The organism is Stenotrophomonas sp. STEN083 (assembly GCF_056759195.1).
Genome location: NZ_JBRRCU010000006.1, coordinates 5001 through 62671 on the forward strand (window position 1 = coordinate 5001; position 57671 = coordinate 62671).

The window sequence follows — 57671 nt, forward strand, 5'->3', positions numbered from 1 at the left end:
TACGTTATCCCCCACGAAAGAGTAGATTCCGATGCATTCCTCACCCGTCCGCCACTCGCCACCCAGAGAGCAAGCTCTCCTGTGCTGCCGTTCGACTTGCATGTGTTAGGCCTACCGCCAGCGTTCACTCTGAGCCAGGATCAAACTCTTCACTTAAAACTACATGTCCGAAGACAAATACTTTAGCTGCAGAAGTTCAACCACTGGCAACGTTTCGCTTGCATTAAAACAATTGAATCATTGCTTGATTAAACGTCTGCAAGATGGACAGTCATCCATTCCTGCAGGCGTCCTCACAAGATACCTGCGCATACTTTCAAAGAGCTTCGAATCAGGCCTCAGCGCCTTCTTCGTAGGCTGCGACGTTTCCGTCGTAGCGAGCCGCCCATTATATGGTGGCTTTTCTGCTTCGTCAACACCTTTTTGAGAGGCTGCTGACTCGGCGGCTTCAGCGTTGGCCCGAAGGCTTTTCGTCGAAGCGAGCCGCCTATTATGGCAGGCTTTTTGTTTCCGTCAACACCCTGTTTCGAGGCTGGTGACGTCGTTTCTTGGTGTCGGTCACTGCTGTGATCGGCGCCGTGAAGCGAGGAGGTGGATTCTAGACATCTTTGTGAAAATCGCAATCACTTTTTGTTGCAGAGCGGCAAATTGGGGGTTGGAGCCAGAGTTGGCAAAGTGTGGGGGTGCTTTCGGGTGGCACTTTCGCTCTTTTAACTGTTTTCCGGCCTCCTGATGACCGGATATAGGATTTGTCTTCGGCAGGCTTTGCTGGGGCCTGCTGGTCTGCTTGCTGGGCCACAATGCGGGTTGATCCGTTGCACCTCTATATAGATGACCAATCCGGCTCCGCGTTCGTTCTTCCGTGATCTCTCGTTGCCTGCCGTGGTTGCCGGCTTCATTACGGTGCTGGTGGGCTTTGCCAGCTCGGCGGTGATCGTGTTCCAGGCGGCACAGGCCGTTGGTGCCGGGCAGGCCGAGATTGCGTCGTGGATGTGGGCGCTGGGCATCGGCATGGGCGTGACCTGTATTGGTCTGTCGCTGCGCTACCGGATGCCGGTGGTGACGGCCTGGTCTACGCCGGGTGCGGCGATGCTGGTGGTCGGGGCGACCACGCTGCCGCTGTCCGATGCGATCGGTGCGTTTGTGCTGGCCGCGTTGCTGGGCACGGTGGCTGGTTTCTCGGGCGTGTTCGAGAAGGCGATGCGGCGAATTCCGGTGTCGCTGGCCTCGGGCATGTTGGCCGGGGTGCTGCTGCGCTTTGGCCTGGACGTATTTGTTTCGGTGAACACCCAGCCATTGCTTGTGTTGCTGATGTTTGCCACCTATCTGATCGGGCGGCGCTGGTTGCCACGCTATGCGGTGATCGCGACCTTGCTGGTAGGTGTGGCGATCGCCAGCGGCAAGGGGCTGATGCACATGGAACAGGTGCAGCTGCAGATGGCGCTGCCGGTGTTCACCGTGCCGACGCTGTCGTGGGCGGCGTTGTTCGGCATCGCCCTGCCCTTGTTCATCGTCACCATGGCCTCGCAGAACGTGCCGGGCGTGGCGGTGTTGAAGGCCTCGGGTTATGACGCGCCGATCTCACCGGTGATCGGTTGGATCGGGGTGGTCAATACCGCTTTGGCGCCATTCGGTGGCTATGCCTTGAACCTGGCCGCGATCACCGCGGCGATCTGCATGGGCCGGGATGTACATGAGGATCCGGCGCGGCGTTATACGGCAGCAGTAAGTGCTGGCGTGTTCTATATCGTGATCGGCTTGTTCGGTGCGACCGTGGCGGCGGTGTTCGCTGCGTTCCCCAAGGAGTTGATCGCGACCTTGGCCGGTATTGCCCTGCTCGGCACCATCGGCAACAGTCTGGCGGTGGCGTTGAAGGAAGAGGCCGAGCGCGAGCCGGCGTTGGTGACCTTCCTGGTGACGGCGTCTGGGCTGTCGATGGCGGGTATTGGCTCTGCGTTCTGGGGACTGGTGGCCGGCGTGATCACCTTACTGGTGCTGCGGCGCTGATTGTTGGGCAGCCAAGCCCACTGTGACTGTTGAGGGCTGGAGGCTCCGCCCACCCTCTCCCCAACCCCTCTCCCGACGGGAGAGGGGCTTCCACGCTCAAAGCGGTTTGACCTCGAACACCTGCTTGAGTGTGTGGCGGCCACCGGGCGCCAGCTCGATCACGTCGGGACCCGCGTTGGCGGCCTCTACGCAGACGTAGTTGCGCCACGCTGCACCGATGTCGTCCATCTTTGCTGCCCCGGCTTCGCCTGCGTTCCAGACCACGGCGGTGCGGCTGCCGCTGGTGCTGATGTCGATGGACCGTTTGAAACCCGGGTCGCGCAGCACGTAATGGCCACCGGCCTGGGTGTAGAGGCGATCGCTGCGGCCCGGATCACGCGGGTCACGCAGGTTCCAGTCGCCCTTCTGCACATGCGCGTTGCCGTTGTCGAGCTTGTCCAGATAGGTGAGCCCGTCCAGTCCGGTGACATCCACCTTCAAGGCATCGCTGACGTTGAAGTAGTTGTGCAGGGCCTGGGTGAAGCTGGTCGCCTGGCTGCCGGTGTTCTCGGTGATCAGCTCCTGCTCCAGGGTGCGGCCAATGCGCACCACCATCTGCAGGCGCAGGCTCAGGCTCTCCATCACCGGCGGTGCAAGGGTCAACACCACGCTGCCATCGGCTTCGCGACGGGCATCGCGCAGCTCCCAAACGACGGTGCGTACGAAACCATGCGCGGGCACGTCATTGCCCTGCCCCTGCCGCGAGAAATACGGCCAGCACACCGGCGCACCGCCACGAATGGGCGTGGGCGGTTGCTTGGCACTGGGCGAGAGCCACATCACGTCCTGGCCGCCATTGGGCACGAACGACAGCAACTGCCCACCGAACACGCTGATGGCCGCCGTGGAGAACGGGGTTTCCACCTTCCAGGCGGTGAAACCCTTGAAGTCGCCTGTGCTCAGGCCCTGCACATCCCTCATTGAAACGTTGCTCCGTACGATCGGTGATTGGACAAGTTGCTGGTAATTGGGCGGCAGCCGGAACGCGGTGGGCTGCGCCGGCTTGGCGTCGCGCAGCGCCTGCAGGATGCGGGTGCCGGCACGGCCGTCAGCGTTCTTCCAGCCGAGGCGCTGCTGTTCGACCTGGATGGCGCGGCGGGTGGCGGTGCCGACCATGCCATCGGCGCTGCCGATATCGTGCCCGCGCGCGAGCAGCAGGGTCTGCAGTTCGCGACGCTCATCGCGGCCGATGCCGGGGTCATCGGTGGGCCAGGCCGCGCTCAGACCGGTGCCGCCGCGCAGGCGGTCGGCCAGGGTGGCGATGGCCAGGGCGTAGCTTTCGGCGGCGTTGTAGGAATAGATCGCGTCGTAGTTGCGGAACACCAGCAAGGCCGGGCCCTTGGTGCCGGCCGGCAACAGCAGGGCGGCGTTGCTGTCGTCGGCGATCGCCGACACCTGCAACGGCTTGCCGTCAGCCAGGGTGATGCCCAGCGCGCGCCAGCCCGCCAGCGGCTTGCGCTTGGTGCGGCCGGCGAGTGCGGCATTGAAATTGGCCGGAATGCGAACTTCCACGCCCCATGGCTGGCCGCTGCGCCAGCCGGACTGCTTGAGGTAATTGGCGGTGGAGGCCAGCGCGTCCGGGATGCTGGCCACCAGGTCACGGCGGCCATCGCCGTCGCCATCCACGGCAATGCGGGCATACGTCGACGGCATGAACTGGGTGTGGCCGAAGGCGCCGGCCCAGGAGCCGGTCAGGCCCGTCGGGTTCAAGTCGCCCTTATCAATCAGCTTGAGCAGGGCCAACAGTTCGCCCTTGAAGAAGGGTTGGCGGCGGCCGTTGCAGGACAGGGTGGCCAGCGACTGCAGCAGCGGGCGCTTGCCGAACACCCGGCCGTAATCGCTCTCCACGCCCCAGACCGCGACGATGGTGGCCGGATCAACACCGTACTGGGCACTGACCTGATCCAGCAGCGCGCGGTGCTGGGTGAGCAGCGCGCGGCCATCGGCTATACGGCGGCTGTCGACCAGCGCGGCCAGGTAGTCCCAGATCGGGGTGGTGAACTCCGGCTGCGCGTCGAGCAGCGGCAGCACGCTCAGGTCTGGAGTGATGTTGCTGAAAACCTGATCAAACTTTTCGCCGCTGATGCCTTGGGCAACGGCGGTGGTCTTGAGTGAGGCGCCACAGCTGCCGAAGTCGGTGATCGCGGCCTGGGCAGAGAGGGCCAGCGTGAGCGCTGCCATCGTGGTGCCTGCACGCAGCAGGTTGATCGGGTTCATCCATACGCTCCTTGCACTGGAGCCTGATGATAAGCGGTGCGGTTGCGTTTGGTTGTGGGAGCGGCGTGAGCCGCGAGGCTGAAGTTGTCTGGGGAGGCGAAAGCCAAAAGCCAAGAGCATCCCTCCCCCACCCTCCCCTGCGCGTGGCGCAAGGGAGGGAGCGAAAGCGTAGTGCCGAGCCATGCTCGGCAGAGGCGTCACCGGTGGAGCTCCAGCCGAGCATGGCCCGGCTCTACCTGGGGAACGCTGCCGCTGCCTCGCCCCCGCCGCGGTGCGCGGGGAGCCGCGTGCTTCAGCCCGCAGCATCCAGGTAATACCAGCGTCCGTCGATGCGCTGGAAGCGACTGTGCTCGAGCATCTTTACCGCGCTGCCACCGCCTACGCGGTAGCGGGCGGTGAACACGACTTCGGCGGTGTCTTCGCCAGTGACTGCATGCCGCTGCACGCTCAGGCCCAGCCATTGCGTGCGCTGACCGGGCGCGTCTTCCAGCGAGAGCGTGGCCGGGCGAGTGTCCGGATGCCAACTGGCCAGCAGGTAGTCGACGTCCTTGAGCACATAGGCGCTGTAGCGCGAACGCATCAGTGACTCGGCATCCGGCGCGGCCTGGCCGCCATGGTAGCGGCCACAGCAGGCTGCATAGGTCTGTTCGCGGCCGCAGGGACAGGGAGAAGTGGGAGATGTCTGCATCGCTGCATTTTCATCCACAGACGCTGCGGTTCCAAGCGAAGACCCCGCGTGCTGAGCGCATGCCGTCGCATTCTGCGCCGGCGTTGCCATGCTGGTGTTGATTCCACCCGAACTGCCATGGCCACTGCCCTTCACTGTACCCATGGCAGCAACCAGGGTCGGTGTCGCCGTGGTCGGCATGCGGATGTCACTGCGGACAGCACGCCATTGATACGCAAGCGTTTGCTTGCGTTGGTGGCGATATTCATCGCGCGCATGGAAGGGAACAGCTTGCGCGGGGTGTAACCACGCTGTTTTTGGACAGTTATCTGCATATTGTTTTTTTAGCGATCCACATCACATATTTGCGCGACTCCCGCCATTCCCCGGATGGGGCACGCATGAAACACCGCCATGTGATCGCTGCATTTTTCCTGCTTGCAGGTTTGCTGCTGGGTTGTCTTCCGGTGTTGTACGCGCTGCATCAAGCCCGACAACAAGCCATCGGCGACAAGTACAGGGAGCTGGATGATGTGGCGCAAGGGCTTGATCGACGCGTGCGCAACGCACTCGCCATGCTGGCCAGAATGCATGCCGAAATGTCCGTCAGTGGTGAGGCCGCCTGCAAGCCTGCAGGCATCCAGCATCTGCAACGGGTAGCGGCGCGAACCCAGATCTCCATCGCCGCGTTGTATCTGGAAAACCACCGCGTGGTCTGTTCCTCCAGCGATCCGTTGATGCAGCAGTTGGTGCTTGGGCCGGCGTCGCCAAAGCGCGCTGATGGCGTCCGTGTCTATTCCGATGCACGACTGCCCGGCGTGAATGACCGCAGCTATGTGGTACTGGAGAAGGAGGGCTATGCGCTGTTGGTATACCCGGAGGGTGTGATAGCGCCGTTCGTTCGCGCCGACCTGTCGCTGGGCCTGTTCACGCCTCACAGCGGCCTTTACAGCGTCCGCGACGGCGTCATGCTCGATCACTGGGCATCACCGGCCACTGCCACGCAAGCAGCAAGCCATTTTCTGGATACCGACGCCGGCTACCTGGTTGCGCGGCACATCATGCAGACCGGCGACACCGGGGTAATCGTCGCCACGCCAATTGCCAACATCGATGCGCGCATGGCTCGGTTCGGACGTTGGTTCATCCCGGCGGGTATCGTGATCGGCTTGAGCGTGCTGGCGAGCGTGCTGCTGCTCAGCCGGCACCAGCTCTCACCGCGCAACCAGTTGCTGCGTGCACTCAAGAAGGGCCACTTCTTCCTGCTGTATCAGCCACTGATCGATCTGCACGATGGCCGCTGCGTTGGCGCCGAAGCACTGTTGCGTTGGCAGTACGAAGAGGCCACGGTACTGCCGCCTGACCGCTTCATTCCCATCGCTGAAGAATCCGGGCTCATCCAGCAGATCACACGCCAGGTGCTGCACCTGGTGGAAAGGGACATGAGCAGCTTCCTGCGGCGTATGCCGGCCTTCCGTCTTGCGGTGAACCTGGCTGCCAGCGATCTGCAATCGGAGCAGACGCCGCAGCTGCTGGGCCAGATGCTGCAGAACATCGGCCCGGGTTGTGGCCAGTTTGTGGTGGAAGCCACTGAACGTGCGCTGTTGGAAGAGACCAGTGCATTGAGCGTGCTCGACGCTATCCGCGCACTGGGCATAGAACTGGCCATCGATGATTTCGGCACCGGCTATTCCAGTCTGGCCTACCTGGCCACCTATCCGTTCGACATCCTCAAGGTGGACAAAAGTTTCACCTCCACCGCTTGCACCCAGGCTGTGACCAGCCAGGTAGCGGAGCACATTCTCGACCTTGCCCATACCCTGGGCATGCAGACCTTGGCCGAAGGTATTGAAACCGCCGAGCAGGCCGACTTCTTCCGCTGCCGGGGGGTGTTGTATGGCCAAGGCTATCTGTTCGCCCGGCCGATGAGTGCCGAAGCGCTGTTTCAGTTTGTGGCTGACGACACCCGTGCGTATCAACCAGCGCCGCGCGAGCAGCTGCCGCACGCATAGCGCACGCAGTCCGCTTTGGACTAGCGTGTCGCCGGGTATGTTGGCAGGTACCAACTGGCCGGCAGGTAATCGACCTGCTTGAGCACATAGGCGCTGTAACGCGAACACGCCAGCGACTTGGCGCCCGCTGCGGCGGGCTGGCGAGGTAGCGGCCACAGGGAAAGGCGGGAGATGTCTGCATACTTCCATCTTCATCGACGCTCGGTACCGTTCCGAGCGATGCGCTGCTGTACTGAGCGTATGCTGTCGCGCCCTGCGCCGGAGTTGCCATGCTGGAGTTGATCCCACCCGAATTGCCGTGGCTGCTGGTCATCGCCTTCATCGCGGGGCTGGTGGATGCGGCGGTCGGCGGAGGTGGCTTGATCCAGCTGCCGGGTTTGTTCACTGCCCTGCCGCAGCAGACGCCAGCGGCCTTGCTGGGGACCAACAAGTTCAGTTCGGTATTCGGTACCGGCGCCTCGGCGCTGCGCTATGCGCGCGCGGTGCGCTTCCCATGGCGGCCGGTATTGCTGGCGGCCGCCGCGGCGTTTGCGTTCTCCTTCCTCGGTGCCACTGCGGTGACCCTGCTGTCGAAGGAAGCGGTGCGGCCGTTGGTGCTGACCCTGCTGATCGTGATGCTGGGCTATACGCTGGCCAAGAAGGACTTCGGCGCACTGCACCGGCCGCGCGAGGTCGGCCGCCGTGAGCTGCTGATCGCGCTGGCGATGGGCGGGGTGATCGGTTTCTACGACGGCTTCTTCGGGCCGGGCACCGGCAGCTTCCTGATCTTCCTGTTCGTACGGTTCTTCGGGCTGGACTTCCTGCGTGCCTCGGCCGCCTCCAAAGTGGTCAATCTGGCGACCAATGTGGCGGCATTGTCGTTCTTCGTACCCAGCGGCAATGTGTTGCTGGCATTGGCGGCGCCAATGGCGGCCGCCAATGTGCTGGGCGCGGTGACCGGCACCCGGCTTGCCCTGCGCGGCGGCACCCCATTGATTCGCAAGCTTTTTGTGGTGCTGGTGGTGGTGCTGATCGCGCGCATGGCCTGGGATACCTTCCGCCCGGCGTGAAGCCTACCTGCACATAGCTAAATCTTCATCACTGGAAATTCTTGACGTACGTCACATAGTGGCGCAGTAAGAAGCCAACAAGGGGATGGCGCCACCATGAAGAACCGCTACCGAATCGCTGCGCTGCTGCTGCTTGCCGCCGCGATACTTGCCTGTGTGCCGGTGCTGTACTCGCTGCATCAAGCTCGCAAACAGGCTATCCGCGAGAAATACGTGCTGCTTGATGACGTATCGAACAGCATCAGCCGCCAGGTGGCCAGCACCATCGATGTGATCGAGCGCCTGCAGGCGGAAATGCGCAGCAGCGGCGATGCCCCCTGCAGCCCAGCCTGGCTGCTGCGCATGCAGCGCTTCGGCATCAGCTCGCACATCGTCAAGAGCACGCTGTACCTGCAGGACGGCAAGGTCGCCTGCTCCTCTGGCGGCGCGTTGATGCGGCAGATCGTGCTGCCTCTCCATCCCCTGCGTGCAGCTGACGGCGTGCTGGTCTACACCCAGGTGCAGGTGCCCGGCTTGCCCGGTCGCGAGTACGTGATTCTGGAGAAGAACGGCTACGCGCTGCTGGTCTACCCGGACGGACTGATTTCCCCGTTCGTCCGCCCCGACCTTGCACTGGGCCTGTTCAACAGCATGGACGGCCGTTACGCCGCGCAACAAGGCACGCTGCTGCAACGCTGGACCACAACGACGGCCGACAAGGACAACGACGGCCACTTCACGGATGCCGAAGCGGGCTATCTGGTGGTGCGGCGTGTGCTCCGTCCCGGCGGCACCGGGATAGTCGTGGCCACGCCACTGACGGCAATTGATGCGCGCATGGCGCAGTTCGCACACTGGTTCATCCCGCTTGGCATCATTGCCGGGCTGGCCGTGCTGGGCATGGCGCTGGTGATGATTCGCCGCCAATGGTCGACGCGCGCCGAGTTGCTGCGCGCGATCAACAAGGGGCATTTTTTCCTGATGTACCAACCGGTGTTCAGCCTGCAGGACGACACCTGCGTCGGGGCCGAGGCGCTGCTGCGTTGGCAGCACGAAGACGGCACCGTGGTGCCGCCGGACCGTTTCATCCCGTTTGCCGAGGATGCCGGACTGATCCAGCTGGTTACCCGGCGGGTGCTGGAACTGGTGGTCAAGGACCTGAGCGGGTTTTTCCGCCAATACCCGAACTTCCGACTAGGCGTGAATCTGTCACCGCGTGACCTGCAGTCGATGGAGACGCCGCAGCTGCTGGCGGACATGCAACGCGCAATAGGCATTGGCAATGGCCGATTCGTGGTGGAAGCCACCGAGCGTGGCCTGCTGGAGGAAGCCAGCGCGCAGGATGTGGTGGCGGCGATCCACGCGATGGGCATCGAAATCGCCATCGACGACTTCGGCACCGGTTATTCCAGCCTCGCCTATCTGACCACCTATCCGTTCGACATCCTCAAGGTGGACAAGAGTTTCACCTCCACCGCCTGCACCGAAGCGGTAACCAGCCAGGTCGCCATCCACATCATCGAGCTGGCACGCAGCTTGGGCATGCAGACGCTGGTGGAGGGGATCGAGACCCAGCAGCAGGCAGATTTTTTCCGCGACAAGGGCGTGATCTACGGACAGGGGTATTTCTTCGGCCGACCTATGCGGGCAGAGGATCTGAGTGCGTTCGTGCCGTTGCATACGCATCCTGGGCAGCATGCAACGTTGCAGTCAGAAGCGAACAACAAAACTGCCATCACCCCGGATTGATCCCGCGCAATGCGCCGGTAAGGCAAACGCGGGAGCCTACCCACTACGGAATGACCGTAGCTCTGGAAACGCTCCATGCAACAGGATTTTGCCGGCCGCATCGCGCTGGTTACCGGTGCCGCCTCCGGAATTGGCGAGGCGATGGTACGGCAACTGACTGCGCGCGGCGCGCAGGTATTGGCCGCCGATATCGACGGCGACGCTGCCACCGCCGTGGCCATGTCGCTGGGTGAAGGGGTACAGCCCCTGCAGGTGGATGTCAGCGATCCGGATGCAGTGCGACTGATGATCAATGCCTGCAACGAACGCTTCGGTGGCCTGCACCTTGCAGTGAACAATGCCGGCATCAGCGGCGCCAGCCTGCAGACCGCGGACTACCCATTGGAAGAATGGCACCGCGTGCTTGGGGTCAACCTGCACGGCGTGTTCTATTCGATGAAGTACGAAATCCCTGCGATCCTGGCCAGTGGCGGCGGTGCCATCGTCAACATGGCCTCGATCCTGGGCAGCAACGGCTGGGCCGGTGCTGCCGCCTATGTGGCAGCCAAACACGCATTGATCGGCATGACCAAGAGCGCGGCACTGGAATACTCCGCGCGTGGCCTGCGGATCAATGCGGTGGGCCCGGGTTTCATCGATACACCACTGCTGCGGAGCATGGACGACCGCGCCTACGCCGGGCTGGTGGCGCTGCACCCGGCCGGACGGCTGGGCACGGCCGAGGAAGTGGCGGCATTGACCTGCTTCCTGTTGTCGGACAAAGCGTCGTTCATCACCGGGAGCTATCACTTGGTCGACGGTGGCTATTCAGCACGATGACATGATGTAACCGCCGTTTCATTACGCGGATTCAGGTTCGTATTGCGGCGTCGCCGCTTGTCTGCTCCTAACGAATTGCTTACAAATCGGCTACGCCCGTCATGGTGGCGGGCACGTAGTCCGGCAATCACCAGGAGCATTCCGATGACGTTGTTACCGCTACGCCCGCGCCGCCTCAGCTGCGCTGTCCGCTTATCGCTGTTGTGTCTGCTGCCCAGCGCGGCCTTCGCGCAACAGGCTCCAGACAGCACGCCCAAGACCCTGGACAGCATTCAAGTCACGGGTACCCGCATCAAGAAAGCCGAACTGGAAACCCAGGTTCCGGTACAGGTACTCACCCGCGAAGCCATCGAACGTACCGGTTACAGCTCGATTGCCGACGTGGTGCAGCACCTCACCGCCAGCGGCGCATCGCTGAGCACCAAGCTCAACTCCAGCGGTAACTTCGGCTTTCCACCCGATGGCGGCGGCGTCGGCGCCGGTGCGGCGACCGTGGACCTGCGTCATCTTGGGCCCAAGCGCGTACTGGTGTTGGTGGACGGCATCCGCTGGGTCAATGAATCCTCCGGCTCGGGCGTGGGTTCGTCGGTGGACTTGAACACCATTCCGCTGGCAATCGTGGACCGCATCGAGGTGCTGGAAGACGGTGCCTCCTCGATCTACGGTTCCGACGCGATTGCCGGTGTGGTCAACATCATCACCAAGAAGGGTGCCGAAGGCGGCCATGTCGATGTGCAGTACGGCGACTACAACCTCAAGGGCGGCGGCACCAGCAGCATCGACCTGAGTTTTGGTGGCAGCAGCGATCGCGCGCAGTGGATTGTCGGCGCATCGTGGTTCAAGCAGAAAGAGATCAGCTCGTCCGAATACTTGTGGGCGCGCGAACCGGTACCCGGCACCGGCCTTGCCAATGGCAGCTCGGCCACACCCGGAGGCCGCACGGTGTTTGCACCGCCGGATGGCAACAACACCTATGGCGGCCTGTGTCCGCTGGGCAAGGACGGTGCCGGCAATCCAATCCCAGGCTCGGCGACGTGCAACATCACCTTACCCAACGGCGCCAGCTTTGCCGGCGGGACTGCTTTTCCCGGTGACTTCATTCCCTTCAGCACCGCCAACCGGTTCAACTTCGCGCCCTATAACCTGCTGCTGACGCCGAACGAACGCAAGTCGGTGTTCGGCCAGGTGCGCTTTGAATTCACCCCGAATGTCAGCGGCTGGTTGCGCGGCCTCTACAGCGAGCGTGAATCGGCCAACCAGGCCGCACCGGAACCGATCTTCCTCGGCACCGATGCCGGTGTGTACAACGACTGGGCCGAAACCAAACTGGTGATCTCGGCCAACAATCCGTACAACCCGTTCGGCTTCGACCTGACCACGATGGGCGCCAATCCCAACCTGTTCCTGCTCGGCCGACGACCGGTTGAAGGTGGCCCGCGCCGCTACGAGCAGGACGTGAAAACCTGGTACGCCGCAGGTGGGCTGGATGGCGTGTTCGAGGTCAACCAACGCACCTGGAACTGGGACGTCAACGTGATGTCCAGTGAGAGCAAAGCCACCCAGACCAATACCGGCAGCTACAACATCAAGCACATCAACCAGGCGCTGGGTGACCCCGCCGCCTGTGCCGCGATTGCCGGCTGTGTGCCGCTGAATCTGTTTGGCGGCCCCGGCACGATCACCCCCGAGATGCTGGCATGGATCTCGCCGATCGTGCGTGACCGCAGCAAGAACACGCTGTCGCTGGGCTCGGCCAATATCACCGGCGAGTTGTTCGATATCTGGGCCGGGCCGGTGTCCTTCGCCGCCGGTGCCGAATGGCGCCGCTACAAGGGCGAGTACCATCCCGACCCGATCACCATCGCCGGTGAATACAACGGCGTGCCCTCAGGCGTGACCATCGGCAGCTACTCGGTGAAGGAAGCCTATGTCGAGTTTGACGTGCCGTTGGCGCGCGATGGTTTCTGGGGCAAGAGCCTGGACCTGAGCATTGCCGGCCGCTATTCGGACTACTCCACCTTCGGCGGCACCAACACCGGCAAGATCGGCCTGCGCTGGCAACCGGCCGATGAACTGCTGCTGCGCATGTCGTTCGCACAGGGCTTCCGTGCACCGTCGATCGGTGAGTTGTACGGCACGCTGAGCCGCTTCGACGCCACCATCGTCGACCCCTGCAACAACGCCGCTTCCACCACGCCCAAGTGCGTTGCCGATGGCGTGCCGCCGGGCTATGAGCAGGCCAATCCGCAGATCTCGGTGGTGACCTCCGGCAACCGCGACCTGCAACCGGAAGAAAGCCGCTCGTTCATGGCCGGCGCGGTATGGAGCCCGAGCTGGGCCGAAGGCAGCAGCTGGGCCAGCAAACTGGACCTGGGCGTGACCTTCTATCGCCACACCATCGACAAGGCGATCCAGGCACCGGATGCACAGTCGATCATGGACCGCTGCATCGACAGCCGCGATGCCGTTGCCTGTGCCAGCTATACCCGCAACGACCGCGGCCAGATTGTCCGCTTCGAGGACATCCTCGCCAACCTCGGCACCATCAACACCAGCGGCTGGGACTTCAACGCACATTGGTTGCTGCCGGAAACCGGCTGGGGCCAACTCGGTTTCGACTGGAAGGCGACCTGGGTATCCCGCTATGAGCTGGTCAAAGAGTCCGGGCAGCCAGAGCCGAAGGGACCGGGCATTGAAGTCAGTGACAGCTCGATTCCGGAGTGGAGTTCGACCCTGAGCACCAACTGGGACTTCCGCAACTGGAACGTGAACTGGACGATGCGTTACATCGATCGTCTGCGCGAAAGCTGCGCCGGTGCAAAGGGTTTTGCAATCTGCACCGACAGCGTTGCCGACCAGCACTGGCTGGGCGCGACCACCTATCACGACGCCCAGATCAGCTGGCGTACCGATGCATGGATGAAGGGGATGAAGGTCAGCGTTGGCGTCAACAACGTGTTCGACAAGAACCCGCCGATCTGCCTGAGCTGCACGCTCAATGGCTATGACCCGGGAACCTACGACCTGCCCGGCCGCTACACCTACGCCAAGCTCAGCATGGATTTCTGAGTTGGGAAACGACCAAGGGAGCCGCGAGGCTCCCTTGGTTCAATGCCGCTGTTGTAGGAGCGGCATAAGCCGCGAAGCCATTGGGCACGAACGTCAAGCCCACAGGAATTCCTGCTTACCCAACGCGCTTGGTTTGTCGCGGTTGCAGCTTTGTCGACGGCGACAGGCGGTCCTGCTTCGCGGCTTACGCCGCTCCTACAAAAGCAGGATTGCTCAGCGCAGGAACGCGCCAGCGAGCGCCATCAGCAGCAGTACCAGCACCGGCAGCATCGACAAGCCGAAACCCAGGCCGCGGCTGGACGGGTTGCCGACGTAGGCACGCCAGTAAATGAAGCGGCCGACCAGGTACACCGCACCAATACCTGCCACCCATTCGGCTGGCCAGAAGCGTGCGGCGATCAGCATGCTTGGCAGCAGCGCGACCATCAGCTCCAAGGTATTCATCTGCACGCGGTATACGCGCTCGAAGCCTTCGTGGCCGGTAACGGCGGGCGCTTTTACGCCGTAGCGGCCACGCGCGCGGCCGACCTGCACAATGAAGAACAAGTATTGCAGCACAACCAAGGCGGTGATGATTTCCACGTAATGCATGCTGATGTCCGTTGCGCGTGTATTGGGTTATGGGAGGGTAACAAGCGCAGCACTGGCTTTGCTTTGGCTGTGCTCCCTCCCTTTGGCCGAAGGCCAAGGGGAGGGTTGGGGAGGGGTACTTTGGCTTTGGCTTTGGCTTTGGCTCGATGCGCCAGCCAAAGCAACGTCAAAAGCTCCCCCCATCCGCCCTTCGGGCACCTTCCCCCGCAAGCGGGAGAAGAAAAAGCCTGGCGACCCTGACAATAGGGAAAATCTCGCTTCCCGACCGTCAGGCCGGAATATTCTTCTTCGTCGAAGCCTTCTTCGCAGCTTTCTTCACCGAAGGCTTGGCTTCCGCTTCCACTGCAGCTTCAGCAACCGGCGCTTCAAGCTCGGCATCAGCAGCTGCACTGGACGCGGCCGGTGCCTCAGCCGCAACCGGCACATCCACCGCATCTTCCGCACTGGCCTGCGCCATTGCACCGCGCGCGCGCGCCGGCAGCTTCAGGCGATTGCCTTCGTCGTCGTACTCGATCAGCAGTACGCCCGAATCGTGGCGGCCGCTGATCTCGACGAAGCAGGCGCCACCGATGAACGGCTCCAGCGTCATCACCGACTTCAGCGGGGTGGCCACCACCATCTGGAAACCGAAGTTCTCGAAGATGTTCATCGCCAAGGCGGTGAATTCGTTATCGGCCTTGTCGAAGGCTTCGTCCAATACCACCGCGGCGTAGCGTGGCAGCTCGCCGTCCTCACCACCGAGCTGGTAGCGCAACGCGGCCGCAAGACAGGTAGTCGCCAGCTTCTGGCGCTGACCACCGGACTTGCCGGCGCCGCTGCGATAGATTTCGACCTGCTCGCGGGTGTCGGCATCCAACTCGACGCCAATGAACTCCACATGCAGACGCACGTCGAGCACCTGCTCGCGCCAGCGACGCAGCTCCGGTTCCTGCGCGCCGAGACGACGCACCAGCTCGCGCAGCACATTGAACTGCGATTCGGCCAGCGAACGGTCTTCGGTTTGCTGATGGGTCAGCACCGCGCGCAGCTGCAGCTGGAAATCCTGTACTTCCGGCAGACGCCGGTCGTGCACGTCGATGGCCAGCACGGTGCCGCGGTTGAATGCCACCTGCTCCAGCGAGGCGTTGACCTCGTCCATGCGCTGCTTGATCGCCTTGTGCGCTTCGGCGGTATGCCGCTGCAGGGCCAGCAGGTTGTTCTTGCTCTGGGTCTGCAGCAACTCGAAGAAGCGGCCTTCGTGGCGCGGCAGACCGTCACTCTCAAGGCGGGTCAAACGTGCAAGGAAATCGTCGGCACTGGTCAGCGACACGGTGAAGTCGCCGGAGTCTTCCGGCCACTGCTGGGTGTATTTGCGGAAGCAATCGAGCAGATGCTGGGTCAGCTTGGCATCGCGACCCTGGCTGCTGCCGAGCTCCTCGGCCAGCCCGCGTTCGACCACGCGGAAGTGGCTTTCCAGGCTCTCCAGGTTCAAGCCCGGCAGGATGTTCAAACGCTCTTCCAGACCTTCGCGCTGCAGCTCGGTCAGCGGCGCGCTGGCGACGCGCGCCTGGCCGTTGTCACGCAGCTGCTCCAGGCGGGCGCGCTCGCGCGAGAACTGACCACGTTCCAGCCGCACATCTTCATAGGTGCGCTTGCCCTGGTCACGCAAGCCGCGGGTCAATTCGATCTGCTGACCGATGCGCGCCAGTGCCGTGTCACCTTCGCGCAGGTCGACCAGCTGCTCGTCGATATCGCTCAGGCGCTGCAGGCGCGGGCCGACATCGATTTCGTCCCAGTCGCGCTCGATCAACGAGTGCGCAGCCAGCTGCTTTTCCTGCCCGCTTTCGCGCTGCTTGCGCAGCATCGCCACGTCGGCTTCGCTGCGGGCGATGCGCTGCGCGAGTTCCTGGCCTTCGCGCTCGAACACGCGACGCTTGTCGCGGTTGTCGTGGCCGAGCATCCAGCGCTTGCGATCGTTGACCGCATGACGGTCGTCCTTCTCGTAGCGGTCGCCCGGGTGCTTGATCTGGCCTTCGCGGGTCAGTGCACGGTCTTCGCTGCGCAGCTGGCCGGCGCTTTCCACGCAGGTGTAATCAAAGCGGCGCTGCAGTTCGTTATAGACCCAGTCGCCGTACGGATGATCGCGCAGCTGCAGCTTGTGGATCAGCGAACGCTTTTCCGGCTCGCGTGCATGCAGCAGCTCGTTGTCGCGGATGCGGAAGTACACCAGCTTGGTGCCCAGGTGGGTACGGTTGGCCCACTCGGCGACCTGCTGGTGGTTCTTCTCGTCGACCAGCAGCGATTGCGCGAAGCCATGCAACACGCGCTCAATCGCACCGCGCCAGCCAATCTGGTCTTCGCGCACCTGGATCAACTCACCGACGAACGGCAGCGCGGACTCGGACAGGCCGGTGTCATCGCACAGTCGTGCACGCAGCTGCTGCAGCGGTGCCGGGATCGAGCTCGGCGTAGCCTTCAGCGACTCCAGCTCCACCCGCAATGCGGCGAAACGCTTTTCGTCATCGCGGCGCTCGGCCATGCGCTCGGCAATGGCATCGTCCACGGTACCGGCGCCAGACTTGGTGCCGTCGATCAAGGCACGCGCCTGCTCAACCTGCTCGGAGAATCCACTGGCGGTTTCGGCCAGGGCCATGCCGAGCTGGCGGCAGGCGCCTTCCAACTGCTTGCGACGACGGCTGCGCTCTTCGACTTCGCGCTCGACGCGGGTGCGCTCACGTTCGAGTTCGTCGACACGCTCGCCGCCCTGCTCGCGCTGCTGGCGTTCCAGTTCGACCAGCTTCTGTTCGTGGTTGTCCAGCGATTGCCGGCGCTGCCCTTCCTCGCCCATCAGGCCGCGGTCGAGCATTTCCACTTCTTTCAGCCGCTCGTTGACCAGCTCCAGGCGCTTTTCCTCGCGGAAACCGTCAATGCCGATCTGCAGGTCACGCAGCGTCGCCACGCCCTTGCGCAGCGTCATCAAGTCCTGATGGAAATCACGCGCAGGGGTCAGCGTTTCCACCTGGCGGCGCGCGGTGACCACGGCGTGGTGAGCGCCATCGAGTTCAGCGAAGTCATCGACCAGACGGTCGGCTGCTTCGAAGGTACGCGGCTCTTCCAACATGAAGCCACGCAGGAAGCCGTTGAGGTCGCCAAGGTTCTTGGCCGACTGGGTCTTGTGCAGCAGGCGCAGCGCCATGTCATTGCCGATGCCCAGCAGATGACGGAAGCGCTCGGCATAACCGGTGAAGCTGTCGAAGTGGCCGACATCTTCGCCCAAGCGACCGCGCAGCTTGCGCAGGTCCAGGTCGAAGCCTTCCATCTCGGTGGCCAGGTCGAAGCGACGCGGGATCACCATGTAGTGCTTGCGCACGTCATTGGCCGAGGTACCGGCGCCAGCGATCCAGAACAGCCGTACGATCGATACCGCGTCGCCGCGGGCATTGAGGTATTCCAGCGCCAATGCACTCCAGGTGGCGCCCTTGCGCAGGTACTGCGTGGCGATCTCGCCGGACTCGCTGTCCTGCTGGTCGGCCCAGGCGCCGCGCACATACGACACCAGCGAGCGATCGCGGCCGGAGCGTTCTGCCTCGCGCGCGGCGGCGTTGAAGTCGACGATGCTTGGCGGCGTCAGCAGTGCGCTCATGCCATCGAGCAGGGTCGACTTGCCCGAGCCGGAGCGGCCGACGAACAGGAAGCCACGCTCAGCGATCGGTACTTCGGTCAGGCCGGAGAACGTACCCCAGTTGAGCACCTGCAAACGGCGCATGCGGAACTGGTTCGCGCGGGCATCGCTGGCCGGGTCGTTGAACAACGCGGCATTGGGAAGCAGGGTGTGGGACGTGGTTTCCATACGGCTCATCCTTCAGCCGCCACGCAAGGCGCAGCGGTGGTCATTCTGGTCAGCGTGGCGTGGGTGCCAGGCATCATTCGGCGGCAGCGCCGTTGTTGTTGTCTTCATCTTCGGCAACCGCGTCAGCGACGGCATCGCCGTCGCGCAACTGGCGGTAGGCCTCGACCAGCACCTGCACGTCCTCGGCCGAGAACAGCAGCTTCAGTGCCGGTGATACTTCGTAGCGGTCCTCGCTGCCGCGCAGCTTGGACAGCAGCTGGTTCTCACGCATCTTGGCAATGGCAGCGGTGACGCGCTTGCCATAGCCGGCCTGGTCGGTGGAGACGTTCTTCTGGTAGATGCTCATCGCTTCCACCAGCTGGAACTCGGCTACCACCGCGCGTTCGCCGCGGGTATCGGCCTCGGCCAGCTGCTGGCGCAGGAACAACAGCAGCACCGACTCGATGAAGGTCAGCGGTGCAGCACGCAGCAGGTTGGGCGAGTCGAGTTCGGCAGTATCGAACTGGCGGGTGAAGGCGACGCCGCCATCACGGTCCAGCACCAGTTCCAGGAACAGCTCGCACAGCAGGCTGCGTACTTCGTCTTCATTGCGCAGCAGAGCGGCCCATTGCGCCGGCTGGCGCTGGGCGTCGACGCTGGGGCCGGCCAGCAACAGGCACAGCGCGCGGCGTGCATCGACCGGCAGTCGGCCGCTGTCGCCGACGAACAAGGCGCCACCGCTCAACGTAGTGGGTGCCGGCGCGACGGGCGCGCTGGTGGCTTCGCTATCGGTTTCGGTCTCAGACCAGTTCATCGCGTCTTTCCTTGAGGAACCAGATCAGCGGTACGCGGGCGCGTCGCACCACGCCGTCACCGCCAGTCCATTCCACGGTTTCGAGTTGGTCGGTCATCACCTTGCCATGGCGGGTGCCGATGGAGAGATAGCCGATCACGCTACCCAGGCCCTGCCGCGCCGGCCGCTCGCGCAATACCTGCGAGATGCTCAGGCGCGGGCGTGAGCCCAGCAGCATGAAGAGATTGTCTTTCAGCGTGCGCACGTCGATCTCCGACTGCGCGACCAGATCACCAACGCTGTCGAGGGTGATCTCGGCGGCTTCGGCGTAATAGATGGAGGTGTCGACCTGATGCGTGCGCGGGTCGTGCAGGCGCCATTGGCCGATCGAGCGCACACGCGCCGATGACAGCGGCAACACGAAGCCGGTGGGCGCGGTCGGCCGCACTTCATCGCGCAGCTGCAGGGCCTGGCCCTGCGCCTGCTTGAGCAGCTGGTTGAGACGGCGCTGTTCCAGATAACCGCGGCTCTGCACGAAGCCACGCAGGCTGCGGGCGAAATGCTGCATCACCTCGTGCACCTGGCCGCCGCGTTCCAGCAAGGTGCTGGTGAAGTTGCGCAGGAAGTTGCGCTCGTTGCGGTCCAGCTTGCGGGTGAAGCCACGGTTGAGCACGGTGTCCAGCGCGGCGTCGAGTTCACCGCTGCGGCGCGGATCATTGAGCAGGTCCCAGAACGCCTGGAAACTGCGCCCGGCATCGGATTCGCCGATCACATCGACGCCGTTGAACAGGCGGTCGAGCACGTCGCCGCGTGCGCCTTCGTCGTCGATGATGCGTTCGCGGAAGCGGCGGTTGAGCTGTTCGAAGTCATCGCGCACGCGGCGGAAGTCCTCGGCCAGGTCATCGGCCAGGCGGATCACGTCGCGGGTGCGTTCCAGCGCGCGCTTGCCATCCAGCGCGCTGACCTTGCCGGTGGACACCTGGGCGATCTCGGCATCGATGCGATCGCGCTCGGCCTTGAGCGCGGCCAGCCGTGCTTCCGGATCGGCCTCGGTTTGCTGGGCCAGCTGCGAGATCTGCTGCATCACCATCGCCAGCCGGCTTTCGGTGGCCAGGCTGGCGTTGTGCTCGATGCCGGCGATGAAGCGAATCGCCTGCACGGCGTGCCGCGACAGTTCGTATTCCTCTTCGCTCGCGCCTTCAGGCAGGCGCCGTACCAGCCAGCCCTGGGCCAGCCAGTAGGCGATGTAGGCCGGTGCGGTGCGCGGCAGCTCGACCTCAAGCTCCTCGCCATTGAGCGTGTCCAGCTGCTGCTGCAGGCGCTCGGCGAGGATGGAGCCGGGGATGCGACGGTCCGCTTCCAGCAGCAGGCCCTGCAACAGGCCCACCAACACCGGCGCACGGTCGGAGGCCAGCAGTTTCCATAGCGGCTGCTCGCGCAGACGCTGGTAGCCGGCGATACGTTGGCGGTACTTCATCGAGCGCGTGCGATCCCTGGGCTCAGCGTCGGGCGTGGCCGACTTCGATGAAACGCAGGAACTCGGCGCGGGTGCGCGCGTCGTCATGGAAGGTGCCGCGCATGCGCGAGGTGACCATGCTGACGCCACGCTTGTGGATGCCGCGGGTGGTCATGCACTCATGTGCGCCTTCCACCACGATGCCCACGCCCATCGGCTGCAGCACGTCCTGGATGACGTCGGCGATCTGCGCGGTCATCTTCTCCTGCACCTGGAAGCGCCGCGCATAGGCCTCGACCACACGCGCCAGCTTGGAGATGCCGACCACGCGGCCGTTGGGGATGTAGCCGACGTGCACACGGCCGATGATCGGCGCCATGTGGTGCTCGCAGTGGCTTTCGTACTCGATGTCGCGCAGCACGATCATTTCGTCGTAGCCGGCCACTTCCTCGAAGGTACGGGCCAGGTACTCGCGCGGGTCGTCGTTATAGCCCTTGAACCAGTCGCCATAGGCCTCGGCTACCCGCCGCGGGGTGTCGAGCAGGCCTTCGCGGGAGGGATCTTCACCGGCCCAGCGCAGCAGGGTGCGCACGGCGTCTTCGGCCTGGGCTTGGGTGACGGACGGGTTCTTGGGATCGGCCATTACAGAACTGCGCTTGGATTACGGGGTGGACATGCTACCAGCCGGGGCTGTGGAGGAGCATTTACGGCGCCTTGACCGGCTCCGGCGAGCCGGACACGGAGAATCTATTTCATTGTTTTACATGGGATTTTTGAAAGCCGGCCGATCCGCCGGTTCAATCTGCCGGCCCTGCGGCCCGCTTGGCCGTGGCGGTATCGCGCTCCAGCGCCTGCAACAGGCTGGGCGCACGCGCGTTGGCGATATCGGCGATGCGCCAGCTGCCGCCGTGGCGCTGCAGGGTCAACTGCAGTTGCAAGGGGTGCTGGGGGTCGTCGAGCTGGGTGCTGGCGCGCAGTTGGCCGCCGGCCAGTGGCTGGATGTCGAAGCTGAGCTGGCGCAGGTCCTGCGCGGTGTCCTGACAGTCACAAAGCGGATCGCCGTCCAGATAGCCGACTTCGCCGGCGTACGCGTCGCTATTGGCCTGCATCGCGGCAATCAGACCCGGCGTGTAGACCTCTTCGTCGGGGAGGATGGCGTCCAGCCCGGCATCCGGGTGGTAGCCGGCGTAGATGTGGCTGAGGAAGCTGCGGGCGTTGCTGATGTCCTGGGCATTGGTACCGGCCGTGGCCGGGGTTGCTGCGGGTATGGCAGTGGCAGGTGCGTCCTTGTTGCAGCCGGTCAGGGCCAGGAGCAGCAGCGTCGTGGTTGCCAAGGTTTTCATATGCGTCCTTGCGGTGTTCCGTGGCCGGGTTTCTGGTGCTGAAAGCGACAACGCATCAGTCATCAAGAGTATCTGGCTTCTTCAGCGCCTTTTTCTCATCAGCAACCAGGCGGCGTTCCACTTTCTTAACGTCTTCAGCGGGAGGAATATCTTCCGGAGCGATTCCGCGAGCCAGCAGTGTCTGACGTACCGCTTTGTTGTTGGTCACATGCTCGGTCGATATCTCGAGCTCGCTGACCATCTGCTTGCCTTTCGCGTTGTGGATGGTGATCTCCGTGGCAAAGTCCTTCGCCTTCAGCAACAACGTCGGAGCGAAGTCAGCAAGCGGCCTGTTCGCCGGAACACTCCAGCGAACCTTCATCTCCTGCGTGTTCCTGCCAAAAAAAGCGGTGTCGCCCTTGCTGCGGATCAACGCGAAATCCTGGTTGCCGCCTGTCTGTTGAAAGATCACGCTGGAGAGTTCTTTTTCCGTCTCACTCAACTTGCGCCGGGCTTCAACACGCTCATTTTCCAGCAAACGCTGCTCGATGAGCTCCGCGCGGCGGGTCTGCATTGCGAAGTAAGTCTGGGCGAAGGCAATCTGTTGCTTTCGTGAATCTCCGTTCTGGGCAACCAGGTAGCAGGCGTAGCGGGTCAACATCATGTCCTCGACATCCCGCTGGCTTCCGGAGCCCAGATCAACCATTTTGTTGACGTCAACAAAATGGTCTTCGATGGCATGCCCGGAGACCTCGCATGCCGTCTTCGCCTTGGATATGACCGTGCTCGAAAAGTTGCGCCATTCGGCGTAACCCAGCAGATGCTGGAGATCTCTGGCCAACCAGAATTCCACACCACCGTCCGTCCGTTCCGCATGTGCTTCAAAGTCACGCGTGAGCGCCTGCACAAAATCCGTTTTCACTACCGGCCTCCTTTCCATCCGGAATCCACACTGGGGATCATAACGACCCTTTCAAACGTTGCGCCAAGCCGGACCAGCGGCTGGCATGGCGGGCCAGCGACGCTTCGATCACCTCGGCGCTTCCAGCCAGATGCAGACCGTTCCTGGCGCGGGTGATGCCGGTGTAGAGCAGCTCGCGGCTGAGCACGCGGTTGTCGCGGCGTGGCAATTGCAGCCAGACCTGATCGAACTCCGAGCCCTGCGCCTTGTGCACGGTCATGGCGAAGGCGCTTTCGTGCAGCGGTAAGGCCGCCGGGTGGAAGGCACGTGGGTTGGCCGGGTCGTCGCCGGGGAACCAGGCGCTGACCCCGCGGCCGTCGCCATCACGCAGGCAGATGCCGACGTCGCCGTTGAACAGGCGATGGCGGTAGCTGTTCTCGCCAATGATCAGCAGGCGCCCGTGGAACCAGCCCGGGCCCAGCGCGCGGCCACGGGTGCCGGCCAGCAGGTCTTCGATGCGGGCGTTGAGTCCACGTGCGCCCTGCGGGCCTTCGCGTACGGCGGTGAGCAGACGCATGCGGCCGGCCAAGGCCAGCGCGTCGGCCGGCGTGGCCGCATCGGCCAGGGCCTGCCAGTACTGCTGCAGCGGCTCGCGCCAGGCCTGCAGCGGATCGATATCACCTTCGTGGAAGTGCACGCCGGTCAGTTGGTCGTCGCGCAGCAGCTGCAACGCCTGCACCGCATCGCCGTCGCGCATCGCGCTGGCCAGTGGTGCGAGCTGCAGGGCTTCGCTCTGGCGGTAGCCGCGCTTCAGCTGCACGCGGGCACCGGCGAAGTCGGCGGGCTTGGTTTCAACAGCATCCGCTGGCAATTCGCCCAGCAGCGGGCGGAGCGCTTCGGCGTCCGTTGCAGTGGTGCGCTGGCCATCGCCGGCGGCGCGCAGGATGGCGCTGAGCACGTCGCCGGCTTCCACCGAGGGCAGCTGGTCCGGGTCGCCGAGCAGCACCAAGCGGGTGCCGGCGGCGATGGCTTCGACCAGCTTGGTCATCAGTGGCAGGTCGATCATCGAGGCTTCGTCGACCACGATGACGTCATAGGGCAACGGGTTGTCGGCGTGGTGGCGGAAGCGTGGTGAATCGGGGATCACGCCGAGCAGGCGGTGCAAGGTGGTGCCGGTGCTCGGCAGTTGCTCGCACAGGGCGCTGTCGATGCCTTCCGCCGAAAGCTTCTGCAGGGCATGGCGCAGGCTTTCGGCCATGCGCTCGGCGGCGCGGCCGGTTGGCGCTGCCAGGGCGACGCGCGGTGCTGGTTGGTTTATGGCCTGCGCCTGTGCGGCCAGCAGCACCAGCAGGCGGGTGATGGTGGTGGTCTTGCCGGTGCCAGGGCCGCCGGTGACCAGCAGCAGGTTGTGGCGCAGGGCGGTGGCTGCCGCTCTTGCTTGGTGGTCTAAAAGCTTCCCCTCATCCGCCCTTCGGGCATCCCCACCTTCGCGGGGACAGGCCCTTTGATCTCCCGCAGGCGGGAGAAGGAAGAGATCAGGCTGCGCTGAGGTCTGTGGTTCTTGCGGCGCTGCCTGCCCAGGAAACAAGCAAGCAAACACCGCTGCCAATCCGGCCACATCACCACCAACAACCGGTGTCTGCCCGATCCGCTGCAGACCCGTCGCCAGGCGGCGCTCGTACTCGCGATACCGGCGCAGATACAGCAGCCCGTTCTCCCACACCAGCGGCGCCTGCTGCGACTCCAGGCTGTTATCCACAGCTGTGGATATCCATTTGGACGACGCAAGCTGCGCAATCCATTCCTCGGCAGCCGGCCATTCCACACCGGCATCCACCAATCGCTGCGGCTGGGTCGGATCAAAGCCCGCATGCCCCTGCGATACCGCCAGCGAGGCCAAGGCCGCAGCAGCCAGCACGGTATCCGGCGTTTCCGCATCCAGCCGCCGCAGGCTCTGCGCCAAGGCATGGTCCAGCGCGCGCAGCGCGCCGGCTTTGTTCAATGCGGCCAGCAGGCTCATGCCTCGCCTCCCAGTCGTGCCAACAAGGCCGCGTGGCCGTCGCGGCCACCGGCAAACAATTCATCCACCGCATGCACCAGCTCCGGGGCGAAGTTGTGCGCGTACAGGCCCGGCGACTGCGGACGCGTTGCATCCAGTCCACGGCAGAACAGGTAACGGATGCCACCGAAGTCACGCGCATAGTCGTAACCGGCACCGATGCGGAAACGCAGCCAGCGGTGCAGGGCCACGGTGTAGATCAGCGCCTGCAGGTCGTATTCGCTGTGGCGCATGGCTGCGTCCAGCTGCGCCGGGGCGTAATCCGGCAAGCGGTTGGATTTGTAATCGAGCACGTACCAACGCCCGTCGCGGACGTAGGTAAGGTCGATCTTGCCGGTCATCAGCCCTTCCAGCTGACGGCGCAGGCCGAAGCCGTTACGGCCGCGCACCACCCCGTGTGCATGCAGCACACGCAGCAGTGCCGGCACCGTGGTCGACTGCATGGCGAAGTGGAACTCGATTTCGGCGCGGCGCTCGCCTTCATCCAGCGAATGCAGGGCACCGCCTTCGGGCAGGGTGACGGTCAGGGTCTGGCCGATCAGCTCGGCCAGCAGCGCTACGCCGTCTTCGATCTCTTCATCGATGTAACCGTCGGCGCGCATCGCCTTGGCGATGATCTCGGCCTGACCTTCCGGCGCGGCTTGGCCGGGCTGCCAGTCGCGCCAGACGCCGAAGTCGACGTTCTCCAGCGCGGCATGCAGCACGTTACCGAAGCGGCTGCCGGCAAAACGCGGATCGAATACCTCCGGCTGTGCGGTGGCGGCTTCATTGGCCGGCTCGGCATCGACGTCGACCTGTGCCGGTTCATCGGCGGCACCGCCGCTGTCCTCGGTGGCGGCGGCGGCAGTGTCGTGGCCACCTTCGGCATGGGCGAGCTGGGTGAAGCTGTAGACCCACCAGTCGTGCGGCACGCTGCGGCGCACCTCGCGCACCGGCGGCAAGGCCTGTTCGCGTTCGGGCGGCAGGCGCGTCGGCGCCGGGCCGCTGTCGACTTCGATCACCTGGATATCGGCATGCTCGGGCAAGCCCTGCAGCATCGGCCCGAGCCGCGAGGTCGCCAAGCCAGTCAAGGCACCGCCACTTATCCACAGCGCATGCTCGGCGCGGGTCAGGCCGACGTAGAGCAGACGCGCGGTTTCGGCCTCCTCATCGGCATTGACCTGCTGGCCGACGGCCTTCCAGTCCGGGTCTTCCTTGTCGATCTTCCAGTGCAACACGCGCTGTTCGCCGTCATGCACGGTGCGATGGTTGCTGCTGTCCGGCGCATTGGTGGCGATGCCGACAAAGGGCAGATAGACCAGCGGGTACTCCAGGCCCTTGCTCTTGTGCAGGGTGATGATCTGCACACGGCGGGCGTCCGATTCCAGCCGCAGCAACTGCGCTTCGTCGCCTTCATCGGCGTGCGCGATCTGTGCCTGCAGCCAATCGAGCAGGCCGTGCAGGCCGATGCTGCGGTTGCTGGCTTCCTGCAGGGCTTCGGCCAGCTGCAGGTAGTTGGTGAGGCGGCGCTCACCGTCGATCAACAGCAACAAGCGCTCGGCCTGTTCGGCACACAGGTCCGATAGCAGGGCGAGCACGCCGCCACGCTGCCAGCGCTCCCGCCATTGCAGCAGGCGTTCCTGGTGCAGGCGCTGTTGTTCGCCTTCATGTTCCATCGCGGCGATGGCGGCTGCGCTTTCGCCCAGCAGCACGGTGGCAAGCGCGGCACGCAGGCGGCCTTCGTCGGCCGGCTGCAGCAGGGCCAGCAACAGCAAGCGCAGTTCGTGCGCCTCGGCGCTGGCGAACAGGCTTTGCTTGCCTGCAGCTACCGCCGGGATGCCGAGCGCGGCCAGGGCCTGCTGCACGCGTGAGGCTTCTTTGTGCGAGCGCACCAGCACGGCGATGTCGCCCGGCTGCACGGGCTTGCCATCGACCAGCGCGCGTTCTTCGCGGGCGGCACTGAGCACCTTGTGGATATCTGCCACGCAGGCGGCGGTGGCGGCGTCGCGCGAGGCATCGGCCTTCAGCGGCTTGCCGTCGACGCCGCCTGCAATCAGCTGCAGGGTCAGCGCCGGAGCTGGCTTTCCGTCGAACAGATAGTCGGCATCGCTGCGCTTGCTGCCCGGCAAGACCGGCTCGAACTGGATGCGCTCGTCGAGGAATGCCTCGGGGCCGGCGTTGTCGTACAAGGCCTGGATCGCACGCAGCACGCCTGGACGCGAGCGGAAGTTGCGGTCCAGTGCGGGTGCGGCTTCGGCCAATGCCTTGGCCTGCAGATAGGTATGCACGTCGCCGCCACGGAAGCCGTAGATGGCCTGCTTGGGGTCGCCGATCAGGAACAGCGCGGCATCGCCGTCATCGGCCGCGAATACGCGGCGGAAGATGTCCCACTGGCGCGGGTCGGTGTCCTGGAACTCGTCGACCAGGGCGAAGCGGTACTGCGCACGCAGACGTTCGGCCAGATGCGCGCCATGCGGGCTGTGCAAGGCGTTGGCGACGTTGTCGATCAGGTCGTCGTAAGTCTGCTGGCGGCGCAGCTGCTTGAGCTGGGCAAGCCGCTGACGAACCTCGTTGCGCAACTGGTGCAACAACACGATCGACTGCTGGCGCTGCCACTGTGTCACCTGCGCCAACGCCTGCAGGTAGTCGGCGATCAGTGGCTGCAGCGGCGATTGCGGGGTGCTGCCGGCCTTGGCCTTGTTGGTCTTGGCAGTGAGCACGTCCAGCGTCAGCCGCTCCAGACGTTCGTCCAGCTCGGCAGTCGGATCGGGGTGGCGGCTCCACTGCAGCAGTTGCTGGAACAGCGACTCGATCCAGTCGGACTTGTAGCTGGACTTGTTGAGGATGCCACCTTCCAGCGCGCCACGCAGCTGCTGCAGATAGGTGTCGCCATGCTCGGCGATGCCGGCAGCAAGACGCTGCGCAGCGGCGTCGCGGAACGGGCGTGTGTCTTCGATCAGGGTCTGCGGTGGCTGTGGATGAAGTGGCAGCTCGGCAGCCAACGCAGGCAGATCCCGGGCCAGTGCGTCCGGACTTTTCCACAGGCCGAGCAGCGCTTCGAGATGCTCGCCCTGCCCTGCGTGCAGACGCCACAGATCGGCAGCCAGTTCGGCATGCAGTTCGCGGGTATTGGCCAACAACTCGGGCGCGGCAAAGGTGTGTCCGCTCTCCAGGGCGTATTCGCCCAGAACGCGGGTACAGAAGCCGTGGATGGTGAAGATCGAGGCCAGGTCGGTTTCTTCGGCGGCGATGCGCAGGCGCCGGCCCAGTTGTGCGGCACTTTCCGCACCCTGCTGCAGGTGGCGCTGCAGGATGTCGCGGGTGAGCGTGGTTTCAGGGCTGTCCTTGTCGTCCGGCGCGCTGTCGACCACGCGCGCAGCCAGTTCCAGGCGCTCGCGGATGCGCTTGCGCAGCTCCTGGGTTGCGGCGTCGGTGAAGGTGACGGCCAGGATCTGGCCCATGCGCAGGCCCTGCTCCACCACCAGCCGGGTGAACAGCGTGGCCAGGGTGAAGGTCTTGCCGGTGCCGGCACTGGCCTCGATCAGGCGCAGGCCGTCCAACGGCAGGTGCAGGTACGGGTCCTGCTGCAGCGCTTCGGTGCTCATGCGCCGGCTCCGTTCATGGCATCGGTTTCAGCGTCGAAATCGGGCAAAACGCGGCCCTCGCGTAGCGCGGTAAATATCAACAAGGCGTTGTGGATAAATCTGTGAGTAGTGCTTGGCGAAGCGAACGGATCAGTACCGCGCAAGGCCAATTGCAGGGCTTCGCCGTTGCGCTCGCCCCAGCTGTGTTCACTGCCGTACCAGCGCGCCTGTGCGGCGTTTTCGCGTTTGTCATCGTCGGCGTTGTAGATCTCCCAACCGGTGTAGGGAGCGAACAGCAGCGGCGCCTGCATTCCTTCGAAACGCAGACGCAGCAAGGCTTTCAGGGCTTCCTGTGCAGCCTCTGCAGAGAGCTCTGGAAGCCGATGCGGGCCATAGCCAGCCTGCCCGTTGTCATGGAACTGCAGCATCGATGTCGGCACACCGGCAGCGTTCACCAGCAGCCAATCCAGGCCGCCGCGCAGCACATACGCCACCCCTGGCGACCCCGCCTGCAGGCGAACCAGCCCCTGTGGATGAATCTGCTCGACGCGCCCATGCAGGCGCACGCCATCCAGCTGAACTTCGTAACGTTGCGAGCCCAGCGGCTGGCCGTCGTACCACTGCGAAAACGTTTCCGCGCAGGGCCGGATGCGGCTGAGCATGCGTTCGAACTGCTGCCGCCCAAGCGCACCGGAAGGCAACAACGCGCGGGCACGCAACCGCTGGTACAGACCAGCTTCGTGGCCCTCCAGCAGGGCACTGAGTACGTGTTGCTGCAAGGACGAATGCAGGCGACCGCCACTGGGTACCAGCAGCGGCTCGATGTCTTCGCTGTCATCGATTTCACCCGCCAGCCGTAGGCCCAGGCGCTGATTCAGGAACTGCGCGGCCGGGTCACTGATGAAACGCCGCAGGGCATCCAGCGACAGGCTGTCGTCATTGAGCGCGCTGGGCAGCGGTGCATTCAGCGGGCCATCGAACCATGGCGCCAGCCGTTGCCGGCTGCCGCCGACCGCGTTGGCGGCCGGATGCCACTGGCGCCGGTAACTGAAACGACGCGGCTCGCCATCGCCGCCAAATGCCGCCGGGGCGAACGGCTGCAGCGGGTGCCGCACCACCAGTTGCTTGCGCGCGGCAGCGCTATCCAAGTGATACGCCGACGACGCGTTGACCAGTTCGCTGACCAGCACCGAGGGCTCGCGCACACTGCCGTCGCGGGCATCGGCGCCGAGATAGCTCAGGTAGAACACGTCCTGCGCCGAGGCGAACAGCTGCAGGAACAGGAAGCGGTCGTCCTCGCGCAGCGAGCGGTCGCCATAGCGACGGCGCTCAGTGCCCAGCTCGGCGGTGAGCCGGCTCAGGCCAGCTGCCGGATCGCGGCGTGGGAAATCACCGTCGTTCAAACCCAGCACGCAGATCACCCGGAACGGCAACAGGCGCATCGGCACCATGCGGCCGAAGCTGATGCCGCCGGTCAGCAGCGGCGCGCGGGTATCGGCTTCCGACAGCACCGAGGCGAAATGTGCGCGTACTACTTCAGCCGGCACCGGCGCGTCGAAACCGGCGCTGTTGGCTTCTTCGGCGAATTCGTTGACCAGCTTGCGCAGGCGGTCCAGCGCGCGCACGGCGGACGGTTCGGTCGGGGTTTCCGGCAACAGCGCCAGCAACAAGCCGAGCAGGCGCTCGCGCCATTGGTTTGGAGTCAGCGCTTCGGCCAGGGTTTTCTGGTGGCGAGCGAGAACGCGCAGCAGACGGATCAGCGCATCCAGTGCAGCCAACCCACCGCCTTCCAGTTCCGGCCACGGCGCGACACCAGCAATGTCCTCATCGCTGCCGCTGGCGTGGCCGAGCAGCAGCCGATCCAGCGCGAACTGCCAGGTGTAGGCATCGTCTGCCGGCGCCTGATGCTGCTTACGATGGCCAGCATCCAGGCCCCAGCGCGCGCCGGCGGCCTGCAGCCAACCGTGCAGGCGTTCGAACGCAGCCGCGTCCAGACCGGAGGCGGCCGCCAGCGGCGCGCTGGACAGCAGGTCGAGGATTTCATTGAGGCCGAAACGCGACACCGGCAGGCCCAGCAGCTGCACGAACACCTCGGCCAGTGGCTCGCCCTGCAGCGGACTGGCATCGGCCAGCGCCCACGGAATATGCGCATCGTTGCCGCCACGGCCGCCAAACACCGATTCCAGGTAGGGCACGTAGGGATCGATATCCGGCGCCAATACCGCGATCTCGCGCGGCTGCAGTGGTGGGTCGAAACGTTGGTCTTCCAGCAGCGCGCGCAGCTGGTCGTGCAACACCTGCATCTCGCGCAGGCGGGTGTGGCAGGCATGGATCTGGATGCTGGGGTCGTCCACCCGCAACGCCTCGCGCAACGGCGGCGAGGGCAGCGCGCGGCGGTGGAACAGGTCGGTCTGCAGGCGATGCAGCAGGCTGTCGCCAAGCCCGCCGTCATCCATACCGGGCACGGGAATGCTTTCCGGATCGACATAGGCAGCGATTTCGCCGCTGGGGTGCACCACTTCGTAGTCGCCCAGCACCGCCATGAAGTCACGGCCGGCTTCGCCCCAGGCCTGCAGCAGCGGGTTTTCGCCGGCCTCGATACCGAACGGCTCGGCGAGGCCGCTGCGCAGCTTTTCCTTCAGCGTCTGCAGGTCCCCCCAATAGGAACGCGTTGGCGTCGGCATATAGAAGTGCAGCGTGCCAACCCGCGCTTGGGTGGCGATCACCCGCAGCACGTCCGGCGAGACGTTGAGCGTGGCGAAAGCGAACAGCCGCTGCGGCAGCCCTTGCGGCAAGGGCTGGTGCTCGCCTTCAAAGCGGGCCAGGTAATCGTTGATTCGCCGTGCGCGGTAGTTCTGGCCACCAGCGATATGCCGCCAGAGGATGGCCTGCGGGTCGTCCGGCTCGGCACCGTCCTCCCAGCGGAGCAGCCAGTCGCGGCGCCAGGCCTGGTACTTCTCGAACACCCCGCCCAGCTCGGCGGCCAGCGCCCACGGACGCAGCGGATCATCGCGATCCAGGTAGGCACGCAGCCCGGCCATCGCCGGTTTCTGCATCAAGCTGCTGTCGGTCAACGCCCCATACAAACGCCAGTGCAGCCCGGTCGCGCCCAGATCATCGCGCTCACCCGGCACATTAGCCTTCAGTGCTTTGGCAACGAACTCGCCGGGGGTCAGGAATTCCAGATTGGCCGACACGCCATATTCGGCGGCCAGGGTGGACTGCAGCCAACGGCGCATTGCAACCTGCGGGATCAGGACGATATCGGCAGCCAGCAAAGGCTGGCCGGGCGCCGGCTCGCGCAGCGCATGGGCCAACAGCTGGGCCAACACATCCAGGGCATTGGAGTGGTACAGGCGGAAATCGGGGGCATTGCTCATCACGCCATCTTGCCGCAGCAGCATCGCAGGGGGCGAGACATGAATGCATTGCGCACAGTCCAGACCTGCTGACTCTCCCATCCCCTGCACACTGTGTTGCTGACAAAGCCCCAAGCTGTGCATGGCGCTGTGCGCTGACAATGAGACAATACTGCACGGTCCAGTACGCTTATGTTCAGGCGCTGCTGGCAATCCTAGAACGTTGGTTTTCCGTTAAAGGCCGTCATGCCCTCAGCCCGGACTCCCTTGGTGCAGTTGTCCAACGTGCGAATCGATCGCGGCGGACGCACCATCCTGCGCGACGTTTCGCTGCAGGTACCGCGCGGCAGCATCACCGCTGTGCTCGGTCCTTCGGGCAGCGGCAAGTCAACCATGTTGGCGGCGCTGACCGGTGAGTTGCGGCCGGTATCCGGCACTGTGCAGCTGTTTGGTCAGGATATTCCGCACGGCAACCGCGATCTGCTGGAGATGCGCAAGAACGTCGGCGTGCTGCTGCAGGGCAATGGCCTGCTGACCGACCTGAGCGTGGCCGACAACGTGGCGCTGCCGCTGCGTGCGCATACAAAGTTGCCGGAGCCGGTGCTGCATCGACTGGTGCAGATGAAGCTGCATGCGGTTGGCCTGCTGGCCGCTGCCGATGCTTGGCCGCGCGAGCTGTCCGGCGGCATGGCGCGGCGCGTGGCACTGGCCCGTGCACTGGCCCTGGACCCGCCGTTGATGATCTACGACGAGCCGCTGACCGGGCTGGACCCGATCGCCTCGGGCGTGATCATGAGCCTGATCCAGCGTTTGAACGACAGCCTCGGCCTGACCAGCATCATCGTCAGCCACCATGTCCACGAGACCCTTCCGATCAGTGATCAGGCAGTGGTGATCGCCAATGGCGGCATCGTGTTCTCCGGCACACCGGACGAATTGCAGGCCAGCACCGACCCACTGGTGCGGCAGTTCCTGCACGGCGAACCGGATGGCCCGATTCCGTTCGATGCACCGACGCGTAATTACGGGTTGGAGAACGCGTGATGACAACCGTGCACGCGATGTTTGATACCTGCTCCCTCTCCCGCACAGCGGGAGAGGGCTGGGGTGAGGGCGCTTTTAAAGCACGTGGAGCAAAAGCTCCCCTCATCCGCCCTTCGGGCACCTTCTCCCGCTTGCGGGAGAAGGACGTGTCGTCCAGCGTGATCAGCGCTTCTGGAGCCCTTTCCTGATGCCCTTCACCTCCTCCATCCGCTCGCTGGGCCGTGCCGGGCTGTTCTCGCTGACGGTGCTGCGTGGCTCGTTGCCAACGCGCGACTTCCTGGCCGAGCTGACCCGCGAGATCTACAAGATCGGCGCGCGTTCGCTGCCGATCATCGCCGTTGGCGGCGCCTTCGTCGGCCTGGTGCTGACCCTGCAGGGCTACCGCACGCTCACCACCTTTGGTGCTTCCGATGCGCTGTCCACCCTGCTTGGCCTGTCGCTGTACCGCGAACTGGCACCGGTGCTGACCGCGCTGCTGTTCATCGGCCGCGCCGGCAGCTCAATCGCCGCCGAACTCGGCCTGATGCGGGCCACCGACCAGATCAAGGCGCTGGAGCTGATGGCCATCGACCCGATCGCCAAGGCAGTCGCGCCGCGCTTCTGGGCGGCGGTGCTGACCGTGCCGCTGCTGACCGGCATCTTCTGCTCGCTGGCCATCGCCGGTGGTTACTTCGAAGCGGTGCACATCCTAGGCCAGGACAACGGCACGTTCTGGTCGGGGCTGCGCGGCAGCGTCGACTTCTGGGACGACTTTGCCGTGGCCCTGCTCAAGTCGGCGATCTTCGGCGGTACCGCGGCGCTGGTGGCGGCGTATGTCGGCTTCCATGCCGAGCCGACCATCGAAGGCACCTCGGTGGCTACCACCCGTGCGGTGGTGAACGCCTCGTTGCTGGTGCTGATGTTCAACTTCGTGCTGTCGGCGCTGCTGTTCCAATGATGCGAGTCCCTCGCAAGAGCCCGCACATCCGTGTGCGGGGATCAAACAAAGAATCGAACAACCCGCTTCGCTTCGCGAAGCACCAGATGGATCAGGAGTGAGACACAACATGGCCATCCGTGGACCCAGACTCGAATTTTCCGTCGGCGCCTTCCTGCTGCTGGCCCTGGCCTCGCTGCTGGTGCTGGCCGTCGCCTCCACCAACCAGCGCTTCGGCACCGGCGGTGGCGGCTATGAACTGAAGGCCCGTTTCAGCCAGATCGGCCAGCTGCGCAAGCAGGCGCCAGTGAAGGTTGGCGGTGTGACGATCGGCCAAGTAGCTGACATTCAGCTGGACCCGATTAAATACGATTCCATCGTGACCCTGTCGCTGGACAGCAAGTTCAAGGACCTGCCCGCCGACACCTCCGCCGGCATCTTCACCAGCGGTCTGTTGGGCGAAAGCTATATCGGCCTGCAGCCCGGTGGTGACCCGGACGTCTTGAAGTCCGGTGATGAAATCGTCTTCACCCAGCCGGCGGTAGACCTGCTGCAGCTGGTTGGCAAATACATGTTCAGCGGCGGCGGCAATACCGGCGCGGCTGCAAATGAAACCCCCGGCGCAGACGCGCCTGCTACGGAACCGCAACCATGAAAGTGAAACTGCTCACCATCGTGCTCGCCTCAGTCCTGCTGGCCGCCGCACCGTCGGTCACGCTGGCACAGACGCGCGCGGCTGCCACCGCCGCACAGCCTTCGGCTGCCGCACGCACTGTGCTGGATTCCAGCACCCGCATCATCAATTCGCTGCAGACCCGTCGCGCTGAGTTCCGCGCCAACCCGGCAACGCTGCGCAGCTACATCGATGGCGAGCTGAGCCGCGCCTTCGACCGCGACTACGCCGCCCGCCTGGTGCTGGGCGTGCACGGCCGCGGCGCCGCCGATGCCGACGTCAAGCTGTTCGCCGATGCCATGGCCGACAACCTGATGTCGCGCTATGGCTCGGCCCTGCTCGATATCCAGGGCAAGCCCAGCTTCCGCTACAAGAGCGAACAGCCGCTGCCGGGCAACCGCGGCGTCAAGGTTTCCACCGAGCTGGTCCGCGCCGGCAGCGAGCCGACCCCGGTCGAATACCTGATGCGCAATGTCGACGGCCAGTGGAAGATCTTCGACGTGATGATCGAAGGCATCTCCTACGTACAGACCTTCAAGAACCAGTTCGACGCCCCGCTGCGGCAGAAGTCGATCAAGCAGGTCGCCACCGAACTGCGCAGCGGCAGCATGCAAGCCAATGCGGGTCCGGCCGCTCCCCGTGGCAAGTAACGCCACCTTCCGCACCGAGGGCGACACCCTGCTGCTGGCAGGCGTGATCAACCGCGAGGCGGTGGTTGCACTGTGGCCGCAGCTGACGCGGGCGCTCACTCCTGTGCGCCAGCTCGACCTGGCGGCGGTTGATGGCATCGACAGCGCCGGCTTGGCGTTGCTCGGTGAACTGGCCGCACGTTTGCGGGCACACGGTGGCGGCAACGTCAGCGGCAGCCCGGCTGGTCTGGACGAACTGTGCGCAGCCTACCGGCTGTCACCGTCCCTCGATTTCAATGCCTCCTCGGCAGGAAGCTGACATGAAACTTTTCCGCACCCTCCTCCTTCTGCTCAGTGTGGCTCTGCTGGCCGCCTGTGCGGGCAAGCCAGCACGCGATGCGCTGCCAGCATCCACCGTGGTTGCACCGCAGGCCGCTGAACAAACCGGCGACGCAGCTGCTGCGCCAGCGCAGAGCACTGCAAGCACGGCAACTACCAACAGCGCGCAGAGCACCGCAACCGCCAGCGATGACACCACGCCGACCGGTGCCGAAGACGACTTCGCTGCGCTGTATGGCGGCCCGGCACCGAGCGCTGAAGGCGAGACTACCGGTGCCGCTGCCAGCGTGACCTACGACCCGTGGGAGAAGTACAACCGCGGCGTGCATCGCTTCAACAATGCCGTCGACCGTGGCGTCGCGCGCCCGTTGGCGACCGCGTATACCAATGTCGTGCCGCAGTTCGCCCGCACTGGCGTCAGCAACTTCTTCAGCAACCTGCGTTCGCCGCTGACCATGGTCAACCAGCTGCTGCAGGGCCATGCCGATGATGCCTGGGACACGCTGGGCCGTTTCCTGATGAACTCCACCTTCGGTATTGGTGGCCTGTTCGATCCGGCCAGCAAGGCGATGGTGCCTAAGCGCAGCGAAGACTTCGGTCAGACCTTGGGTGCGTGGGGCTGGCGTCGTTCGCGTTACGTGGAGCTGCCGTTCTTCGGCCCGCGTACCGTGCGTGACGTGTTCGGCCTGGCCGGTGATATTCCGCTGTCGCCGATGCGGCAGATCGAGATGGACAAGGTTCGCATCGGTCTGCAGGGCCTGCAGCTGGTGGACATGCGCGCACAGCTGATGGCAGTCGATTCACTGCGTGACACCGCAGTGGACGAGTACGCATTGACCCGCGATGCCTGGCTGCAGCGCCGCAACTACCAGATCGAAAAGGATCTGCGCCGCGACCGCAAGCATGGCGATGACGACCAGACCACGATCCCGGTCGACGCAATGCCCATGCCGAACTGGGGCGACTGATTCGGCTTACCGCTGGATGAAAAAAGCCCGGGGAAACCCGGGCTTTTTGTTTGGCTGTTTTGTAGGAGCGGCATAAGCCGCGAAGCTGAAGAATCAACAGATCACAGATTGATCCGGTCCATCAGCAATGTCAGCTTCGCGGCTTACACCGCTCCTACAAGTGCGGGGGCTTTACGCGGCCAAGGCTGCGTCGATCGCCTTGCGCAGACCTTCGTCATCGGCGGTGGTGTCCGGTGCGAAGCGGGCGACGACGGTACCGTCCTTGCCGATCAGGAACTTCTCGAAGTTCCACAGCACGGCCGGGGCCGGGTTGGCCTCGATGCCGAAACCGACCAGCTTCTCGCGCATCGGGCCTTCGCCGATGGCGGCCGGCTGGGCAGTGGTCAGCTGCTGGTACAGCGGGTGGATGTCGGCACCAGCAACGCTGATCTTGGAGAACATCCGGAAGCTGATGTCATAGGTGAGCGCGCAGAACTGCTTGATCTCGTCTTCGCTGCCCGGCTCCTGGCCGTTGAAGTTGTTGGCCGGGAAGCCCAGCACTTCCAGGCCGGCGTCCTTCTTTTCGCGGTAGAGCTTTTCCAGGCCTTCGTACTGCGGGGTGAGGCCGCACTTGGAAGCGGTGTTGACCACCAGCAGCACCTTGCCGCGGTAGTCGGCCAGCGAAGTCGGGGCACCGTCGATGGTGGTCAGCGCGGTGTCGTATACGGAAGCGGTCATGCGGTTGCCTGCTGTGGGGTTGGGAGAACGCAAGCATAAACGGCGCAGGTGGCGCTGACACGACCGCAGTGCTGCAACACTGTAGTGCCGAGCCATGCTCGGCTGGGACCTTACCGGTAGAGCCTCTGGCGAGCTTGGCTCGGCACTACATGGGTGCTGCCGGCATTTTGTGGGAGCGGCGCAAGCCGCGAAGCCAGCGCTGCATCAGCCAGCGAAGAGCGAACCCCTCCCCCTCCCTCCCCTTCGCGATGCGAAAGGGAGGGAGGGAGCTGAAGCATGGCTCGGCACTACGCTGTGGGGCTTTCGTCTTCTGCTTCGTCGGCTTCGTCGTCTGTACCCAGCATTGCCTGCGAAGCATCGCTGGACAGCGATTCAACGCCGCGCAGCTTGCGCTCGATGGTGCGGGTCTTGCGGCTGGCGTCGCCCAGGCTCTTGCCGACCGTGTTGATCTGCTTCTCGGCCTTTTCGAGGATGCCGGCGAACTTGCCGAACTCGCTCTTGACCGCGCCCAGCAGGCTCCACACTTCCGAGGAGCGCTGCTCGATGGCCAGGGTGCGGAAGCCCATCTGCAGGCTGTTCAACAGCGCGGTCACCGTAGTCGGGCCAGCAATCACCACGCGGTGTTCGCGCTGCAAGGCATCAACCAGACCGGCGCGGCGGATCACCTCGGCATACAGGCCTTCGGTCGGCAGGAACATCACCGCGAAGTCGGTGCTATGCGGCGGCACGATGTACTTCTCGCTGATCGACTTGGCCTGGATACGGATCGCGCGCTCCAGCTGGTTGCCACTGTTGCGCACCGCCTCCGCATCGCCGGCTTCCTGTGCATCGAGCAGGCGTTCGTAATCTTCGCGCGGGAATTTGGAATCGATCGGCAGCCATACCGGTGTACCCGTATCACCACGGCCGGGCAGACGCACGGCGAAGTCGACCATCTCGCCGCTGTCGGCACGCAGCTTCACCCCGCGTGCGTACTGCTCGGCGGTCAGGGTCTGCTCGAGGATGTTGTCCAGCTGCACTTCGCCCCAGCCGCCGCGGTTCTTGACGTTGCTCAACACGCGCTTGAGGTCGCCAACGCCGGTCGCCAACTGCTGCATTTCGCCCAAACCGCGCTGCACCTGTTCCAGCCGCTCGGAGACCAGCTTGAACGAGGAATCCAGACGCGTATTGAGCGTGCTCTGCAGCTTCTCGTCGACGGTCTGGCGCATCAGTTCGAGCTTGGCGGCATTGTCGCCCTGCAGGTCCTTCAAGCGTGCTTCCAGGGTCTGGCGCATTTCGGTGATGCGCTGCTCGTTGCGCTGGGTCAGTTCGACCAGCTTCTGGTTGAGGGTTTCACCGAAGCGCAGTTGGACCTGCGCACCTTCCTCGCGGCCCTTGCGGGTTTCTTCGACCAGGCTCTGCTGCAGCCCGGCCAGCTGGCGCGCGAAGGCTTCCATGCGCGCTTCCTGCTGCTGACCGAACACGTCGAGCTGGCCGCGCACGTCCTGCAAGCGCGTGCCCAGCAATTGCGCCAGCAGCTGCTGGGCGTTGGCGGTTTCCTCGCGGCCCTTGCGGGCGTCGTCGTTGAGGCTGTCACGCAGCAGGTCCAGGCGCTGGTCGGTGCGTGTGGACAAGTCGGTGAGGTTGCGGCCGAAGCCATCGATGCGGATGTCCTGCTGCCGCGCCATGGTTTCCAGCTGTTCGCGCAGCTCGCCGCGGCCACTGCGTTGTTCTTCGCGCAGGGTATTTTCCAGCGCGGTGTTGTCAGTACGGCGCAGCAACAGCAGCAGCTGCAGCACGAGGACGGCGACCAGCAGGCCGCCAAGGATCAGGGTTTCAGTTTGCATGGGGAGAAGTGTAGCCCTGCCTGTCTCAGAAGCTGATCCTGCAACCAGCCGACCACTGGCGAAAACTGCCATCGGCGCCTATCTGCGATCATGTGCACCCCCACCCGCCGTATCCCTGCCATGAAGCCGCTGTCGCTGCTGCTGTTATCGGGTCTGTTGTGCCTGCTGCCGATGGCAGCCCTGGCCAGCGACTCGCAGACCATCACCTCGCCCAACGCCCTGCCGGCCAATGACGCACGGCCCAAGGTGTTCCTGGCCGGCAGCATCGAGATGGGCAAGGCCGGTGACTGGCAGCAGCAGGTGCAGGCGGCATTGGCTGACCAGGGCGTGTTGATGCTCAATCCACGCCGTGCCGACTGGAACCCGGCCTGGCGCGCCGAGGCCGACGAGCCCGAGTTCCGCCGCCAGGTGGAATGGGAACTGGCCGCGCTGGAGCAGGCCGACATCGTGCTGATGTACTTCGCCCCCGGCACCCAGAGCCCGATCACCCTGCTCGAGTTCGGCCTGTATGCGCGCTCGGGCAAGCTGCTGGTGGCCGCGCCGGCGGGTTATTGGCGCAAGGGCAACCTGGATATCACCGGTGACCGCTACGGCGTGCCGCGCTTTGATGACCTGCCAGCACTGATCAACGCGGTGAAGCAGCGCATCACAGACCAGCGCGTGCGCTGAGCCCACCGGAGAATCAACATGCCGTGGATGGGTATCAACGACCTGGGCACCTTCGTGGTGGCCGTGATTCTGTTCCTGATGTTGCCCGGCCCGGGCACCTTCACCCTGCTCACCGCCACAGCGCGCGGCGGCGTACGTGCCGGCTACGCCACCCTGGCCGGGCTGATGCTGGGCGACCAGATCCTGATCGCGATTGCCGCCACCGGCGTCGCCGCGCTGCTGCAGGCCCATCCGATGCTGTTCGCCGCGCTGCGCTACGTCGGCGCGGCCTACCTGATCTGGGTCGGCATCAACCTGCTGCGTGAACCGGCCGCAGCCGCCGTCGGTGAAAGTGCGCCGGTACAACACGGGCGGCGCTGGTTCCGCCAGGCTTTGCTGGTTGGTGTGCTCAACCCGAAGGCGATCCTGTTCTACATGGCCTTCTTCCCGCTGTTCATCGACCCAGTGCGGCAGCGCGGTGCGCTGACCCTGGCGACGATGGCGGTGCTGATCGCCCTCCTCAGCATCGGCTGGTGCTCGGTGCTGATCTTCGGCGGCCAGTTCATCGCCCGCCGCCTGGCCGGCTATCCGCGTGTTGGCGTTTGGCTGCGACGCGGGGTTGGCGTCTGCCTGGTGGTGTTCGGGCTGCGCCTGGGTATTGCCGATTGAGGGTGCTGCTGGCGCGGCGCTGATCAACGCCGCGAGCCACGTTGGCGGCGTAAGCTCGGTTGCCGGGTCCACAACCTGGCCTGGACTCGCGCTTTTATGCCGAATTCGGCACGTTGACATCTGTACGCGGTAAAAGAAGGCCAAATAGCGGGTTTTTCTGGCTTTGCTGCACTGCGTTACGCCAAACTCGGCCGCTTCCCCGAACCACCACGAACCGTGAGGTCCGCATGCAATCCTGGCTCCGGCGCAAGCCCATCGACCAACTCACCGAACACGAAGAAGGCCGTCGGCTTATTCCAACGCTGAGCTGGCCCCATCTGGTTGCGCTCGGCATCGGCGCCATCGTCGGCACCGGCATCTACACGCTGATCGGCGTGGGTGCGGACAAGGCCGGCCCTGCGGTGCTGCTGTCCTTCATCATCGCCGGCACCATCTGCGCCTGTGCGGCGCTGGCCTATGCCGAGCTGTCGACGATGATGCCGGCTGCCGGCAGCGCCTATACCTACAGCTACAGTGCACTGGGCGAGACCATCGCCTGGGTGGTGGGCTGGAGTTTGATTCTTGAGTACTCGCTGGTGGTCAGCACGGTGGCGGTTGGCTGGTCCGGCTACTTCGTCGGCTTCCTCGAATGGCTGCACACCTCGTTCGGCTGGAACGTGGCCTTGCCGCAAGCCCTGGCCGCCGGCCCGCACGTGGAAGGCGGCTTCCTCAACGTGCCGGCCATCGTCATCACCTTCCTGGTCGCCGGCATGTTGATGGTCGGCACCAAGGAGAGCGCCACCCTCAACGCAGTGCTGGTGGTGTTCAAGCTGATCGCACTGGCGGTGTTCGTGGCAGTGGCCTTGCCGGCCTTCGACAGCGCCAACCTGCAGCCGTTCATGCCGTATGGCTTCCCCAAGTCGATCAGCGCCGATGGCGTGGAGCGCGGGGTGATGGCGGCGGCGGCGATCATCTTCTTCGCCTTCTACGGCTTCGATGCGATCTCCACCGCGGCCGAAGAGACCAAGAACCCCAAGCGCGACCTGTCGATCGGCATCATCGGTTCGATGGTCGGCTGCACCATCATCTACCTGCTGGTGGCCTTGGCCGCGGTCGGTGCGATGAGCTACACGGTGTTCGGCAAAAGCGCCGAGCCGCTGGCGCTGATCATGCGCGAACTCGGTCATGGCACCGCTGCGCTGGTGATAGGCATCGTCGCCATCATCGCGTTGCCGACCGTGCTGCTGGCGTTCTTCTACGGCCAGAGCCGCATCTTCTTCGTGATGTCGCGTGACGGCCTGCTGCCGCGTGGTCTGTCCAAGGTCAACCAGCGCACCGGCACGCCGGTCACCATCACCCTGTTCACCGCGGTGCTGGTTGCTGCGCTGGCCGGTGTGGCGCGGCTGGATGAAATCGCCGCGCTGGCCAATGCCGGCACCCTGGCCGCGTTCACCGCGGTGGGCCTGTGCCTGCTGGTGCTGCGCAAGCGCGAGCCCAACCGTCCGCGTACCTTCCGCACGCCGCTGGCATGGGTGGTGGGGCCGCTGGCGATCGCAGGCTGCATCTACCTGTTCATCAGCCTGCCGATGCGTACCCAGTTGTGGTTCCTGGCGTGGAACGTGTTGGGCCTGGTGGTCTATGCCTTGTACAGCCGTCGCAATGCGGTGCTGGGGCGTAGCAAGTAATCCACAGACTGTTGTGGATAAAGCGAAAAGCGGGCTTCGGCCCGTTTTTTGTTTTTCGGGGGTTTGTTGGTTCTGCTTGAAGAGCACCCCTCCCCAGCCCTCCCCTGCGCGATGCGCAAGGGAGGGGGCAAAGCGGCTCCCTCCCTTTGCCGCAGGCAAGGGGAGGGCTGGGGAGGGGTGCCTTTGCTTTGAAGCTTTAAAGCTCTGGGGCTCTAAAGCTCAACCCAACCTGTGGACAACCCACTTGCCTCCAGCAGCCTGTGGATAAAAACAAAGCGGGCCTGAGCCCGCTTCGTCATTCCACGCATCAACAGCGCGCGATCAAGACTTCTTCTGCGCCGCCGCGTAGTCCTGCGCCTGGCGCATCACCCGCAGCACGTTGCCGCTCCAGATGTTGCCGATCTGCGGATCGGTCAAACCACGACGCTGCATCCAGGCGGTGATCTTGGGCAGGTCGGCCGCATCTTCCATGCCGGTCACGCCGCCGCCGCCATCCCAATCCATGCCGATGCCGACATGATCCGGCCCGACCACGTCGAGCATGTGGCCGAAGTGCTGGAAGAAGTCATCCAGCGTGGCCTTGCGCCGCGGGTACTTCTGGTCGAGCTCGGCCATCGCCTTGCGCAGTTCCACGCCCTTGGCCATGGTCATGTTCTCCCAACCACCGAGGCGCCTTTCCAGTTCCTCTTCGGCCTGCTTGCGCTCAGCACTCTTGGTTTCGTCGACCAGATAACCACCGTAGGCATTGGCCTGGATCACGCCCCCCTTGGCCGCCAGCTGACGCAGACGCGCATCATCGAGATTACGCGGGTGGTTGAACACCGCCTTGGCCGAGCTGTGCGAGAGGATGAAGGGCACCGGCATCATTTCGATCAGGTTGTCGAACACCGCATCGGACGCGTGCGACTGATCGATCACGATGCCAAGCTTCACTGCCTCGTTGACCAGCGCCTTGCCAGCCGGGCTCAAGCCTTTCCATTCGGCGCCCTTGGGATCGGTGGCCGAATCGGCGAACTCGTTGTTGGCGAAGTGCACCGTCGACATCAGCCGCAGGCCAGCCTTGTAGTAGTAGCTCAGCAAGGTCGGGTCGGCGACCAGCGGGCTGCCGTTCTCCATGCTGATGTAGACCACGCGCTTGCCGGCGGCCTTGATCCTTGCAGCATCGTCAGCCGTCAGTGCCAGCTGGAACTTGTCCGGGTTGGCGGCCAGCATTTCGTGGATTTCCTGCATGCGCTGCAGGCCGTGGTCGCGCTCGGCGATATGCGCGGCCGGGCTGCGATCGCCCTGGTCGGTATAGATGGCGAAGAAGCCGCCATCCAGCGCGCCCTCGACCATGCGCGGGTAGTCCACCTGCGACAGCGCATTGTGGTCGTGGCGCTGCATGATGTTGAAGTCGGCGCGGCCAAAGTTGGCCGGCGTATCCAGATGCGAATCCAGGGTCAGCAGCTTGTGCTGCAAGGCGCTGGCCTTGCTCAGCTCAGCCTGGCTGAACTCCACCGCCGAGGCTGCCAGTGGAACGCACAACGACAGGGATACCAGCAGGGACAGGGGACGCAGCGTCATGAGGCCTCACCGTGAAGGGAAAGGCCAGACCTTAGCGCCGCTGTGGCGTTGTCGGCCAGTGACGGACGGCATGGAGCAGGTTTTTGTAGAGCCGAGCCATGCTCGGCTGGAGCTTTACCGGGAACGCCCCTGCCGAGCATGGCTCGGCACTACCTGTGCTGAGCCCTCCCTTTCGCGTAGCGAAGGGGAGGGTTGGGAGGGGTGCCGTTGCCTGCTCAGTCCAGCACGCGGCAGAACACCGCCTTCAGGTAACGCGATTCCTGCACGTGCGCCATGAACGGGTGATCCGGGCCAGCGCCGGCAACCTTCAGGATCTGGATGGTGCGGTTGGAATAGAACGCGGCACGACGCAGCATGTCTAGGAACTGGTCCTCGGCCACCAGGCCGGTACAGGAGAAGGTGGCGAACAGGCCGCCGGGCTTGACCACGCCCAAGGCCAGCTTGTTCATGTCCAGGTACTTCTTCAGCGCGGTGATGACCTGGTCGCGGTCGCGGGTCATCTTGGCCGGGTCGAGGATCACCACGTCGTACTGGTCGCCGCGGTTGGCCGCATCACGCAGCCACGGGAAAATGTCGGCCTGGACGAAGCGTGGCTTGGCGTTGTTCAACCGCGCGTTGCCCTTGGCCAGCTGGATCACGTCCTGGTCGATGTCCACGCCCAGCACGTCGGCTGCACCGCGCGCTGCGGCGTACACCGCAAAGCCACCGGTGTTGCAGCACAGGTCGAGCACGGTCTTGCCTTCGACCTGCTGGCTCAGCCACTCACGGTTCTCGCGCTGGTCGGCGAAGAAACCGGTCTTGTGCGCGCCGGCCGGGTCGGCACGGAACTTGATGCCGTACTCGGTGATCACGGCTAGTTCGGTGGTGGTGTTGCCGTGGAAATCGAAGCTTTCCTGTTTCTGCACGTGCTCGTCGGCGAAGCTGTGGAAGCGGCAGCCCGGGAACAGGTCGCGCAGTGCCTCGTAGATCCATTCGCGGTGACGGAACATGCCAGCAGCGAAGAACTCGACCACCAGCAGATCGTCATAACGGTCCACCACCAGGCCGGACAGACCGTCGCCTTCGCTGTGGACAACGCGCCAGGCATTGGAGGTTGCATCCAGCTTGAGCACGTCGCGGCGCAGCGACACCGCCTGCGCCAGCTTCTGCGCAAACCAAGCCTGGTCCACCGCTACGTCCGGATTGGTTTCCAGGATGCGCACGGCGATGCGCGAGTGGCCGTTGTAGAAGCCGCGGCCAATCCACTCGCCGTCCACGCCGACCACATCGACGATGGTGCCGGACTTGGGCTTGACGGTCGGCTTCTCGACCAGTTTCTGGAAAATCCACGGGTGGCTGGAGCGCCACGCGTTCTTCAGGCGTACGACGGGGAGTGGGGTATTCATGGCGCTATTGTAGCCGCGCAGCGCCCCCTGCCTGCAGCGTATTCATTGACTGTAATAGGCCCGCACGGCACTATTCGCTCCAGAAGGGGAGTAGCTCCCAGACGTTGTCGCCGTCAATTCGAGTCGCAAGACTCCGGTGCAACGGCAGTTCCAGCCCTTGGAACTGTGAGCAAGACCTTCGCCGCATAGGCGAAGCTCTGTCCCCGGTCTCCCCGATTCCGTGTCCAGCTCTTGGCCTTTGTGGTTCCGAGATATCCCCGTTCACGACCGGAATTTTTCCCATGATGCAGACAATTGGTAATCCTTGGCTTTGGGGCGGCTTCATCGTCGTCGTCATTGCCGCGCTGTTGATCGACCTGGTGCTGATGCGCCACGGCGGTCCGCACAAAGTCACCTTCAAGGAGGCCATTTACTGGTCGCTGGGCTGGGTGGCACTGGCCTTGGCCTTCAATGCGGGCCTTTGGTACTACCTGCACGAGACCGCAGGCGCGGCCGTTGCCAATGAAGTGGGCCTGCAGTTCCTGACCGGCTACCTGATCGAAAAGGCGCTGGCGGTCGACAACATCTTCGTCTTCCTGCTGATCATGGGCTACTTCGCGGTGCCCGAGACCCAGCGCCAACGTGTGCTGATCATCGGCATCCTTGGCGCGATCGTGCTGCGTACGATCATGATCTTCGCCGGTTCCGTACTGGTAACCCAGTTCCATTGGCTGCTCTACGTGTTCGGCGCCTTCCTGCTCTACACCGGCTGGAAGATGTGGTTCGCCGCCAGCGAAGAACCCAGCCTGGATAACAACCCGGCGCTGAAGTTCATGCGCAAGCACCTGCGCATCAGCCACGAGTACAGCGGCAACAATCTGGTCACCGAAAAGGATGGCGTGCGCTGGTTCACCCCGATGTTCGTGGTGCTGATCCTGATCGCGGTCACCGACGTGATCTTCGCGGTGGACTCGATCCCGGCCATCTTCGCCATCACCACCGACCCGTTCATCGTGCTGACCTCGAACGTGTTCGCGGTGCTGGGCCTGCGCGCGATGTTCTTCCTGCTGGCCGGCATGGCTGACCGCTTCCACCTGCTGCCGTATGGCCTGGCGGTCATTCTGGCCTTCATCGGCACCAAGATGCTGCTGATCGACATCTTCAAGATCCCGGTCCCGGTATCGCTGGGTGTTGTGGCCGTGATCCTGGTGGCCACCGTGATCCTGAGCCTGAAGATTCCGCCGAAGGGCGGCCACAAGGCCTGACGTTAGCGCCACTGGTGGGATTGTCCCGCCGGTGGCACGCCAGTTCCCATGCGCGGCGCCCTTGGCTTTCGCCGAAGGCGCCGCAATCCCTTGATCATGGACACGCCAACCCTGCCCGACACCGGCGACACGCCGGCCACCACTGCTCGCAACGACCGCAGCCGGGTGCTGCGCGCGTTCAACATCAGCCTGGGCTTTGTCCTGCTACTGGTGGCGATGTTCGCCCTGCAGAGCAGCGGCTGGGATTGGCGGCCGTGGGCGGTAGCGCCGCTGGAAGCCAGCGGTCTGGCCGGCCTGCTTGGCGCGCCCTTGTTACATGGTTCAATCGAACACCTGGGCGCCAACGCGGTCGCCCTGCTCATTCTCGGCACGCTGGCCGGCAGTGTTTACCCCAAAGCCACCCTGCGCGCCCTGCCCTTGCTGTGGATAGGTTCCGGCCTGGGCGCCTGGATGCTGGGCGATGCCGGCAGCCGCCACCTCGGCGCCAGCGGCCTGACCCACGGCCTGATGTTCCTGGTCTTCGTGCTCGGCCTGCTGCGCCGCGACCGGCCGGCAATCGCTGCCAGCCTGATCGGCTTCCTGTTCTACGGCAGCATGCTGATCACCATCCTGCCGCACGAGCCGGGCGTGTCCTGGCAATCGCATATGGGCGGAGCTGCGGCCGGCGTGATCGCCGCGCTGTTGTTCCGCAACGTCGACCCGCGCGCTGAGCGCAAACGCTATAGCTGGGAAGACGAAGAAGACGCCGAACAGCTGGCCGAAGCCGACAACGAACTGGAGCCGCCCGCACCGGGCCAAGTGCCAGTGCTGTGGCAGCCGCGCGAAGGCCGTGACTATGAAGTGGTGGTGCCGCTACGGCGACCAACACCCAGGCAGGATGACTAAGGTTGTTTTGGCGGGGCTCCGTTCATTGCCACATGCAAGCATCCCCAAGCTGCCGCTCCCAAAATCAGCACTACCATCGAACTGGACATCAGCTGGAACACAAAGGCGGGCCGATCATCAGCCCAGTAATAGTAGTGGACCGTGTTGTTTCGTAGTGACCCGCCGATCAGGACACCACGCATCATCCCCAGGGCCAACGCACTCCCCTTGCCGAGGCTATAAACCGCAAGCATTGCACCAAACAATGCCATTACGGCACGAATGATGGCCGGCACAGCATCGTGGCTATCTGACCCGCCGGAAGTTGCGGCCTGACTCGGTTGTGCTCCGCCAAGATCCTTGTTCCTGCGCTTGGTCCGGCGGCTTGCTACTGGCGGCCGTGATCTATCCCTATGCCGGCCCTGAGAGCCTGAGGACGCCTGTTGCACTGGAGGCGGCAGCTCAACGACGTCGCTGGGAACGCTCAGCCCCAACTGGTCAGCAACCCGCTGCAAGAACGCCTGCGTTTTTGCCCTGCCTGGCCTTATCTGCACGGTTTCAAAACTGAGCTGGTGCTCGCTGCTGTCGTTGTTGATCAACCACAACTGGGCCGGGAATCGCGTCGGGCCGCGGCCGCTCGATCTGCTGGCAATCACCAGACGACGAAGCTGAAGCTTCCGGCGGTCATCCAGGGCAAATACTTCAACTTTCGCAGCAGCCCCGAACATATTGCACGAGCGACGTATCGCCCGATTGCCGGGTACATCGATTTCCAGTGTTTCCCGTACTCGTGTGTACCAGCCACTGGCGAGCGCCATCACTGGCAATGCCATCAAACCCAGCAGCGGCAGCAGTGGGTCCAGCAGCCCGCCTCTCATCATTTTCCAACGAAAGTCGACGTCCCCAATCAGTAGCACGGGCAGTCCGAGCAAGAGCAGTACAACGAGCAGCAGTGCCACCCGCAGCAGCCAATTGACCGCGTGGACCCGCAGCACCGGTCCTTCTTCGTAGCGATACCCAAGCAACATGTTCCGCCCTCATCCGTGATGGGCAACGATCCGTAGTGACCGTTCCGACGACGATCAGTATCTCATCGGCCACGTTCGACCACGGTCAAGGGGCCAGCAAGGTTGCTCCCGAAGTTTCATTTGGCGGCAATGCTCAGATGCCATCCACCGCCCGCCGCCCCAGCGCCGGGTCATCGGTAAAGAACGCATCGATGCCCGCCTGCAGATAGGCGCGGATCTCGGCCACCGAAGCCTCCGGGTTGCGTGCGTTCTCCTCACCCTGGCGCAATGCCGGTGGCAGGAACGGGTTTTCCGGGCGGAAGCTGTAGGCCACTACCTGCAGGCCGGCGGCATGCGCATCGCCGATCAAGGCGGTAGGCGCCGCCAACTTGCCCTGTGCATCCAGCGGCACCAGCGCGCGCCGTTCCACGCCGATCGCATTGGCATAGCCGGCGATATCGCGCAGCCCAACCGGCGTCATCATCTGTGCATAAGTCAGCTTGCCGCCGGCCAAGACAACGTCGGCCGGCTTTTCGTCGCTGGAATCAAGCAGCTGCAGCAGGCGGATATTGCTGTCCTTGCCGAGCTTGCTGCGGATCTGTCGCAGGTTGGCGGTCTCGAAGGACTGCAGCAGGATCGGCGCGACTTTTGTGTAGCTGTTGCCCTGCAGACTGGCCAGCAGCTTGTCTTCCATCGGCAGGCCGATGCTCTGGAAATAGCTGCCGTGCTTGATCTCCGGCGCCAGGCCGATGCCGCGGTTGGCGCGCCCAGCCTGCTGCACCAGAAAGCTGATGATCTCGTCCAGGGTGGCAATGCGGAACTGGCCGTCGAAGGCGGTGCCACGGATCTGCGGCAGGCGCTCGCGCGCATACAGCGTCTTCAACTCGGCAACGGTGAAGTCTTCGGTGAACCAGCCTTCGACCTGCTGGCCGTCGATCAGCTTGCGGGTGCGGCGGCTGGCGAACTCGGGGTGGCTGGCGACATCGGTGGTCGAACCGATCTCGTTCTCGTGCCGGGCCAGCATCACCCCGTCCTTGCTCATCACCAGGTCCGGCTCGATGTAATCGGCGCCATCGCTGATGGCCTGTGCATAAGCGGCCAGGGTGTGCTCGGGCAGCAATGCACTGGCACCACGGTGCGCGTACACCGAAACCTGGGGATAAGTCTGTGCGGCTGAGCTGTCCATTGCCCAACAGCATGCCACGCCACCCCCCACCGCCATCAACCAGGCCCAGCTTCGCACCGTCAGCACTCCTATCGAAAACAAGGCGCGCAGCATGACGGCCGCATGTGACGTGCGGAAGAACATCGCGTCACTGATTGCGTTGCCACTCCCAGCCATCCGCGCTGGCATGTAGCCGCGCGGTGATGCCGATGGCCTGCAGCAGCGCCTCGTCATGCGAAACCAGCAACAAGCTGCCCTGGTATTGGCGCAGCAGGTCTTCCAGAGCCGCCAGCGCATCCAGGTCCAGGTGATTACCGGGCTCGTCCAGCAACAGCAGCTGTGCCGGTGGATCGGCATACAGCGCACAGGCCAGCCCGGCTTTCAGCCGTTGCCCGCCACTGAGCAGGCCAGAAGGCATCTGCACCTGGTTTGCATCCAGACCAAGCAAGGCCAACCGGCTGCGCAGTTCGCCCTCGGCCATGGTTGGATTTCGCAGGCGCAAAGCTTCCAGCACGCTGCTGTGCGCAGGCAGCAGCTGCAGTTGCTGGTCCAGCAAGGCAGCTGGCACCTGCACGCTTACGTCGCCAGCCAGCGCTGGCAGTTGCCCGGCCAGCACCTTCAGCAACGTCGACTTACCCACACCGTTGCCGCCGGTGATGGCGACGCGTTCACCCCGGCGCAGGTTGAAGTCCAGCGCGCGCAGCGCCGGTGCCACATGCGGCAGCTGCAGTCCGGTGGAACGCACCACCCACTCCGGTCCGCTGGTTTGCACGTTTGGGACCAGCAACACCGGGGCGGCGGCTTCGCTGTCCGCCTGCGCCTCGCGCACCGCGTGGTGCAGCTGTGTCTGCCGTTGATCCAACTGCGCGCGCGCCTTGCCGAGACTGGCTTCGGCACGCTGCCGCTGCAGGCCAAGCAGGATCGGCGCTTGATTTGCATTGGCGGCATCGCGGTTGCCGCGCGCGCTGCGTTGTTCCAGCCGCTGGCGTTGCTCGCGCAGCGCCTGTTCGCCCTTGCGGCGTTCGTGGCGACGTTGCTGCAGCAAGGCCTCGGCCGCCGCACGTTCGCCAGCGCGCGCCTGTGCATAAAACGCATGATTGCCGCCGTAGCTGCGCAGCCCCTGCGGCGACAGTTCGACAATGCGTTCCACCTGTTGCAGCAGCAGCCGGTCATGGCTGACCAGGATCAGGCCCTGCTTTCTCGCGCGCAGCTGCTCTGCCAACCAGTGCCGGCCAGCGTGATCGAGGTGATTGGTGGGTTCGTCGAGGATCAGCCACTCCACCGGCTGCAACAGCGCACCAACCAGAGCGACGCGCATGCATTGCCCGCCACTGAGCTTATCCACAGGTGTATCCGCATCCACGCCGTGCAAACCTGCATCGGACAGTGATTGCTGCAAGGTTTCACACAGGCTCCATTGCTCGCCAATTGCGTCGAAATCCGCTTGTAGCGTGCTTCCAGCTTCAATCCTGCGTAATGCATCCACACGCTTATCCACAGCTGCGAGTTCGGCTACGCGCTGTCCTGTCTGTAGCTGTACCTGCTGTGCGAGGTAGTAGGCCTCACCGATACGACGGCAGTGCCCGGCACTGGGCTGGCGCAGCCCGGCCAGTATCTGTGCGAGCACGGATTTGCCCACGCCATTGCGACCGACCAGACCGGTGGGGCGGTCATCGAACTGTGCGTTGAGGTTGGAGAACAGGCTGCGCCCATCGGGCGTCTGCCACGCGACGCCGTCCAGCGTCACGGAAATAGAAGTTGTCATGCGGTATTCCATCGATGCCCGAAGCACCCGACCGCCAGCGGCAGCAAGGACTGGTAGGGACCGTCATCAAGACGGTGACATCAATGGCGCATTGGACTGACTCCGTTGGCGGGGGAATCCCGTAACAGGGCCTAGCCTAACGGTGGCAAACAGAACTGTCAGTAACCGGCGGCGTGTACTGGCCCGCGCCGCCGCTGCCCGGAAAGGCGTTGCTCAGGCCTGCGCCGCACGGTGCGTGGCGCACAGCTTGTTGCCGGCCGGGTCACGCAGATACGCCAGATAGAGCGGACCGAACGGGCTTTGCCGCGGTCCCGGTGGATCTTCCACGCTCACACCGCCGTGGCCCACACCCGCCGCATGCCAGGCCTCCACCACGTCCGGCGAGGCGCAGCTGAAGCCGATGGTGCCGCCATTGGCATGGGTAGCCGGCTCGCCATTGCGCGGATGGCCGACGATCAGCAAGGCACCGGCGTGGAGATAGACCACGTTGCCCTTGGGATCGACAAAGCCAGGCTTTGCGCCGAGCGTGGACAGCAGTGCGTCATAGAACGCCTTGGATGCCTCTATGTCATTGGCGCCAACCACGATGTGCGAAAACATCCACTATCTCCTGTTGTGTTGTCCGGCCATTGCGAGCCGTTGGCTCCACGCCGGCATCATTTGCCGATGCAAAAGCTCGAGAAAATCCTGCCCAGCAGATCGTCCGCGGTCATGCGGCCGGTGATTTCGCCGAGTGCGTCATGCGCGAGCCGGAGCTCCTCGGCGGCCAGCTCCAGCTGGTCGTAATGCAGCTGACCGTCGGCAGCGTCGAGATGCTCGCTGGCCAGTGCCAGCGCTTCAACGTGGCGCAGACGCGCTGAGAACTCGCCCTGCATGCCCTCGCCTGCGCCGTGGCTGGCGATCTCGCGCAGGCGCGCGTGCAGCAGTTCCAGGCCTTCGCCGTTGGCGGCAGACAAGGCAATGCTGTCTTCGCCGAGGTCCTGCGGCCACTGCGGCAACAGGTCGCTCTTGTTGTGTATCCACAGCTGACGGGTGGCCTGTGCGGCAGCGTCACCAATGGCTGCCCTGCCCGCTTCCGGGTCGCGGGCATCGAGCACGACAATGGCCAGATCCGCGCGCTGCATCTCTGCGCGGGCGCGGCGCATGCCTTCGCGTTCGATGGCGTCACCACCCTCGCGCAGGCCAGCGGTATCGACCAGCTGCAACTCCAGGCCGTCAATGCGGATGGTCTCGCGCAAGGTGTCGCGGGTAGTGCCGGCGATATCGGTGACGATGGCGCGCTCGCTGCCGGCGAGTGCATTGAGCAGCGAGCTTTTGCCAGCGTTCGGTGGCCCAATCAGCACTGCATGCAGACCATCACGCAGCTTGCGGCCGCGTTCGGCGTCGATACGCAGCTGGGCCAGCAAGGCCTTGGCCTGTTCGATGCCTGCCCGCACCTGCGCGCCACCGAGGGTATCCAACGGCTCATCAGCGAAGTCGATGGCCGCTTCAACATGGATGCGCAGCCGCACCAGTTGCTCACCCACTTCTTCCACGCGGCGCGAGAACACACCATCGAGCGAGCGACGGGCGGCGCGGGCAGCACGCACATCGCCAGCGGCGATCAGGTCGGCGATGGCTTCAGCCTGGGCCAGATCGAGCTTGCCGTTGAGAAAGGCCCGCTCGCTGAACTCACCGGCGCGGGCCTGGCGTGCACCCAGCTCGATGCAGCGGGCAAGCAGTTGGCGCAGCACCACCGGACTGCCATGGCCTTGCAGTTCCACCACGTCCTCGCCGGTAAAGCTGCGTGGGCCGGGGAAGTACAGGGCGATACCGTCGTCGATGATCTCGCCTGCATCATCGCGGAATTTGGCGTAGTAGGCGTGGCGCGGCTTGAGCTGTGGACAACCCAATGCAACCGCGATGCGCAGTGACTGCGGGCCGGAGACGCGCAGCATGCCAACGCCACCGGCAGCGGCGCCGCTGGCGATGGCAACAATGGTCTGGCCTGTGGACACGTCGCTCATGATTTACAGCTTCTGCAGTTGCGCGCGGGCCTGGGCTGCACCGCTGCCTTGCGGTTGCAGTTCCAGATAGGTGCTGTAGGCCTGCTTGGCCTTGGTTTTGTCGCCAGCTTTGAAGTAGGCATCGCCAAGGTTCAGATAGGCCACCGCGCGCGAGGGATCGATCTTCAAGGTGTTCTCCAGCCAGCGCGCGGCTTCGGCAAAGCGCTGCTGGCGGTAATAGACGAAGCCGAGGTTGTTCGCGGCTTGGGCGAAGTCCGGGCGCAGCTTCAATGCTTCGGTGAACTGCACGGCGGCTTCGTCATAGCGCTTCTCGCGGTACAGCTGCAGGCCGCGATCATTGGCCTGCTGCGCGCGCTGACGGTCCGAAGTCGGTACGGCGGCCGGCACCACCAGGGTGCTCTTGCCCCCCTGCAGATCGGCCACGGTTACCGGTGCTTCGGTCTTGCCCGCAGGCTTGGCGTCCTGCACGGCATCGACCCGGCTGTTCAGTGCGATGGCATCAGCCGAGAGCTGGCTTGTGTCGGCGTTGAGGAATTCCTGGCTGTCCGGCACCTGAAACACGAACTCGCCGCCCTGCGAACCCGGCAGACTGCCGAAGGCCGGGGTCTGCCGCGATACCGCCGACACCGCAGGCGCCACATACGCAGCCAACTCGGTGCCGGTGATCAGGCCATCGCCGTTGAGATCGCCCTTGCCGGCCAAGGCCTGCAACAGCACCCAGGTGAATACCGAATGCCCGTTCGGGCCGCTGTCGGCCACCTGCTGGTCGGCGCCGCCGGCGGTCAACATCTGCCGCGCGCTGCGGCGTGCGTTCTCGCGCAGGAACGACGAGGAACTACCGCCACCACGGGTCAGCCCAAGGCCGCTGTAACAGGCATCCATCACGAACAACACGTGCTTGGCTCGCATGCTCTCGGCGATGTTCTGGATGTCGGTCATCGCGATTGCATCGGTGGCAAATTCGTTCGGATCCGAATCCACCGGAATGATGTAGCCGAGGTCGCGGCCAGAGGCGAGCTGGCGGGTTGCGCCATGGCCGGCGAAGAACACGAACACGCGGTCGTTCTTGCCGGTGCGCTCATCGGCAAGGCGGTCGTGGAAGGCAGCGAGGATGTTGTTGCGGGTGGCCTGCTGGTTCTTCAGCACGATCACCTGCGAGGACGGGAAGCCGAACTGGCCGGTAAGCGTATCGGCGATGGACTGCGCGTCGCGGCCGGCGTATTCGAGCTTGGGCCACTTGGCGTAGTCATCGATGCCAATGACAATCGCCCAGGATTTTTCGTAGCCGGTGGTGACCGTGGTGTCGGCCACCGCGCCCTTGCGCGCACGGCTGACACTGAAATCACGGCCATTCCAGCCGGCGAACTGGTAGCCGTCGGCGATCAGCTTGTCGAGGATCTGCGGCAACGCTTTCACCGCGCGGTCGTGGATGTCATGGAACAGGATGATGCCGCGCTGTTCCTTCTGCACCTGGTCGACCACGCGCTGCACGATGGATTCGGGCACCGGATCGGCCCAGTCCATCGAGTCGATGTTCCACATGATGGATTTCAGGCCGGCTTCGTTGAGCAGCTGCAGGCCTTCGGCATTGCGCGCGCCATACGGGAAGCGGAACAGCGGCGCGCGTTTGGCATCCACGCCCTTGAGCAGCGTGTCGGTATCCAGCACCTGCTGACGCAGGGCATCGCCGGTGGTGCGCGACAGCTGCGCGTGGGTCAGGCTGTGGTTGCCGACCGCGTAGCCGTGCTCCATCAGGCTGCGGCTGATGCCGGCCATCGACCCGAGCTTGACCTTGCCATCGGCCTCGACTGTGCCGAGATTGCGGCCAACTTCAAAGAACACACCCGGTACGTCGTAGCGCTGCAGGATGGCGACGACTTCATCGGTGTACGCCTTGTGCGGGCCGTCGTCGAAGGTCAGCACCACGGTCTTCGCTGGCAGGTCGCGTCCGAAGATTTCGCGGTCGCTGTCCTGCATCGACATCGGGTAGGGCTCGATCACACCGAAGTCGCGCAGGATCGCATCGCGCTTGTACAGCGTGTTGAGGTGGGCAACATAGTCGTCCCACTTCTCGCGCTTGAGCTCGATGGCGCGGGTACGTTCGAAGCGGCTGAAGATGCGGGTCAGTTCCTGGTTGTAGTTGCGCTCGATCTCATCGAGCGCGTCCAGGTCTTCGCCGATGCGCTGGTGCAGCTTTACGGCTGGCAGCGAGGAGTCCGCGCCCACGCGCTGATGCAGTTCGCGCAGTATTTCGCGGAAAGCCAGACGGTCGGCGTCGTAAAGCTCAGGCGAGGATTCGACGTAATCCAGCACCGTGCCCAGGGTGGCAAAGCGTTGCGGACTGGGGTCACGCAGCAAGGCGTCGAACTGCGCGGCGATGGTCTGGCGCTGTTCCAGACCATCGTGAAACAGCTGCTGGCCAATCCGGCTGGAAGTCTGGCGATCGGCCGGCGATTGCTGCGCTTCATCGGCAAGCAACACGACGATGCGGCGGTGGCCATCCAACTGTTTTTGTAGTGCGATGAGCAGCGGTGCCGCCGCTGGGTTTGCCGCGGCTGCAGCCTGTGCGCTGGCCTGGGTTGGCGTCGCGGTACCGGTCTCGTCCTGTTTGGAACAGCCGGCAATCGCTGACGCGGCAAGCAACACGGCAGGCAGGATCAGGCGGCGCGACAACGAACGGGGCATGGCAGGCTCGGGGGTGAAAGGGTGCAGCAGATGTGGTGATTCTAACGCCACAGGCGAAGAGGCCGGCTTGCGACGAAATGCCGCCCCCTTTGTAGGAGCGGCGTAAGCCGCGAAGCCGACACTGCTTAAACCCCTCGCAGCTGTGCGATCTGAAGGTGTCCCTGCTTCGCGGCTTACGCCGCTCCTACAAACAGCCGAACGATCTGTCTTGGTGTGGCCTCCCCCACATGCGAAAAGCCCGCCTTGCGGCGGGCTTTTGCTTACTTGGCTTCGATCACCTTGCTCGGCGCGTCTTCGCCGTGCTTCTTGATCATCCACCACTGCTGCAGCAGGCTCAGGCCGCCGTTGACCACCCAGTACAGGACCAGGCCGGACGGCATGAAGGCCATCATCACGCCGAATACCAGCGGCATGAACTGCATCATCTTCTGCTGCATCGGGTCCATGCCCACAGCCGGGGTCAGCTTCTGGGTGAACCACATCACCGCGATGTTGATGATCGGCAGGATGAAGTACGGGTCACGCGCGGTCAGATCCTGGATCCAGCCCAGCCACGGTGCCTGGCGCAGTTCCACCGATTCCACCAGCACCCAGTACAGGGCGAAGAAGATCGGCATCTGGATCAGCAGCGGCAGGCAGCCACCCAGCGGATTGATCTTCTCCTTCTTGTACAGCTCCATCATCGCGGTCTGGAACTTCTGCTTGTCGTCGCCGTAGCGCTCCTTCAGCTGCGCAATACGCGGCTGGAACTTGCGCATCTTGGCCTGCGACTTGAATTGCGCATTGGCCAGCGGGAACAGCGCCATCTTCAACAGGATCACCAGGCCGATGATGGCCCAGCCCCAGTTGCCGACCAGCTTGTGCACCTGGTTCATCACCCAGAACAAGCCCTGGCCGATGATGGCCATGATCGAGAAGCGGCTGTAGTCGACCACGCGGTCCAGGCCCTTCACGTCTTCCTTGGCGATCTGGTTGACCAGCTTCGGGCCAACCCACAGGCGTGCCTCGGTGCTGACCTTCTGGCCGGGGGCCACAGTGAAGCCCGGGCCGCGGGTTTCGATCACGTTGCGCGGGCCGTTCTGCGACAGCAGGTACAGCGCGGACTGGTCAGCCTGCGGAATCCAGGCGGTGAAGAAATGGTGTTGCAGCATCGCCACCCAGCCACCACTGATGGTCTGGTTGATCGGGCCGTCTTCCATGTAGTCCTTGAACGCGCGGCGCTGGTAGCCATCGGCCGGGCTGAACCAGGTAGCGCCGTTGAAGCTGAAGGAATCCGGGTTGGTCATGCCCTTGTTGATCACCGGCGGCACGCGATCCAGCTTGCGGAACACATAGCCCTGCCACGGTGCAGTACCGGTGTTGACCACTTCATCCTTCACGCTGATGGCGTAATCGCCACGCTTGAAGGTGTAGGTGCGGTGGATGCTGACGCCGTTCGGGCCGTTCCACACGAACGGCACCTGCACTTCATTCTGGCCATCGGCCAAGGCCACGGCGGTGACACCCTGCGCCGGCTGGAAGCCGTTCGCGCCCGGCACCGGCGAGTTGTTCTGGCTGGCCCAACCGGCGGTGGCGCTGTACGGATGCGCCTTGTCTTCGGTGAGCAGCTGCACCGGCGGGCTGCCGGCGGCCTTGGTCTGCGGAAACTGCAGCAGATCGGCGTCGAGCACGCTGCGGCCGTCGAGCACCAGCTTCAGTACGTCGGTGGTGACGGTCACGCGCTGGGCGCTGGCAGCGGCTTCCATGCCCGGTGCAGCGGCGGCAGCAGGCGCTTGGCCCGGCACGGTCGCTTGCGGCACGTCGGCGGTAGCCGGTGCATGCAGATCGACGTCATTGGCACCCGGCACGGCCGGCTGGGTGGTGGCCACGGTTGCCGGATCCGGTGCGGCCTTTTCGCGACCCCATTCCATCCACAGCAGCACGGCTACCATCAGCCAGGCAAAAATCAGGAATACACGGGTCTGGTTCATCAGCAGGCAGGCTCGGCTCGACCGGAGGAAGTGTCCGGTCCGTTCAAAGGAAGAGGGGCGGGTGCGCCCTCGTGCGGCGGCATTGTGCCGCCCGCAGCCACAACGGGCAATGCGCCGGCACGGCGCAGCAGGCGCTCGAACGCCTCACGGATCTGTTGATTACTGGCGGTCTTGGCCGCGGATCGGGCAACGATGACGTAATCGCCACCACTCAGGCACGACCGTAGATGGCGTGTTGCATCCCGCAACACACGCTTGATACGGTTACGACCGACCGCACGCGTATCCACCTTGCGTGACACAGCCAAACCGAGTCGAGCAGGGGTATCCCCTTTCAACCAGTGGAGTGTCATCAAGGGATCGGATACACGGCGGGCGCCGTTGAAGACCGTTGTATATTCGGCACGCGTACGAACCCGCGCAGAGCGAGGAAATCGCTTACGCGGGTAGGCACTGATCACGATC

At 64.2% G+C, this 57671-nt stretch carries 41 protein-coding genes and 1 rRNA gene (1 of these 42 only partly in view); 17 read left to right on the forward strand and 25 right to left on the reverse strand.

Going from position 1 to position 57671, the window contains the following annotated elements; all coding sequences use genetic code 11:
• Positions 1-156: ribosomal RNA gene (locus ACVOK8_RS03295) — 16S ribosomal RNA — on the reverse strand (it extends 1389 nt beyond the left edge of the window).
• Positions 157-831: 675 nt separating this feature from the next.
• On the opposite strand from ACVOK8_RS03295, the gene ACVOK8_RS03300 reads away from it, so the two are divergent.
• A complete protein-coding gene (locus ACVOK8_RS03300) occupies positions 832-2007 on the forward strand; it encodes a benzoate/H(+) symporter BenE family transporter (RefSeq protein ID WP_481565560.1) in 1176 nt (391 codons plus the stop codon).
• Positions 2008-2103: 96 nt separating this feature from the next.
• Here ACVOK8_RS03300 and ACVOK8_RS03305 read toward each other — a convergent pair whose 3' ends face one another.
• Complete coding sequence (locus ACVOK8_RS03305; protein ID WP_481565561.1) at positions 2104-4263, reverse strand: lytic murein transglycosylase; 2160 nt, start codon at positions 4261-4263, stop codon at positions 2104-2106.
• Positions 4264-4555: 292 nt separating this feature from the next.
• Positions 4556-4951 (reverse strand): YchJ family metal-binding protein, encoded by a 396-nt coding sequence (locus ACVOK8_RS03310; RefSeq protein WP_481565562.1) that lies wholly within the window; start codon positions 4949-4951, stop codon positions 4556-4558.
• A 380-nt stretch (positions 4952-5331) separates the two neighbouring features.
• Here ACVOK8_RS03310 and ACVOK8_RS03315 point away from each other — a divergent pair, with 380 nt between their 5' ends.
• The 5 genes from ACVOK8_RS03315 (at position 5332) to ACVOK8_RS03335 (ending at position 13607) form a co-directional block, all read left to right on the forward strand.
• Complete coding sequence (locus tag ACVOK8_RS03315) at positions 5332-6942, forward strand: EAL domain-containing protein (protein WP_481565563.1); 1611 nt, start codon at positions 5332-5334, stop codon at positions 6940-6942.
• A gap of 269 nt (positions 6943-7211) precedes the next feature.
• Positions 7212-7991 (forward strand): sulfite exporter TauE/SafE family protein, encoded by a 780-nt coding sequence (locus ACVOK8_RS03320; RefSeq protein WP_481565564.1) that lies wholly within the window; start codon positions 7212-7214, stop codon positions 7989-7991.
• Positions 7992-8087: 96 nt separating this feature from the next.
• Positions 8088-9719 carry an EAL domain-containing protein gene (locus ACVOK8_RS03325; RefSeq protein WP_481565565.1) on the forward strand — a complete coding sequence of 544 codons (1632 nt, stop codon included), beginning with the start codon at positions 8088-8090 and terminating at the stop codon, positions 9717-9719.
• A 75-nt stretch (positions 9720-9794) separates the two neighbouring features.
• A complete protein-coding gene (locus ACVOK8_RS03330; RefSeq protein WP_481565566.1) occupies positions 9795-10538 on the forward strand; it encodes an SDR family NAD(P)-dependent oxidoreductase in 744 nt (247 codons plus the stop codon).
• A gap of 144 nt (positions 10539-10682) precedes the next feature.
• Positions 10683-13607: a TonB-dependent receptor gene (locus tag ACVOK8_RS03335; RefSeq protein WP_481565567.1), complete on the forward strand. Its 2925-nt coding sequence runs from the start codon at positions 10683-10685 to the stop codon at positions 13605-13607.
• Positions 13608-13820: 213 nt separating this feature from the next.
• Here the strand turns inward: ACVOK8_RS03335 and ACVOK8_RS03340 are convergent, their stop codons facing one another.
• From ACVOK8_RS03340 to recC, 10 genes are all read right to left on the reverse strand, one after another.
• Positions 13821-14198, reverse strand: a complete 378-nt coding sequence (locus ACVOK8_RS03340; protein WP_481565568.1) for an MAPEG family protein — start codon at positions 14196-14198, stop codon at positions 13821-13823.
• A 268-nt stretch (positions 14199-14466) separates the two neighbouring features.
• Entirely contained in the window at positions 14467-18027 is a 3561-nt protein-coding gene (locus ACVOK8_RS03345) for an ATP-binding protein (RefSeq protein ID WP_481565569.1), read from the reverse strand.
• A gap of 73 nt (positions 18028-18100) precedes the next feature.
• Positions 18101-18820 carry a DUF4194 domain-containing protein gene (locus ACVOK8_RS03350; RefSeq protein WP_481565570.1) on the reverse strand — a complete coding sequence of 240 codons (720 nt, stop codon included), beginning with the start codon at positions 18818-18820 and terminating at the stop codon, positions 18101-18103.
• The gene (locus tag ACVOK8_RS03355) at positions 18807-20276 is read right to left on the reverse strand and encodes a DUF3375 domain-containing protein (protein ID WP_481509075.1); all 1470 of its coding nucleotides are present in this window, start codon (positions 20274-20276) and stop codon (positions 18807-18809) included. The genes ACVOK8_RS03350 and ACVOK8_RS03355 overlap by 14 nt, the downstream gene beginning before the upstream one ends.
• A gap of 22 nt (positions 20277-20298) precedes the next feature.
• Positions 20299-20898, reverse strand: a complete 600-nt coding sequence (folE, locus tag ACVOK8_RS03360; RefSeq protein ID WP_303748099.1) for a GTP cyclohydrolase I FolE — start codon at positions 20896-20898, stop codon at positions 20299-20301.
• A 154-nt stretch (positions 20899-21052) separates the two neighbouring features.
• Entirely contained in the window at positions 21053-21598 is a 546-nt protein-coding gene (locus ACVOK8_RS03365) for a DUF3828 domain-containing protein (RefSeq protein ID WP_481565571.1), read from the reverse strand.
• Positions 21599-21653: 55 nt separating this feature from the next.
• The gene (gene dinD, locus ACVOK8_RS03370; protein ID WP_481565572.1) at positions 21654-22499 is read right to left on the reverse strand and encodes a DNA damage-inducible protein D; all 846 of its coding nucleotides are present in this window, start codon (positions 22497-22499) and stop codon (positions 21654-21656) included.
• A 37-nt stretch (positions 22500-22536) separates the two neighbouring features.
• Positions 22537-24498, reverse strand: coding sequence for an exodeoxyribonuclease V subunit alpha (recD, locus tag ACVOK8_RS03375; RefSeq protein WP_481565573.1), 1962 nt, complete (start codon positions 24496-24498; stop codon positions 22537-22539).
• A complete protein-coding gene (gene recB / locus ACVOK8_RS03380; protein ID WP_481565574.1) occupies positions 24495-28121 on the reverse strand; it encodes an exodeoxyribonuclease V subunit beta in 3627 nt (1208 codons plus the stop codon). Before recB ends, recD begins: the two co-directional genes overlap by 4 nt.
• The gene (gene recC / locus ACVOK8_RS03385) at positions 28118-31480 is read right to left on the reverse strand and encodes an exodeoxyribonuclease V subunit gamma (protein ID WP_481565575.1); all 3363 of its coding nucleotides are present in this window, start codon (positions 31478-31480) and stop codon (positions 28118-28120) included. Before recC ends, recB begins: the two co-directional genes overlap by 4 nt.
• A 225-nt stretch (positions 31481-31705) precedes the next feature.
• On the opposite strand from recC, the gene ACVOK8_RS03390 reads away from it, so the two are divergent.
• From ACVOK8_RS03390 to ACVOK8_RS03415, 6 genes are all read left to right on the forward strand, one after another.
• Positions 31706-32503 carry an ABC transporter ATP-binding protein gene (locus tag ACVOK8_RS03390; RefSeq protein WP_481565576.1) on the forward strand — a complete coding sequence of 266 codons (798 nt, stop codon included), beginning with the start codon at positions 31706-31708 and terminating at the stop codon, positions 32501-32503.
• Positions 32504-32690: 187 nt separating this feature from the next.
• Complete coding sequence (locus ACVOK8_RS03395) at positions 32691-33440, forward strand: MlaE family lipid ABC transporter permease subunit (RefSeq protein WP_057629957.1); 750 nt, start codon at positions 32691-32693, stop codon at positions 33438-33440.
• Between the two features lie 109 nt (positions 33441-33549).
• Positions 33550-34074, forward strand: coding sequence for an outer membrane lipid asymmetry maintenance protein MlaD (gene mlaD / locus ACVOK8_RS03400; protein ID WP_481515439.1), 525 nt, complete (start codon positions 33550-33552; stop codon positions 34072-34074).
• A complete protein-coding gene (locus ACVOK8_RS03405; RefSeq protein ID WP_481565577.1) occupies positions 34071-34742 on the forward strand; it encodes an MlaC/ttg2D family ABC transporter substrate-binding protein in 672 nt (223 codons plus the stop codon). The genes mlaD and ACVOK8_RS03405 overlap by 4 nt, the downstream gene beginning before the upstream one ends.
• The gene (locus tag ACVOK8_RS03410) at positions 34711-35040 is read left to right on the forward strand and encodes an STAS domain-containing protein (protein WP_481565578.1); all 330 of its coding nucleotides are present in this window, start codon (positions 34711-34713) and stop codon (positions 35038-35040) included. Before ACVOK8_RS03405 ends, ACVOK8_RS03410 begins: the two co-directional genes overlap by 32 nt.
• Position 35041: 1 nt before the next feature.
• Positions 35042-36028 carry an MlaA family lipoprotein gene (locus tag ACVOK8_RS03415; RefSeq protein WP_481565579.1) on the forward strand — a complete coding sequence of 329 codons (987 nt, stop codon included), beginning with the start codon at positions 35042-35044 and terminating at the stop codon, positions 36026-36028.
• A gap of 171 nt (positions 36029-36199) precedes the next feature.
• Here the strand turns inward: ACVOK8_RS03415 and ACVOK8_RS03420 are convergent, their stop codons facing one another.
• Complete coding sequence (locus ACVOK8_RS03420) at positions 36200-36745, reverse strand: glutathione peroxidase (protein ID WP_481565580.1); 546 nt, start codon at positions 36743-36745, stop codon at positions 36200-36202.
• A 287-nt stretch (positions 36746-37032) separates the two neighbouring features.
• The gene (locus ACVOK8_RS03425) at positions 37033-38571 is read right to left on the reverse strand and encodes a DNA recombination protein RmuC (RefSeq protein ID WP_481565581.1); all 1539 of its coding nucleotides are present in this window, start codon (positions 38569-38571) and stop codon (positions 37033-37035) included.
• Positions 38572-38691: 120 nt separating this feature from the next.
• On the opposite strand from ACVOK8_RS03425, the gene ACVOK8_RS03430 reads away from it, so the two are divergent.
• From ACVOK8_RS03430 to ACVOK8_RS03440, 3 genes are all read left to right on the forward strand, one after another.
• Entirely contained in the window at positions 38692-39240 is a 549-nt protein-coding gene (locus tag ACVOK8_RS03430) for a nucleoside 2-deoxyribosyltransferase domain-containing protein (RefSeq protein ID WP_481565582.1), read from the forward strand.
• A gap of 18 nt (positions 39241-39258) precedes the next feature.
• Entirely contained in the window at positions 39259-39888 is a 630-nt protein-coding gene (gene leuE, locus ACVOK8_RS03435; protein WP_481565583.1) for a leucine efflux protein LeuE, read from the forward strand.
• Positions 39889-40115: 227 nt separating this feature from the next.
• The gene (locus tag ACVOK8_RS03440; RefSeq protein ID WP_481565584.1) at positions 40116-41552 is read left to right on the forward strand and encodes an amino acid permease; all 1437 of its coding nucleotides are present in this window, start codon (positions 40116-40118) and stop codon (positions 41550-41552) included.
• 321 nt (positions 41553-41873) lie between these two features.
• Here the strand turns inward: ACVOK8_RS03440 and ACVOK8_RS03445 are convergent, their stop codons facing one another.
• Positions 41874-43115, reverse strand: a complete 1242-nt coding sequence (locus tag ACVOK8_RS03445) for a dipeptidase (RefSeq protein WP_481565585.1) — start codon at positions 43113-43115, stop codon at positions 41874-41876.
• Positions 43116-43330: 215 nt separating this feature from the next.
• Positions 43331-44500 (reverse strand): class I SAM-dependent rRNA methyltransferase, encoded by a 1170-nt coding sequence (locus tag ACVOK8_RS03450; protein ID WP_481565586.1) that lies wholly within the window; start codon positions 44498-44500, stop codon positions 43331-43333.
• Between the two features lie 284 nt (positions 44501-44784).
• Between ACVOK8_RS03450 and ACVOK8_RS03455 the strand changes: the two genes are divergently transcribed.
• Together ACVOK8_RS03455 and ACVOK8_RS03460 are read left to right on the forward strand one after the other, a co-directional pair.
• On the forward strand, positions 44785-45744 hold the full coding sequence (locus ACVOK8_RS03455; RefSeq protein ID WP_481565626.1) for a TerC family protein: 960 nt from the start codon (positions 44785-44787) through the stop codon (positions 45742-45744).
• Positions 45745-45840: 96 nt separating this feature from the next.
• On the forward strand, positions 45841-46629 hold the full coding sequence (locus ACVOK8_RS03460) for a rhomboid family intramembrane serine protease (protein WP_481565587.1): 789 nt from the start codon (positions 45841-45843) through the stop codon (positions 46627-46629).
• Here ACVOK8_RS03460 and ACVOK8_RS03465 read toward each other — a convergent pair.
• The 8 genes from ACVOK8_RS03465 to rnpA all read right to left on the reverse strand — a co-directional run bounded on the left by ACVOK8_RS03465 (position 46626) and on the right by rnpA (position 57667).
• Entirely contained in the window at positions 46626-47636 is a 1011-nt protein-coding gene (locus ACVOK8_RS03465; protein WP_481565588.1) for a hypothetical protein, read from the reverse strand. The two genes, ACVOK8_RS03460 and ACVOK8_RS03465, sit on opposite strands and share 4 nt — an antisense overlap.
• Positions 47637-47769: 133 nt before the next feature.
• Positions 47770-48801, reverse strand: a complete 1032-nt coding sequence (locus ACVOK8_RS03470; RefSeq protein ID WP_481565589.1) for a glycerophosphodiester phosphodiesterase — start codon at positions 48799-48801, stop codon at positions 47770-47772.
• Between the two features lie 127 nt (positions 48802-48928).
• Positions 48929-50545 carry an ABC-F family ATP-binding cassette domain-containing protein gene (locus ACVOK8_RS03475; protein WP_481565590.1) on the reverse strand — a complete coding sequence of 539 codons (1617 nt, stop codon included), beginning with the start codon at positions 50543-50545 and terminating at the stop codon, positions 48929-48931.
• Between the two features lie 213 nt (positions 50546-50758).
• Positions 50759-51145 carry a VOC family protein gene (locus ACVOK8_RS03480; protein WP_481565591.1) on the reverse strand — a complete coding sequence of 129 codons (387 nt, stop codon included), beginning with the start codon at positions 51143-51145 and terminating at the stop codon, positions 50759-50761.
• Positions 51146-51201: 56 nt separating this feature from the next.
• The gene (gene mnmE / locus ACVOK8_RS03485; RefSeq protein ID WP_481565592.1) at positions 51202-52551 is read right to left on the reverse strand and encodes a tRNA uridine-5-carboxymethylaminomethyl(34) synthesis GTPase MnmE; all 1350 of its coding nucleotides are present in this window, start codon (positions 52549-52551) and stop codon (positions 51202-51204) included.
• A gap of 3 nt (positions 52552-52554) precedes the next feature.
• Positions 52555-55236: a polysaccharide deacetylase family protein gene (locus ACVOK8_RS03490; protein WP_481565593.1), complete on the reverse strand. Its 2682-nt coding sequence runs from the start codon at positions 55234-55236 to the stop codon at positions 52555-52557.
• 260 nt (positions 55237-55496) lie between these two features.
• Positions 55497-57206 carry a membrane protein insertase YidC gene (yidC, locus tag ACVOK8_RS03495; protein WP_481565594.1) on the reverse strand — a complete coding sequence of 570 codons (1710 nt, stop codon included), beginning with the start codon at positions 57204-57206 and terminating at the stop codon, positions 55497-55499.
• Positions 57206-57667, reverse strand: coding sequence for a ribonuclease P protein component (gene rnpA, locus ACVOK8_RS03500; RefSeq protein ID WP_481565627.1), 462 nt, complete (start codon positions 57665-57667; stop codon positions 57206-57208). The genes yidC and rnpA overlap by 1 nt, the downstream gene beginning before the upstream one ends.
• Between the last annotated feature and the right edge of the window lie 4 nt (positions 57668-57671).

Coding starts and splice junctions, on each gene's coding strand:
- ACVOK8_RS03300 (WP_481565560.1), top strand. CDS start 832: ATGACCAATCCGGCTCCGCGTTCGTTCTTCCGTGATCTCTCGTTGCCT.
- ACVOK8_RS03305 (WP_481565561.1), bottom strand. CDS start 4,263: ATGAACCCGATCAACCTGCTGCGTGCAGGCACCACGATGGCAGCGCTC.
- ACVOK8_RS03310 (WP_481565562.1), bottom strand. CDS start 4,951: ATGCAGACATCTCCCACTTCTCCCTGTCCCTGCGGCCGCGAACAGACC.
- ACVOK8_RS03315 (WP_481565563.1), top strand. CDS start 5,332: ATGAAACACCGCCATGTGATCGCTGCATTTTTCCTGCTTGCAGGTTTG.
- ACVOK8_RS03320 (WP_481565564.1), top strand. CDS start 7,212: ATGCTGGAGTTGATCCCACCCGAATTGCCGTGGCTGCTGGTCATCGCC.
- ACVOK8_RS03325 (WP_481565565.1), top strand. CDS start 8,088: ATGAAGAACCGCTACCGAATCGCTGCGCTGCTGCTGCTTGCCGCCGCG.
- ACVOK8_RS03330 (WP_481565566.1), top strand. CDS start 9,795: ATGCAACAGGATTTTGCCGGCCGCATCGCGCTGGTTACCGGTGCCGCC.
- ACVOK8_RS03335 (WP_481565567.1), top strand. CDS start 10,683: ATGACGTTGTTACCGCTACGCCCGCGCCGCCTCAGCTGCGCTGTCCGC.
- ACVOK8_RS03340 (WP_481565568.1), bottom strand. CDS start 14,198: ATGCATTACGTGGAAATCATCACCGCCTTGGTTGTGCTGCAATACTTG.
- ACVOK8_RS03345 (WP_481565569.1), bottom strand. CDS start 18,027: ATGGAAACCACGTCCCACACCCTGCTTCCCAATGCCGCGTTGTTCAAC.
- ACVOK8_RS03350 (WP_481565570.1), bottom strand. CDS start 18,820: ATGAACTGGTCTGAGACCGAAACCGATAGCGAAGCCACCAGCGCGCCC.
- ACVOK8_RS03355 (WP_481509075.1), bottom strand. CDS start 20,276: ATGAAGTACCGCCAACGTATCGCCGGCTACCAGCGTCTGCGCGAGCAG.
- folE (WP_303748099.1), bottom strand. CDS start 20,898: ATGGCCGATCCCAAGAACCCGTCCGTCACCCAAGCCCAGGCCGAAGAC.
- ACVOK8_RS03365 (WP_481565571.1), bottom strand. CDS start 21,598: ATGAAAACCTTGGCAACCACGACGCTGCTGCTCCTGGCCCTGACCGGC.
- recD (WP_481565573.1), bottom strand. CDS start 24,498: ATGAGCCTGCTGGCCGCATTGAACAAAGCCGGCGCGCTGCGCGCGCTG.
- recB (WP_481565574.1), bottom strand. CDS start 28,121: ATGAGCACCGAAGCGCTGCAGCAGGACCCGTACCTGCACCTGCCGTTG.
- recC (WP_481565575.1), bottom strand. CDS start 31,480: ATGAGCAATGCCCCCGATTTCCGCCTGTACCACTCCAATGCCCTGGAT.
- ACVOK8_RS03390 (WP_481565576.1), top strand. CDS start 31,706: ATGCCCTCAGCCCGGACTCCCTTGGTGCAGTTGTCCAACGTGCGAATC.
- ACVOK8_RS03395 (WP_057629957.1), top strand. CDS start 32,691: ATGCCCTTCACCTCCTCCATCCGCTCGCTGGGCCGTGCCGGGCTGTTC.
- mlaD (WP_481515439.1), top strand. CDS start 33,550: ATGGCCATCCGTGGACCCAGACTCGAATTTTCCGTCGGCGCCTTCCTG.
- ACVOK8_RS03405 (WP_481565577.1), top strand. CDS start 34,071: ATGAAAGTGAAACTGCTCACCATCGTGCTCGCCTCAGTCCTGCTGGCC.
- ACVOK8_RS03410 (WP_481565578.1), top strand. CDS start 34,711: ATGCGGGTCCGGCCGCTCCCCGTGGCAAGTAACGCCACCTTCCGCACC.
- ACVOK8_RS03415 (WP_481565579.1), top strand. CDS start 35,042: ATGAAACTTTTCCGCACCCTCCTCCTTCTGCTCAGTGTGGCTCTGCTG.
- ACVOK8_RS03420 (WP_481565580.1), bottom strand. CDS start 36,745: ATGACCGCTTCCGTATACGACACCGCGCTGACCACCATCGACGGTGCC.
- ACVOK8_RS03425 (WP_481565581.1), bottom strand. CDS start 38,571: ATGCAAACTGAAACCCTGATCCTTGGCGGCCTGCTGGTCGCCGTCCTC.
- ACVOK8_RS03430 (WP_481565582.1), top strand. CDS start 38,692: ATGAAGCCGCTGTCGCTGCTGCTGTTATCGGGTCTGTTGTGCCTGCTG.
- leuE (WP_481565583.1), top strand. CDS start 39,259: ATGCCGTGGATGGGTATCAACGACCTGGGCACCTTCGTGGTGGCCGTG.
- ACVOK8_RS03440 (WP_481565584.1), top strand. CDS start 40,116: ATGCAATCCTGGCTCCGGCGCAAGCCCATCGACCAACTCACCGAACAC.
- ACVOK8_RS03445 (WP_481565585.1), bottom strand. CDS start 43,115: ATGACGCTGCGTCCCCTGTCCCTGCTGGTATCCCTGTCGTTGTGCGTT.
- ACVOK8_RS03450 (WP_481565586.1), bottom strand. CDS start 44,500: ATGAATACCCCACTCCCCGTCGTACGCCTGAAGAACGCGTGGCGCTCC.
- ACVOK8_RS03455 (WP_481565626.1), top strand. CDS start 44,785: ATGCAGACAATTGGTAATCCTTGGCTTTGGGGCGGCTTCATCGTCGTC.
- ACVOK8_RS03460 (WP_481565587.1), top strand. CDS start 45,841: ATGGACACGCCAACCCTGCCCGACACCGGCGACACGCCGGCCACCACT.
- ACVOK8_RS03465 (WP_481565588.1), bottom strand. CDS start 47,636: ATGTTGCTTGGGTATCGCTACGAAGAAGGACCGGTGCTGCGGGTCCAC.
- ACVOK8_RS03470 (WP_481565589.1), bottom strand. CDS start 48,801: ATGGACAGCTCAGCCGCACAGACTTATCCCCAGGTTTCGGTGTACGCG.
- ACVOK8_RS03475 (WP_481565590.1), bottom strand. CDS start 50,545: ATGACAACTTCTATTTCCGTGACGCTGGACGGCGTCGCGTGGCAGACG.
- ACVOK8_RS03480 (WP_481565591.1), bottom strand. CDS start 51,145: ATGTTTTCGCACATCGTGGTTGGCGCCAATGACATAGAGGCATCCAAG.
- mnmE (WP_481565592.1), bottom strand. CDS start 52,551: ATGAGCGACGTGTCCACAGGCCAGACCATTGTTGCCATCGCCAGCGGC.
- ACVOK8_RS03490 (WP_481565593.1), bottom strand. CDS start 55,236: ATGCCCCGTTCGTTGTCGCGCCGCCTGATCCTGCCTGCCGTGTTGCTT.
- yidC (WP_481565594.1), bottom strand. CDS start 57,206: ATGAACCAGACCCGTGTATTCCTGATTTTTGCCTGGCTGATGGTAGCC.